This is a genomic window from Curvibacter sp. GW821-FHT09D12 (genome assembly GCF_059416245.1).
In genome coordinates this window covers 278606-335748 of sequence record NZ_JBWKOU010000001.1, presented here as the reverse complement: position 1 = coordinate 335748, position 57143 = coordinate 278606, and the positions used below count along the sequence as shown (strand labels likewise).

The window sequence follows — 57143 nt, the reverse complement described above, 5'->3', positions numbered from 1 at the left end:
CAGCGGTGTGCCGCGGATCAGCGCGACATACGCCGTGCAAAGGCCGTAGACCAGCGGGTTGCCGCGCCGCAGGCGGCCCATGCCGGCCAGCAGGCCGAGCACACAGCCCAGCAGCAGGGCACAGGCGGTGATCTGCACCGTGACGGCGGCGCCGTTGAGCAGATCGCGCCAGCCCGCCCAGACGGGTGAAAAATCGAAGTCCATGGGGTGGAGTGCCTTCAGTCAGGGGGCGCTCAAGCCGTCATTTGCCAGCCGGGAACCACTTGGCCACCAGGCGCGCATGGCTGCCGTCGGCCTTGAGCTTGGCCAGCGCGGCATTGACGGCGCGGGTCAGCTCGGGCGTGTCCTTGCGCAAGGCCATGCCGTACTCCTCGGTGGTGAGCTGGGGCTCCAGCACCTGCAGGCCCGGGCGGGTGCGCATGTACTGGAAAGCGGCGGGCTTGCCGGTCACCAGCGCATCGGCGCGACCGATGTCCACCAGGTTGAACATCTCCTGGTTCTTCTCGACTTCGACCAGTTGCACTTGGGGGAAAGCCTGCTTCACAAAAGCCACCGACTTGGTGCCCACCTGCACCGATACCTTCTTGCCATTCAGGTCGATCGGAGCCTTCATGGCGCTGCCGGCCTTGACCATGGTGACCAGACCACCGGCAAAGTAGGGCTCGGTGAAGTCGACCACCTTCTTGCGCTCGTCAGTGATGTAGATGGCCGACACGGCCATGTCGAAACGCTTGGAAATCAGGCCCGGAATCAGGCCCTTGAAGTCGATGTCCACCCATTCGACTTTCTTGCCCATGGCGGCGCCCACGGCCTCCACCAACTCGACATCAAAGCCGGTGCGCTTGCCGTTGTCGGTGTATTCCATGGGCGGGAAGGTGGCATCGGTGGCCACGTGCAGCACATCGGTCTGGGCGCTGGCAGCGCCGTGCAGGCCAGCCAAGCTGCTGAAGGCCAGGGCGGCGAGGATGAGTTGGCGACGGAAGTTCATGGGGAGGTCCTGTCAGGTTGGAGGGAAACAGCGGGGGGGGGGGAAAGGAATCACAACAAGGCGTCGGGTCACGGGCCCTGCAGCGCGCGGGCAATGCGTGCCGCGGTGACCAGGGTCATGTGCACAAAGGCCGCCTCGCGGCCATCGATACGCAAGGTCGGTGCCATCAGCGTGATGGCACCCTGCAACTGGCGCTGGCCATCGAGCAGGGGCGCGCTGACGCCCCAGACACCGGCATCCACCTCGCCGGCCGTGATGGCATGGCCACGCTCACGGATGGCTGCCAACTCGTGGCGTCGGGTTTCGCGCTCGGTGGCATCGAGCGCCAGCCGCTCCAGGACCGCATCGCGTTGGGCCTCGGGCAGATGGGCCAGCAGGCACTTGGCGCTGGCACCGTCACGCAAGGGCACACTGCGCCCCTTGTCGAAGGAGCAACGCAGCGACTGCACGCTGTCCACCATCTCCAGGCACACCGCCCGTTCGTTGAGCACCGCGACCAGGGCCACGCTCTCGCTGCTGAGGCGGGCCAGGGCCTGCAGGTCGGCCCGTGCGCACTGCACCAGGCGCGAGTTGGCATCGAAGCCGCTGGCCAGCTCGACACTGGCGGGGCCCGGGCCATAGCGGCCATCGACCTCCATGACAAAACCCCAGCGCCGCAAGGTGGCAATCTGGCGGTACAGCGTGCTCTTGGCCAGCCCTGTGGCGGCACTCAGCTCCAGCGCACTCAGTGGTTCGCGGTGCTGCGCCAGCACCGACAGCACCTGCAGGGTGCGGTCGGTGGCGGGGGGGGTGTCAGATCCGGCGGTCATGGGAATGAGGTGAGCGCTGAAGCGTTGCTTGGCTTGCAGTATCTGGCGTCAGGGCAGACCCGCCAAGACCCCATTCCCACCTGCTGGGAATGGGGGGCGGCTTTTGAGATTCCAGCCTTCCCGCCCTCAGTCCCTGAGCATGGGCAGGTTCAGGCCGTTTCGGCGCGCGCAGGCCTGGGCACTTTCGTAGCCGGCGTCGGCATGGCGCATCACCCCGGTGGCCGGGTCGTTCCAGAGCACGCGGGCCAGGCGCTGGTCGGCCGCCTCGCTGCCATCGGCCACGATGACCACGCCCGAATGCTGCGAATACCCCATGCCCACCCCCCCGCCGTGGTGCAGGCTGACCCAGGTGGCGCCGCCGGCTGTGTTGAGCAGGGCATTCAGCAGGGGCCAATCGCTGACGGCGTCGGTGCCGTCCTTCATGCTCTCGGTTTCGCGGTTGGGGCTGGCCACCGAACCGGTGTCCAGGTGGTCGCGGCCGATCACGATGGGCGCCTTGAGCTCGCCCGTGCGCACCATCTCGTTGAAGGCCAGCGCCGCCTTGTGGCGCTCGCCCAGCCCCAGCCAGCAGATGCGCGCCGGCAGGCCCTGGAAGCTGATGCGCTCGCGGGCCATGTCGAGCCAGCGGTGCACATGGGTGTTCTCGGGGAACAGCGCCTTGATCTTGGCGTCGGTCTTGTAGATGTCCTCCGGGTCGCCCGACAGGGCCACCCAGCGGAAGGGGCCCTTGCCCTCGCAGAACAGGGGGCGGATGTAGGCCGGCACAAAGCCGGGGAAATCGAAGGCGTTCTTCACCCCTTCATCGAACGCCACCTGGCGGATGTTGTTGCCGTAGTCGACCACCGGCACACCCAGGGCCTGGAAATCGAGCATGGCCTGCACGTGGCGGGCACACGATTGGGCCGCGGCCTTTTTCAGGGTCGCATGCTGGGCCGGGTCCTGCTGGGCGGCACGCCATTGCGCCACGCTCCAGCCGGCCGGCAGGTAGCCATTGACCAGATCGTGGGCCGAGGTCTGATCGGTCACCAGCCCGGGCTTGAGGCCACCGGCCTGGGCCCGGCGCACCAGCTCAGGCAGCACCTCGGCCGCATTGCCCAGCAGGCCGATGGACACCGCCTCACCCGCAGCCGTGTACTGGGCGATCAGCGCCAGGGCGTGGTCCAGGTCACGCGCCTGTTGGTCAAGGTATCGGGTGCGCAGGCGGAAGTCGATGCTGGCCTGCTGGCATTCGATGTTCAGCGACACCGCACCCGCAAAGGTGGCGGCCAGGGGCTGGGCGCCCCCCATGCCGCCCAGGCCGGCGGTGACGATCCACTGGCCCTTGAGGCTGCCGCCATGGTGTTGGCGACCGGCCTCGGCAAAGGTCTCGTAAGTGCCCTGCACGATGCCCTGGGTGCCGATGTAGATCCAACTGCCCGCGGTCATCTGGCCGTACATGAACAGGCCCTTGCGGTCGAGTTCGCTGAAGTGCTCCCAGTGGGCCCACTTGGGCACCAGGTTGGAGTTGGCCAGCAGCACGCGGGGGGCGTTCTCGTGGGTCTTGAACACGCCCACGGGCTTGCCCGACTGGATCAGCAGGCTTTCATCGTCGTTGAGCTGGCGCAGGCTCTCCAGGATGGCGTCGTAGCAGGCCCAGTCGCGGGCCGCCCGGCCGATGCCGCCATAGACCACCAGGTCTTGCGGGCGCTCGGCCACCTCGGCGTCGAGGTTGTTCTGGATCATGCGATAAGCCGCTTCGGTGAGCCAGCTCTTGCAGCTTTTCTCGGCGCCGCGCGGGGCGCGGATCACGCGGCTCGGGTCGTGGCGGGGATCGGTGGCCGGGGCCGTGGCGGCGGCGATGAGGTGGTCATTGGCGTTCATGGTCAACACTCCTGGTAAGACGGTGGACGAAAAATGGAAGGCGTCAGGTCAAAGCCCGGCAGCCGCTGCGCTGGGCCAGACGGCCTTCAGGCAGGCCGGCCAATCGGTCTGGCGAGCCCACAGGCGCATGGCTTCGATGTCGGGGGCCAAAAAGCGGTCCTGCTCCAGGAAGGCCACGCGCTGGCGGATGCCGGCCATCAGGCCCTCCACGGCTGGCGAACTCTTCAAGGGGCGCTGGAAATCCAGGCCCTGGGCGGCGGCCATGGCCTCGATGCCCACCACCACGGCGGTGTTGGTCACCATGTCGGCCAGGCGGCGGGCACCAAATGTGGCCATGGAGACGTGGTCTTCCTGGTTGGCCGAGGTGGGCAGACTGTCGACGCTGGCTGGATGGGCCAGCGATTTGTTCTCGGAGGCCAGCGCCGCGGCCGTGACCTGGGCAATCATGAAACCCGAATTGACGCCGCTGTCGCGGATCAGAAAAGCCGGCAGGCCCGACAACCCGGTGTCCAACAACAAGGCCATGCGGCGCTCCGAAATGGCACCGATCTCGGACACCGCCAGGGCGATGATGTCGGCGGCAAAGGCCACCGGCTCGGCGTGGAAATTGCCGCCCGAGATCACATCGCCGTTGTCAAACACCAGTGGATTGTCCGAGGCCGCATTGGCCTCGGTCTGCAGCACACGGGCTGCGTGCTGGAGGTTGTCCAGGCAGGCGCCCATCACCTGGGGCACGCAGCGGATCGAATACGGGTCTTGCACACGGCCGCAGTGCTCGTGCGAATGAACAATGTCGCTGCCCTCCAGCAACTCACGCAGCGCAGCGGCCACGGCGATCTGGCCGGGCTGCCCCCGGGCGGCATGGATGCGCGCATCCAGCGGTTTGACCGAGCCCTTGATGGCCTCCAGCGACAAGGCCCCGGCCGCCAGCCCGGCGGCCAGCACCTCTTCGGCGCCGAACAGGCCGGCCAGTGCCAGCGCAGTGGACACCTGGGTGCCGTTGAGCAGGGCCAACCCCTCCTTGGGGCCCAGCACAAAGGGCTGCAAGCCGATGCGCGCCAGGGCCTGGGCGCCGCCCAGGCGCCCCCCCTCGGGCAGCATCACCTCGCCCTCGCCGATCAGCACACAGGCCAAATGGGCCAGAGGGGCCAGATCGCCCGAAGCCCCGACCGAACCCTTGGCCGGGATCACCGGCAGCAGATCGGCATTGGCCAGCGCCAGCAAGGCGTCCACCAGTTCGGGCCGCACCCCCGAGTGGCCGCGCGCCAGGCTGACCGCCTTGGAGGCCAGCACCATGCGCACCACCGGGGCGGGCAGCGAATCGCCCGTGCCCACGCTGTGCGACAGCACCAGGTTGCGCTGCAGCTCGGCCAGGCGCTCATGGGCAATGCGGGTGCTGGCCAGCTTGCCGAAGCCGGTGTTGATGCCATACACCACCTGGTCTTCATCAACGATGCGCTGCACGCAGCACTGGGCCGCCAGCAGGCCGGCGTGCGCCGATGCATGCAGGCGCAGGTTCAGGCCGCCGGAGGCAATGCGGCGCCACTGGGCCAGGCTCACCTGACCGGGCTCCAGCAGCAATTCGGGGGCGGTAGCGATGGGGTTCGATGTCATGTTGACCATCCTGTCTATACAAGTTGTCTGAAACGAAAACAAGGCCGTCCAAAAAGCGTGGCCGGCTCAGCCGAAGACGGGGTTGCCGTCGGCCTTGAAACGACTGCCCAGGCGGTAGCGTGAGGCCGGGTGCAGGCAGCGCACCACCGTCACCGGCACACCACGGGTCCAGGTGCGCCGGGTCAGCAGCAGGCAGGGCTGGGTGGGCACCATGGCCAGGCGGTCGGCCTGCTCGAGGGTGGGCAGCACGGCATCCACCACGTGCTCGACCTGGTCGAAAGGCACGTTGCGCACCAGGTACTCGGAGGGCTGCTGCAGGCTGAAGTCCTGCGCGCCAAAGTCGGGCACCACCCGGGGGTTGACGTAACGGTCTTCCAGTTGCACCGGCACGCCGTCTTCCAGGTGCACGCACACCGAGTGAAAGGCCGAATCGCCCAGGCGGAGGTCAAGCGCGGCGGCCACCTCCAGCGAAGCGGAGATGCGCTCCACCACCAGCACCTCGCAGCGGTAGTCATGACCCCGCTGGCGGATCTCGCTGGCCAGGTTGGCGATCTGCAACAAGGTGGACTGGGGCTTTTCCTCGGCCACGAAGCTGCCCACACCGGCCACCCGCACCACCCTGCCCTGCTCGGTCAGCTCGCGCAGGGCCCGGTTGACGGTCATGCGCGAGATGCCGAACTGCGCCACCAGCTCGTGCTCGGACGGCAGGCGGTGCCCCGGCGGCCAGGAGCCGTCCTGGATCTTGCGCGAGATGTGGTCCTTGATCTGCTGGTAAAGCGCGAGCGCCGGCGGCAGCGAAGAGGTGGCGGCGGTCAGCGGCACAGCGCTGGCCGAGGCCACCGCGGTGGCGGGCAGATGGGATGAGGCCTTGCGGCGACTGGCGGGCGTGGGTGACATGGGGCGCTATCGTAGTGGGCGCGGGACAGTGGGCGTCGAACCTCAGTGCTCGGCCGCAGCCATGGATTCCGCCCGGATCTCTTCAGTCAGGCGGGCCTTGAGGGCCATGAACTCGGGGCTGGTCTTGATCGTGTAGTGGCGCGGGTGTGGGAAATCCACCGCCAGCTCGGTCTTGATGCGCCCGGGGCGGGCACTGAACACCGCCACCCGGTTGGCCATGAAGATGGCCTCGTCGATGTCGTGGGTGACAAACAGCACGGTCTTGCGCGAGGCCTCCCAGATGCCCAGCAGCAGTTCCTGCATCAGCACCCGGGTCTGGTTGTCGAGGGCGCCGAAGGGCTCGTCGAGCAACAGGATCTTGGGGTCGTTGGCCAGGGCGCGGGCAATCGCCGTGCGCTGCTGCATGCCGCCCGAGAGCTGCTTGGGAAAGTGCTGCTCGAAGCCACGCAAGCCCACGCGGGCAATGAAGAAATCGGCACGCTCTTTCTGAGCAGCCTCGCTCATGCCGCGCTCGCGCAGGCCGAAGCGCACGTTCTGCTCGATGGTCAGCCAGGGGAACAGCGTGTAGCTCTGGAACACCATGCCGCGGTCGGCGCCCGGGCCCTGCACGGGCTGGCCGTCCAGCAGCACGCGGCCGGTGCTGGGGTGGTCCAGGCCGGCCACGATGCGCAGCAAGGTGCTCTTGCCGCAACCCGAGGGGCCCAGGATGGTGACGAAGTCGTTGTCGCGCACCTCGAAATCGACCGGCAGCAAGGCCTGGGTGCGCTGGCCGCGGCTGGACTCGAAGACGCGCGAGACGCCCTGGATGGACAACTGGCTCATTTGAAGAAGCTCCACACGAACAGGCGCCGGTTCAGGGCCTTGAAAGCAAAGTCGGACACCAGGCCGATCAGCCCGATGACGATGATGCCGAAGATGATCTGCCCAGTGTTCAGCAAGGCCTGGCTGTCGGTGATCATGTGCCCGATGCCCGACGAGGAGCCGATCAGCTCGGCCACGATGACATAGGTCCAGGCCCAGCCCAGCACCAGGCGCAGGGTTTCGGCGATCTCGGGGGCCGCACCAGGGATCAGCACGCGGCGCACGATGCCGCGGCCATTGGCGCCCAGGGTGTAGGCCGCCTCGACCAGGTCCTTGCGGGCCCCGCCGACAATCACGGCCACCATCAGCACGATCTGGAAGAACGAGCCGATGAAGATCACCAGCACCTTCTGCAACTCGCCGATGCCGGCCCACAGGATCAGCAGCGGGATGAAGGCCGAGGCCGGCAGGTAGCGGCAGAACGAGACAAAGGGCTCGAAGAAGGCCTCAACCCCCTTGTAGGCGCCCATGGCGATGCCCAGGGGCACGGCGATGACAGCCGCCAGCACAAAGCCGCCCAGCACGCGCCACACCGTCATGCCGATGTCCTTGTGAAAGCCGTACTCGGTGAAGAGCAGCCAGGCCTCTTGTGCCATCGTGACGGGGCTGGCCAGAAAGGTGGGCGAGACCAAGCCGCCCAGCGTGAAGCCGGCCCAGACCAACACGAACACCACAAAGAAACCCAGGCCCAGCAGCCAGCGCGCACGCAGGCTGACGGGTTCGAGCGGCGCCCAGGGGCTGCGCCGGCGGGGCGCCGCGGCCACAGGGCTGGCCAGGGCGGAAGGCATGGCTTGCGAACGGCTCATGGCTTACTTGATGAAGCTGGCGTCGAAGGTGACGGCGAGGTTTTCCGGTGCCTTGCGGATGATGCCGGCCTCCAGCAGGATGGTGGTGGCGTCCTTCATGAAGCTGGTCAACTCACCCGCGAAGAACTTCTGATTGGCGGCCTTGTCCTGCCAGCGCAGGTAGGCCGACGACTTGGCAAACTGCTCACCGGTCTGCTTGACGGCCGAGCCCATGATGTCATTGGACTTGGCCGGATCGTTCTTGATCATTTCCAGCGCGGCAAAGTACGAGTCCGTCAGCGCCTGGGCGGCCTTGGGGTTGGCCTTGAGCCAGGCGGGGTCGCAGCCCACGGTGTCCATCACCATCGGGTAATCGAGCGTGGTGGCCAGGATCTTGCCGGCGGTGGGGTTGGAGCGCACGGTCGAGAGGTAAGGCTCGTAGGTCATGGCCGCATCGTTCTGGCCCGCCACAAAGGCCTGCGCCGCCGCCTGGGGCGCCAACGTGGTGACCTTGACGTCTTTGAGGCTCATGCCGTTCTTGCTGAGCATCCAGGCCAGGCCGAAATACGGCGCGGTGCCCGGGGCATCGACGCCGACGGTCTTGCCCTTGAGGTCCGCAAAGCCCTTGACGTCATTGCGCACGGCCAGGCCATCGGCACCATAGGACTTGTCCATCTGGAAGATCTGCACGATGGGCACGCCGTTGGCGTTCCAGGCCACATGGGTCTCGACGGTGGTGGCCGCGCATTGGATGGCCTTGGAGGCCAGGGCCAGGTGCCGGTCTTTCTGAGGGATCATCTTGAGATCAACCTCCAGGCCATGCTGCTTGAAGATCCCGGCCTTGTCCGCCAGGGTCAGGGGTGCAAAGCCTGTCCAGCCCGACATGCCCAGGGCGATCTTGGTTTCCTGCGCCTGCACCGGCGCCGCCAGCCCTGCCACCAGCCCTGCAGCGCCCACCAACGACGCCAGCTTGAACATTGAACGACCCATTTTTGATGCTCCTGTAAGGATTGAAACCCCGTTTGCACAAGGCGCCCCTGGCGCCGCGCCAAGTGCCCGGACCATCCGGGCACCCATCCTGTCTATACAACAAGGCAGATCACATGAACGCAAACGCCCACCGGCCTGCGCCGTGCGCGCTTGCCGCAGTGTCCCTCACCAAGTCAGTGCACCTCATCGGGATTTGCACCAATATGCTGTCTATACAGGTTTTGATAACCGAGGCTGGCAACTCAGTGCAAACAGCATGCCAGGTGCTCACCCAAGGCCCCGCCCCCGGACAACGCCCTGCCCTGGTGCCCGGCCATGCACCTTGACGGGTTGCAGCGGGCGCAAAGCCCCGCCCAGCGCGGCCGGGCCCAAGGTCACCGTTTCGGGTCAGGCCGCCCCAGGCTGGTGCTGCTTGCATCGCAAGGCCAGCGGGTGAAGAATGCCGGGTTTGAAACCGATTTCTCCCCACCGGGCCGCTGTTGCGGCGCGGCTTTTCAGGCAGGGCCACCCCGCGTGGCCGGCGCCCCTTCATGACTTTGCCAGCTTCCCCCGCGACCTTGGAGGGCCAGATCCGTCAGGCCCGGCCCACCCTGTGGCTCAACCCCGAGCTGTCCAAGCCCTCCCCCTGCAGCCCCCCCTCCGATGGCCCGGACGGCCCGATCGGATGGACCCTGGCCGACACCCGGGCCGCCGCCGCGCGCCTGCAACGCTTTGCCGGGCTGTTGGCCGATCTGTTTCCGGAGCTGCGGGCCAGCAAGGGCGCGATCGAATCGGCGCTGTTGCCGGCCCCCCGGCTTCAGGGCGCCCTGGGCCTGGGAGCTGAACAGGGGGCTTTGTGGGTCAAGACCGACCACAACCTGCCGGTGGCGGGGTCGATCAAAGCCCGCGGTGGCTTTCATGAGGTGCTTCAACAGGCCGAAGCCCTGGCGCTGCAGGCCGGTCTGATCGACGCCGGCAGCGATTACCGGGTGTTGGGCCAAAGTGCGGCACGCGCGCTGTTCGCCCAACACCAGGTGGCCGTGGGCAGCACCGGCAACCTGGGCCTGAGCATCGGTGTGATGGCTTCGGCCTTGGGTTTCAAGGCGGTGGTGCACATGTCGGCCGATGCCAAGGCCTGGAAGAAAGAGCGCCTGCGCCAGCGCGGCGTCGAGGTGGTGGAGCACCTGGGCGACTATGAAAAGGCCGTGGCCGCCGGCCGGGCCCAGGCCGCCGGCAACCCGCTGTGCCATTTTGTGGATGATGAACGCTCGGCGTCACTGTTGCTGGGCTACAGCGCTGCCGCCCTGCACCTGCGCGACCAACTGCAGCAGCAGGGGCGGCAGGTCGACGCCGAACACCCCCTGTTTGTCTACCTGCCCTGTGGTGTGGGCGGTGCACCGGCGGGCATCGCCTTCGGGCTGCGCGAGCTGATGGGTGCGCATGTGCATTGTTTCTTTGCCGAGCCGGTGCAATCGCCCTGCTTTCTGCTGCAGATGATGGCCGCACCGGATGCCCACCCCTCGGTGTACGACCACGGCCTGAGCAACCAGACCGAGGCCGACGGACTGGCCGTGCCCCGGGCTTCATTGCTGGCGGCGGGCCTGATGCGCCCGCGCCTGTCGGGGGTGTTCACGGTGGCCGATGCCACCTTGTTCGAGCACCTGGTGCTGGCCCTGGACCACGCCGATCTGCGCATCGAGCCTTCGGCGGCCGCGGGCTTCAGCGGGCCTGGGCGATTGCTGGGCTCACCGGCGGGTCAGGCCTGGCTGGACCAACGCGGGCTGAGGCCCCACCTGCCCCAGGCCACGCACATCGTCTGGACCACCGGTGGGCAGTTGCTGCCTGAAATGGACTACAGCCGATGTGTGCAACGCGGCCGGCTGAGCTTAGGTCAGGGGCAGTTGCAGGCTGAGCGTCTCGTCGGTGTCGCCCAGCCCGCCTGAAGGGGTCAAGGGTACGGATGGGGCGGAGGGCTCGCTGGCCTCATCCACGCACAGGACATCGGCGGCGCAGGCCTGGATCCAGGCAGCCGCGTCTGCCACCGGGGCCTGCAACCAGCGGTGCAGGGCCTGAGGGGGCAGCACCACCACCATGCGCTTTTCCTCATCGGGCTTGTGGAACTGACGCATGAAAGGGTGCTGATCGGCATTCACCGTCAGCAGGCTGAAACTGCGCAGCACCTCGCCAGAGGGGCTGCGCCAGCCTGTCCAGACCCCCGCCAGGGCCAGAGGCTGCCCATCACGGCGCCGGATGCGGGTGGGCACGCCCCGCCCACTGCGCCAGTCGGGCTCGTAGATCGCCTCGGCGGGCACCACGCACCGGCGCCCCAGGCGCCAGGCATCGCGAAAGCTGGGCTTGCTGGCCACCGTCTCGCTGCGCGCGTTGTAGGTATGGCGGCCCACAGCCTCGTCACGCGCCCAATGGGGAACCAGGCCAAAGCGCCCGATCAGGGCCTCGGCCGCAACCCGGTCTGCCGGCAGCCCGGCGGCAGGCACGGGTTGCGGGTGGCGGATGAAAGCGGCCGGGTAACTGGGCCAGACATCATCGCGCCCGCCGTCGGGTGGCGCCAGGCCGAAACCCCGCTGCCAGGCGGCCGGGTCACGCAAGGATTGGTAGTGGGCACACATGGTGGGGATGCTAATGGAGGCGCGGCGCCCACAAAAAAACCAGCCCGCAGGCTGGTCTTTCAGGCAGGCGACTGCAGACGCTCAATGTGCGCCGAATTTTTCCTGTTTCTGATCGAGCAGCACCTCGGGGGCATCGGCCTCTTGCCAGGTCTCGTTGTTGAGGCCCGCCTGCAGGCGCTTCATGTCCAGATCGCCGGTCCAGCGTGCCACCACCAGGGTGGCCACACCGTTGCCCACCAGGTTGGTCAGGGCCCGGGCCTCGGACATGAAGCGGTCGATGCCCAGGATCAGCGCCAGGCCCGCCACCGGCACGTGGCCCACCGCCGACAGGGTGGCCGCCAGCACGATGAAGCCGCTGCCAGTCACGCCGGCAGCGCCCTTGGAGGTCAACAGCAGCACGGCCAGCAAGGTCAGTTGCTGCACCAGGGTCATGGGCGTGTCGGTGGCTTGTGCAATGAAAACGGCGGCCATGGTGAGGTAGATCGAGGTGCCGTCCAGGTTGAACGAGTACCCGGTGGGAATGACCAGCCCGACGACCGACTTGCGGGCACCGAGGTTCTCCATCTTCTCCATCATGCGCGGCAACACCGACTCGGACGAGGAGGTGCCCAGCACGATCAACAGCTCTTCCTTGATGTACTTGACGAACTTCCAGACGCTGAAACCGTGCACACGGGCGATGGTGCCCAGCACCACGAAGACGAAGATCAGGCAGGTCAGGTAGAACGAGCCCATCAGCTTGCCCAGGCTGAACAGCGAACCGACGCCATACTTGCCGATGGTGAAAGCCATGGCACCGAAGGCACCGATGGGGGCCACCTTCATGATGATGCCCACGATGTCGAACAGCACGTGCGAGGTCTTCTCGATGAAGTCGAACACCAGGGTGCCGCGCCCGCCGAACTTGTGCAGGGCAAAACCGAACAGCACCGCGAACAGCAGCACCTGCAGGATCTCGCCCTTGGCAAACGCATCCACCACCGAGTTGGGGATCACGTTGAGCAGAAAATCAACCGTGCCCTGCATCTTGCCCGGGCCGGTGTAGGCTGCAATGCCCTTGGTGTCGAGGGTACTTGGATCGACGTGCATGCCCTCGCCCGGCGCCAGAACGTTCACGATGACCAGGCCCACCACCAGCGCCAGGGAACTGACGATCTCGAAATACATCAGTGCCAGGCCACCGGTCTTGCCGACCTTCTTCATGTCTTCCATGCCGGCAATGCCCACCACCACCGTGCAGAAGATGATGGGGGCGATGATCATCTTGATCAGCTTGATGAAGCCATCGCCCAGAGGCTTCATGTCGGCCCCCAGGCCAGGGTTGAAATGCCCCAGCAAGACCCCGATGGTCACAGCCAACAGCACCTGCACATAGAGGGACTTGTACAGCGGCCGCTTGGCGGGGCGGGCAGCGGGGCTGGATTGAGGCGTTTTTTGGTTTGAATTCATTTGGATGAAGCCCGGAACGGACCGGACCCTGCTCGAAAGTGGGCGCGATTGTATAGCCCATGAAACGTGTCAGCATTGTGGAATTCCACAACAGACCCGACCTTGTCACCCAGGTGCAAAACAAAGACACAAAAGCTCTCAGGGGTAAGCATCTACTCACAAAGCCCCGGCAGCCCGGCGTTGAGCAAGCGCTCAAGCCCTCAACCAACCACCCTGGCCAACCTGGGCCAGGGCGATCACGCGGGGCATCACAGCGCACACGCAAAACCCCTCTCAGGTATTTGGGAAACCCGACTCGAATGCAGGTTCAACGGGGTGAGACATGGAAACACGGGACCCTTGCTTTGCCTTGCTGGATCGGCATGCCACTCTCGATTGAGCCGGCGCAGGCAAAGGAATGCCTAGCTTGCCGACTCCAGCCGGCGCGCCAGGGCTGAATGGCGGCACAGCCAGGTGCACAAGGGTCCGGAGGCGCCGAACAGCAAGGGGTTCAAGGCGATCGAGATCAAGGCCCCCGCCACCACCAGGCTCTGCCCCTCTGCGGGCAGCAGACCCAAGGTGCGCCCCAGGCCCACCAGGATGAACGAGAACTCGCCGATCTGCGCCAGGCTGGCCGCGATGCGCAAGGCCGTGCTCAAGGACTGGCCCAGGGCCACCACCAACAAGGCCGCTGCCACCGTCTTGCCCAGCATGATCACCAGCACCACCCCCAGCACCTGAAGCGGGCGATCCAGCAGCACCTGGGGATCGAACAACATGCCCACCGACACAAAGAACAGCACGGCAAAGGCATCGCGCAAGGGCAGGGATTCTTCCGCCGCCTGGTGGCTGAACTCGGACTCCCGCATCACCATGCCAGCAAAAAAAGCGCCCAACGCAAACGACACGCCAAACAAAGCGGCCGAGGCATAGGCAATGCTGACGGCGCCCGCCACCACGCACAGCGTGAAGAGCTCGCGCGAACCGGTTCGATGCACCTGCTTGAGCAGCCAGGGGAACAGCCGGCGCCCCAGCACCAGCATCACCGCCACAAACGCACCGACGCGCAACAGCGTGAGCCCCAGCGTGCCCAGCAGCGACGCACTGCCCGCGGCCGCGTGGGCGGGGTCAGACGCCCCCAGCACACCTGCCAGAGGGGGAAGCAGCACCAGCACCAGCACCATCGCCAGGTCTTCCACGACCAGCCAGCCAATGGCCACCCGGCCGGTGAAAGAATCCGTCAACCCAAACGATTCCAGCGCCCGCAACAACACCACCGTGCTGGCCACAGACAAGGCCAGCCCCAGCATCAGGGCCGGCCCCAGCGCCCATCCCCAGGCCCAGGCCAGACCCATGCCCATGAGGGTGGCCACCGTCATCTGAACCACCGCCCCCGGCAGCGCGAGGCGGCGCACCGCCATCAGGTCAGCAAAGGAGAAATGCATGCCCACGCCGAACATCAGCAACATGATCCCGATCTCGGCCAACTGCGAGGCAATTTCAGCGTCAGCCACGAAGCCCGGGGTGAAGGGCCCCACGATCATGCCCGTGACCAGGTAGCCCACCAGGGCAGGCAGGCGCAGGCGCACGGCGACGAAGCCGAGGATCAGGGACAGGCCCAGGCCCACGGCAATCGTGCTGATCAGGGAAACGCTGTGGGGCATGGGCAGAAGGTCCTCATTGGGGTGATGGCGGTCAGGATGCCGCTGTGGCAAACGCCCTGGCAGCACTGTAAACAGGCTGTAAAGCCTCCCAGTCGGAATCGATCATCACCCCATGGTTCCCGCTCGTCGGCCTAATTGACCAAAAAAGACGAAAAAAAACCCCGCCAGAGGCGGGGTCGACTGAAAACAAGGCTTGCTTCAGCCCATGTGCAGGCCACCGTTGACCGAGAAGTCGGCGCCGGTGGAATAGCCACCTTCGTCCGACGCCAGCCAGGCGATGATGGAAGCGATTTCGCTGGGCTCGCCAAGGCGCTTGACGGGGATGGTGCCAACGATCTTGTCGAGCACATCCGGGCGGATCGCCTTGACCATGTCGGTGCCGATGTAGCCCGGGCTCACGGTGTTCACCGTCACGCCCTTGTTGGCCAGTTCCTGGGCCAGGGCCATGGTGAAGCCGTGCATGCCGGCCTTGGCAGCCGAGTAGTTGGTCTGGCCGGCCTGGCCCTTCTCGCCGTTGACCGACGAGATGTTGACGATGCGGCCCCAGCCTTTTTCAACCATGTCGCCCACCACCTGCTTGGTGACGTTGAACATGCTGTTGAGGTTGGTTTCGATCACGGCATCCCAGTCCTCGCGGGTCATCTTGAGGAACATGCGATCGCGGGTGATGCCGGCGTTGTTCACCAACACGTCGATCGAGCCATGCTCGGCCTTGGCCTTGCCAAAGGCTTCGACGGTGGAATCCCAATCACCCACATTGCCCACCGAGGCGTAGAAGGTGTAGCCCAGAGCCTTCTGCTCGGCCAGCCACTTGCTGAAGTCGCGGGTCGGGCCGCAGCCAGCGATGACCTTGAAACCTTCTTTGTGCAGGCGCTGGCAGATGGCGGTTCCGATGCCACCCATGCCACCGGTGACGTATGCTACTTTTTGACTCATGAATCGCTCCTGATTATGTTTTTGCTATGTAACTAATAGCTATTGCGCCTGTTGTGGAGCGCTGCCGCAGCAGCCCCTCCTATTTGTCGGACCAGCAGGCCCGACCTGTTTGCCATTTTGAATGGCAAATCAACGCTCAATGGTTAGGGCAACTCCCATGCCACCACCGATGCACAGGGAGGCGATGCCCTTCTTGGCATCACGTCGTTGCATCTCATGCAGAAGTGTCACCAAAATGCGGCAGCCCGACGCACCAATCGGGTGCCCCAGAGCGATCGCACCCCCGTTGACGTTCACCTTGCTGGTGTCCCAGCCCATTTCCTGGTTGACGGCGCAGGCCTGGGCTGCGAAGGCTTCGTTGATTTCGAGCAGGTCCAGTTCCGAAGCCGCCCAACCGGCACGCTGCAAGGCCTTGGTGGAGGCCGGCACCGGGCCCATGCCCATGTAGGCCGGGTCCAGACCCGAGGTCGCAAAGCTGGCGATGCGGCCCAAGGGTTTGAGACCCAGGCTGGCGGCGCGCTTGGCGCTCATCACCATCACGGCGGCCGCGCCGTCATTGAGGCCGGAGGCATTGCCGGCGGTCACGCTGCCAGCCTTGTCGAAAGCTGGGCGCAGGCCCGCCAGTGCGTCGGCATTGGTCTTGCGGTTGATGAATTCGTCGGTATCGAACACCAGCGGATCGCCCTTCTTCTGGGGGATGGTCACCGGAACGATTTCGTCCTTGAAGCGGCCGGCCTCCTGGGCGGCCGCAGCCTTCTGCTGCGAGGCCAGGGCCAGCGCATCCTGCTGCTCGCGGGTGACGCCGTATTTCTTGGCGACGTTCTCGGCGGTGATGCCCATGTGGTACTGGTTGTAGACGTCCCACAGGCCGTCAACGATCATGGTGTCGACCATCTTCCAGTCGCCCATGCGCTGGCCGTCACGCGAGCCGGGCAGCACGTGGGGCGACAGGCTCATGTTCTCCTGACCGCCGGCGATCACGATGTCGCTGTCGCCCGAGGCCACTGCCTGGGCCGCCAGCATCACGGACTTGAGGCCCGAGCCGCACACGGCATTGATCGTGAGGCCTGGCGTGCCTTTGTCGAAACCGGCCTTGATGACGGCCTGGCGCGCCGGGTTCTGACCGACGCCGGCTGCCAGCACCTGGCCCAGAATCACTTCGCCCACCTGATCGGCAGACAGGCCGCTGCGGGCCAGGACGTCGCGGATCACCAAGGCGCCCAGATCCGTGGCCGGGATCTTGGCCAGCGAGCCACCAAACTTGCCGATGGCCGTGCGGGCGGCCGAAACGATGACGATGTCTTCCATGTGTGCTCCAGAGTGTGTTGCTCAAAAAATCAGTGTGTTCGGCACCCAGTATGTCTCGCCCGGGACAGGGAAAAATGAAAACGTACCTGGGTGTTTCCCGAATCAGGCCTTCTGCTTGACGTAACGGCCCGGGGCCGGTTCGATCGCCTTGTACTTGGCGCCCTTGCCATAGCTCTTGGGGGCCGGGATCAGCTTGCCGGCGTGGCCTGCCAGCCATTCGGTCCAGTCGGTCCACCAACTGCCCGCATGCTCCTGCGCACCGGCCAGCCATTCGGCGTGCGTGGCCGGCAGCTTGCCATCGGAGCGGATCCAGTGGCTGCGCTTTTTCTTGGCTGGCGGGTTGATCACGCCGGCGATGTGGCCCGAGGCCCCCATCACGAAGCGCTTCTTGCCCGGCAGGTGGCGGGTCGAGGCATAGGCCCCCGTGATGGGCACGATGTGGTCTTCGCGCGAGCCATACAGGTAAACCGGAATGTCGACCTTGCCCAGGTCAACAGGCACGCCGCAGACCACGGCCTTGCCCGGCTTGACCAGGTTGTTCTCGAAATAGGTGTTGCGCAGGTACCAGGCGTAAAACGGCCCGGGCAGGTTGGTGGAGTCGCTGTTCCAGTACAGCAGATCGAAGGCCGGCGGGGTTTCGCCCTTGAGGTAGTTGCCGACCACGTAGTTCCAGACCAGGTCGTTGGGGCGCAGAAAACTGAAGGTCGAGGCCAGTTCCTGCCCTTTCAGCAGCCCGCCCTGACCCATCTGCATTTCGCGGAACTTGACGAAGGCATCGTCAATGAACAGGTCGAGGATGCCGGTGTCCGAGAAATCGAGGAAGGTGGTCAGGAAGGTGGCCGACTCGACCGGCTTTTCACCGCGCTGCGCCAGCACCGCCAAGGCTGTGCCCAGAATGGTGCCCCCCACGCAGAAGCCCAGCGCGTTGAGCGTCTTGGCGTCGGTGATGTCCTGCACGGTGTGGATGGCCTTGATGGCGGCATCCTCGATGTAGTCATCCCAGGTTTTCTGGCCCATGCTGTCATCGGGGTTGCGCCAGCTGACCACAAAGGTGCGGTGCCCTTCGGCCACCAGGTGGCGGATCAGCGAATTTTCGGGCTGCAGATCAAGGATGTAGAACTTGTTGATGCAAGGTGGGATGAGCAGGAAGGGGCGCTCGTGGATCTTGGCCGTCAGTGGCTTGTATTCGATCAGCTGGAACAGTTCGTTCTCGAACACCACCGCCCCCTCGGTGGTGGCCACATTGCGGCCCACCTCAAACAGGCTTTCGTCGGTCTGGCTCATGTGACCCTGCTGCAGATCGTGCATCAGGTTCTGCAGGCCCTTGGCGATGCTCTCGCCCTGGGTTTCCAGGGCCTTCTTCTGGGCCTCGGCATTGAAGGCCAGGAAGTTGCTTGGCGCCGAGGCAGCGGCCCATTGCTCGACGGCAAAACGGATTCGGGCCCGGGTCTTGTCGTCGGCCTGGACGGCGTCGGCCAGACCGGCCAGGCTGCGGCTGTTGAGCAGGTAGACCGCGGCCGTGAAGCTGGCCACCGGGTTGCCGCCCCAGGCCTCACCCGCAAAACGCCGGTCACGGGCCTCAGGGGTACCCGACAGACTGGCATTCCACAAATCGGTGGCGTCTTTCACATACTGCTGCTGCAAGGCCTGCAGTTTCTCAGCATCAAAGCTGATCTGGGGCATGGGTGCGGCAGCGGCCGTGGGCAACGATGGGATGCCCAGTTGCTGGAACGCCTGCAGGGCCTTGCCCCAGCCCTCGCTCAGCATGTGTTGAAATTGCTGGGCGCTTTGACCCCACTGTGCTTCAGAATTCATGTTGTCTCCTCATGAACTGTCCGTTGAAAATTGATTGGGGTTGATCCGGATTCTTGCAGACTCTGCAACTCGATCACGTCTTTATATCAACATGTACCTCGTTCTTATCGCCTGGATGTATGTCGCGGTCATGATGGCCGTGGCAGAAGCCACCAACACAACAGGAACATTGCTGGGCGCATTGGTCACCTTTGTACTCTATGGCTTGCTGCCGATGTCGATCGTGCTGTATCTGATGGGGGCACCAGCAAGACGAAAGGCAGCCAAGAAACGAGAAGCGGCAGATGCCGCGCAGGCCATGGCGGCATCACCGCTCGCCGATCCGATTGATCCGACGAACGTTGCAGCGAGCACGGAAGCCCGCTCAGACGAGCCAGATGCAGGCGGCCATGCGCCCGGTTCCGCCGAACCGCTGGCTGTCGCGCCGGTGCGAGAAAAAGCTCGCTGACTGGGTGTACGTGCACCATGCCCTTGTGCCATCGTTCCCATACACGGCACTGACACCCACGGCGCGCAGACGCAGCCGGGCCAGGCCCGCCAGATCGGCCAGCCAATGACCTGGCCGCTTTGCCACCGGCTGGAACAGCGACAGGGCCTCGGGCTGGGCACTGCCGAAAACCTGACGCACCTCGTCACCCACCTCGAAGGCCGCAGGGCCGATGCAGGGCCCCAGCCAGACCAGCAGGTCTGAAGCCATCACCGGAAGCGACGGCGGCCGGGCCTGGACAAAAGCCTCGACGGCCGACTCCAGGATGCCCCTCCCCTGCACCCCCGCCAGGCCCCGCCAGCCCGCATGGAAAGCCCCCACGCGCTGCCCTGAGCGGTCGGTGATCAACACGGGCAGGCAGTCGGCCACCATCATGGCCAAGGCCTGATCTGGGCGGGCAGTGATGGATCCGTCCGCAGCCTGGCCTTGCAAGGGCTGGCTGACGGGACAGGCGTCCACGTCCAGCACATCGCAGCCGTGCACCTGGTTCAAAAATACCAACTCGCCACCGCCGCGCTCGCGCACTGCGCTCTGCAGAAGTGCCCGGTTCTGGGCCACATGTTCAGCCCGGTCGCCCACGTGGGCGCCCAGGTTGAGGGCATCCCATGGGGCGTCGCTGGTCCCACCGAGGCGGGTGGTGAACAAGGCCCGCACCGAAGGCGGTACCGGCCAATCAGGCTCGAACCAGGAGACCGAGGCCGCGGTCAACGCTGAGGCGGGCGGCTGCGCCATGCTCAGGCCTCGGCGTCCGGGCACTGCGAAGGTTGCGCCCGCTGGAAGGGCTCCAGGGCCATGCAGGAGTCGAAAACGGCCATGGTGCGATCCAGGCCCTCGAAGTTCACCTTGAAACGCTGGCCATTGAAGATCTGTGGCACCAGGCAGCAATCGGCCAGGCCCGGGGTGTCGCCGTGGCAGAAGCGCCCGGTGCCCGCCTGGGCGAGCTGGCGTTCGAAGGCCTCCAGGCCCTGGCGCACCCAATGGCGGTACCAGGCGTTCTTGGCGTCTTCATCGACTTGCAGCTCATGCGACAGGTACCTGAGCACGCGCAGATTGTTGATGGGATGGATCTCGCAGGCAATGGTCTGTGCCAGGGCACGCACCCGGGCCCGACCCAGCGCATCCGCCGGCAGCAGGGGCGGCTCGGGGTGGGTTTCGTCCAGGTATTCGATGATGGCCATCGACTGGGTCAGGTGGGCGCCGTCGACCTCCAGCATGGGCACCAGCGGGTCACCCACCAGGCTGGCGTAGGCCGGGGCCCGGTGTTCGCCTTTGACCAGGTGCACGGCCTGGTAGTCGTAAGGCAGGCCCTTGAGCTGCAAGGCAATGCGCACGCGAAACGAGGCAGAGGATCGGAAATAGTTGAAGAGCTTCATGAGCGCAAGGATAAAGGCAGACGGTAGACTCCGGGGCATCATTGACCGAGCCACGAAAGAGACGCCTCATGATTCTCGAACTTGCCGACATTCGCATTCAACCCGGCCAGCAGGCCGCCTTCGAGGAGGCCATCGAGCGTGGCCTGCGCACCGTGATCAGCCAGGCCAAGGGCTTTCAAGGCTTCACCGTGAACCACGGCATTGAATCGCCCGAACGCTATGTGCTGCAGATTTTCTGGGCCACCCTGGAGGACCACACCGAGGGCTTCCGTGGGTCGCCCCTGTTTGCCCAATGGCGAGCCATTGTGGGCCCCTTCTTTGCGGCGCCGCCGGTGGTGGAGCATTTCGAGCTGGTGACCCATTCCGACGGCAACTGAAGCCCCTTGCCCCCGTTCACTTCCCCGCTGCAAGACGACTTGAAAGGCTGACATGAGCTATGTGATCCCTGCCGCTCCCCCGGTGAGCGTCCCGGTGCTGGGTACCAGCGACCGTTTTCCGGTGCGCCGCATCTATTGCGTGGGCCGCAACTACGAAGAACACGCCAAGGAGATGGGCTTCACCGGTCGCGAACCACCCTTCTTCTTTCTGAAGCCCGCGGATGCGCTGGTGGTGGTGAACGCTGGCGAAACCGGCACCATGCCCTACCCCAGCCTGACGCAGAACCTGCACCACGAAATCGAGCTGGTGGTGGCCATCGGCACCGGCGGCCGCAACATCACGGCGGCTGATGCGCACAAGCACATCTACGGCTATGCGGTGGGCCTGGACATGACGCGCCGCGACCTGCAAAACGAAATGAAGAAGCAGGGCCGCCCCTGGTGCATCGGCAAAGGCTTTGACCACAGCGCGCCGATCGGTCCCATCACCCCGGCTGCCCAGGTCAGCGATCTGGAACAGGCCGCGATCTGGCTCAAGGTGAACGGCCAGGAGCGTCAGTCCAGCCAGATCTCGAAGCTGATCTGGAACATTGCCGAAACCATCGAGCACCTGTCGGCCGCCTGGGAGTTGAGCCCGGGCGACCTGATTTACACGGGCACCCCAGAGGGCGTGTCAGCCGTCGTCAAGGGGGACCTGCTGGAAGGTGGTGTGACCGGCTTGGGCCAGTTGAACGTGCGGATTGCCTGATCGACCACCGAACGCACACGCCCTTGGAGCCCCGCGAGGGGCTTTTTTCATTTCAGCACAAGCCTTGACATGGCTTAAGAATGCAAGGCGCACGCGCCCTACGATGGAGCCATCCCATTCACAGGAGCACGTCATGAGCACGGTCACCGAATCCGCCGACTTCGAAGCCCTGGACGCCTGCCACCAGCAGATCGCCAGCCACCTCCAGGCCCTGAAGGCCCTGGTCAAGCACGTTGCCGAGACCGGTGTGGATCCATGGGCCCAGCAGCAGGCTGCGGCCATTGAGGCCTTCTTCTCTGGCACCTCGCGAGAGCACCACGCCGAAGAGGAACGCAATGTGTTTCCGCCCCTGCTGGCCACTGCTGACGCCTCGCTGGCCCAGACCATCCGCACCCTGCAGCAGGACCATGGCTGGATCGAGGAAAACTGGATTGAACTGGCCCCGCAACTGCGCGCCATGGCTGACGGCCACGGCTGGACCGATCCGGCCGAGTTTCAGCACTATGCCGAGGTGTTCCTGAGCCTTTGTGAAGGCCACATTGCCCTGGAAGAATCACTGATCTATCCCGAGTCCAAGGCACGCTGGGCGGCCGTGGTGGCGCGGAGACTGACCGAGTTGCCCGCCCTGGTCCGGGCCTGATCCCGACGCGGGCGTACGCGATATCCCCCTGGGCACGTCAGCGCCGCACTTGCCCGTACACTCGTGGCATGACGTATCGCAGCCCCATCAAGCACTGCCGCAACTGCGGTTCGGTCGTGGCCTATCGGATTCCGGACGACGGAGACACCAAACCACGCGCCGTCTGCACGGTCTGCCACACGATCCATTACGAGAACCCGCTCAACGTGGTGGGCACGGTGCCCTACCTGGGCACCAAGGTGCTGCTGTGCAAGCGCAACATCGAGCCCCGCTGGGGCAAGTGGACCCTGCCGGCAGGCTTCATGGAGCTTGAAGAATCCACCGCCCAGGGTGCGGCGCGCGAAACCCAGGAAGAAGCCGGGGCCTTGTTCGAGCTGGAAGGTCTCTTCAGCATCCTGAACGTGATCCGAGTGGGTCAGGTGCATCTTTTTTACCGAGCCCGCCTGCTCAGCGACACCTTCCATCCTGGGCATGAAACCATCGAAGCCCGACTGTTCGAAGAGCACGAGGTTCCGTGGGACGAGATCGCGTTCAGAACCGTCAAGGAAACGCTGGAGTGCTATTTTGCCGATCGACGCCGCGGCCATTACGACATCCATCAGATCGACATCGCCTGAGCCCTGAGGCAGCCCACCGGCTCGGCGTCAGTGGCGATCGCCGTGCCGATCCCCACGACCTTCGCCGCGATCACCCCCCGGCCCGCGCCCCTCGCGGTCCCAGCCGCGGTGCTCGCCTCGGTCCTGGTGGCGCTCCTCGTGACGCTCAAAGCCTCGCCCCGGCCCATGCGGCCCATCACCACGACGCTCCCACCAGCGGTCCCGGTCATCCACCCGGACAAAGTACACCGGCCGACCGCAGGCCTGGTAGCGGCGGCAATAGCGACCCCAATTCCGATACTCCACGGTTGATACATAGAGATACATCGGAGGCGCCCCCAACACGGGCTGGCCGATCACAACCGGTGCGGTATTGATGATAGGCGGCAGGGGATTGTTACCCACCGAGATCTGACCATAGACGCCTGGGGCCATGGGCCCCCCCACCGTCAGGTTCACATACGCCTGGGCATGGGCGGCCCCAGCACTGAAGGTGCCGACGGCCAGCGCCAGCAAACCTGATTTCAGCGCCTTGGAGTAGCGAGACGGATTGATAGAGCCGACCAGTGACATTGACTTGTTAAGCACGATATTGACTCCTAGTGTTGATGTGACCTTAACGCGCCAGGGGGAGCTTCGGTCTTGTCTATTTGTAAACATAGGCATGAAGGTGTTTCACACCCCGCCCGGATGGCAAGCCGCCCCATCCGATCACAGCCCCCTGCCCCGAGGCCGAATGGGCTGACTGCCTTGCCATGAGAACACGCAGGGGCAAGCAGGCTGGAAGACAATCGTTGAAAGCCTCAGAACACGGGTCTTGTTCACCCTCGCATTCAGAAACGGAAGGAAGAATCCATGGCGCCCCCCCATGAGTTGAGAATGGACTTGTCGCTTGTGCTGCCTGACATTGCCCATGCCGGGGACCGATGCATCGAACGCCTGGACGCGGTGCTGCGCCAGACACAAGGCATCAATCTGTTGCGCGTGCTGCAGGAAGAGGCGCCCCCCCAGTTGAGCATCCAGTTCGACCCCCATTTGATCGATCTCCCCCGCCTGCGCCTGTTGGTGCAGGACTCTGGGCAACACATCACCAGCCAGATCGGACACCTGAGTCTGGATTCGCGTGCCGAGGGGGATGAGCCCCCACCCGTGTGGCTTGAGCACCTTGCCGCACTCGAGGGCGTGTTGGGCGTCGAACTGGGCCCGGACGGACTGCTGCACCTGGAGTACCTGCGCGAACGCACCACGGAACAGGCGCTGAGCCACCAGGCCCGGGCCTTGATTCAAGCGCCCGCTTCGACCCCCGAGTCCACCAGGGCGGCGCGCCACCATGACCATGACCATGACCATGACCACGGGCACGGGCATCAGCATGCGCACGATGGACCGCTGGGTGAGCATGCCGAGCTGGCCTTTGCTTTGTGCACCGGTGTGTTGGTGCTCGGGGGATGGCTGCTGGAAACCTGGCACCCCTCACCGGGCTGGATACCGCTGGCCTGCTATGTCATGGCCTATGTGGCAGGCGGCTGGTTCACCGTGAGCGAGGCCTGGGCCAACCTGCGAGCGCGCCGTTTCGAAATCGACACCCTGATGTTGGTGGCGGCCGCCGGGGCAGCGGCCCTGGGACAGTGGGCCGAGGGGGGCCTGCTGCTGTTCCTGTTCAGCCTGGGGCACTCACTGGAGCACTTTGCCATGGGGCGGGCCCGACGCGCCATCGAGGCCCTGGCCCAGTTCGCCCCCGAACGGGCCACGTTGCGTGAGGGCGAACACACCCGAGAGGTCGACGTGGCCACCCTGCGTCCCGGTGACCAGATCCTCATCAAACCCAACGAACGTTTTCCGGCCGATGGCTTTGTGCTGGCTGGCCAGAGCAGCGTGAACCAGGCCCCGATCACTGGTGAAAGCCTGCCCGTGGAAAAGGGACCCGTCAGCACGCCTCAGACCGCGCTGCGCGATTTCGCACGCCTGCCTGCCAGGCACCGCGTGTTTGCCGGCAGCCTCAACGGTCGGGGCGCGCTGGAGGTGGTGGTGGCACGCTTGGCCAACGAGTCGACCATGGCCCGCATGGTTCGCTTGGTCACCGAAGCCGAAACCCAGCGCTCCCCCACGCAGACCTTCACCGAACGCTTCGAGCGCGTGTTTGTGCCCCTCGTGTTGAGCTTTGTCTTGCTGCTGCTCTTCGCGTGGTTGGTGGTGGATGAGCCGTTCTCGGCCAGTTTTTACCGAGCCATGGCGGTACTGGTGGCGGCCAGCCCTTGCGCGCTGGCCATCTCGGTGCCCAGTGCCGTGCTCAGTGGCGTGGCGCGCGCAGGGCATGGCGGGGTATTGATCAAAGGCGGCGCGCCCTTGGAGAGCCTGGGACGCCTGGATGCGATGGCCTTCGATAAAACGGGCACCCTGACTGAAGGCAAGCCTAGCCTGACTGACGTCGAACCCGCCGCCGGGGTCAGCGCCGAAGAGCTGCTGACGGTGGCCTTGGCGGTCGAACGCCACAGCGACCATCCGCTGGCTGCCGCGGTGGTGGAAGGCGCCTTGGAACGCCTGGGGCCTTCGGTCAGCGTGCCCGAGGTCTTGGGCCTGCAAAGCCTCACGGGCCTGGGCGTGACGGCCCGGGTGGGCCATCAGACGGCCTGCATCGGAAAGCCGGCCTTGTTCAGCCGCCTGGGACAGGACAGCCCCGACGCGGCCCTGGAGCAGACCCGTGAGGCCCTGGAGCAGACTGGGCGAAGCACCATGGTGGTCCGCCTGGGCCAGCGTGATCTGGGCGTGCTGGGGCTGATGGACACCCCCCGCCCCGGCGCCGCCGGAGTGATGTTGGCGTTGCGCGCGCTGGGCATCCAACGCCTGATCATGATCTCAGGCGACAACCACCGGGTGGCCGAGGCTGTGGCCCAGGCCATCGGCCTGACCGAAGCCCATGGCGAACTGATGCCCGAGGACAAGGTACAGGCCATCCAGGCCCTGCGGGCCAACGGTGGCCAAGTGGCCATGGTGGGTGATGGCGTGAACGATGCCCCCGCCATGGCCCACGCCACCGTGGGCATTGCCATGGGGGCCGCGGGATCGGATGTGGCGCTGGAGACCGCAGACGTGGCGCTGCTGGGCGACGACCTGGCCCAGTTGCCGTTCGCAGTCGGGCTGTCGCGCCAGACCAGCCGGATCATCCGGCAAAACCTGTGGGTGAGTCTGGGGGTGGTGGCGGTGCTGCTGCCGGCCACCTTGCTGGGTCTGAACATGGGCACTGCCGTGCTGTTCCATGAAGGCTCGACCCTGCTGGTGGTGGTGAACGCGCTGCGCTTGCTGCGCTACCCCCTGAGACGCACCGTGGCCTGAACCCGCCAACGAAATCGGCCGCCGACTGGAAAGTGCGGCGGCCGATGGGCAAGAGCGTGTGAAAGACTCAGATCTTCCACTTCTCCAGCAGCTTTTCAGGGCGCAGACTGTCGTAGCTCTCGAAGGGCTGGTGGATCCAGGGATTGGTCGGCAGGTACTCCACCGAATAGTCAGGCGTGAAGATGGACAGTTGCTTGGTCCAGATCACCGCACTGCGCAGCTCAGTGATGGGGGCGTAGTTGTTCTTCAGCATCTGGATCACGGCGTTCAGGGTGTGCCCCGAATCAGCCAGGTCATCCACCAGCAGAACCCGTCCGGCAATCTCGCCCTTGGGGGTGGTGATGAAGCGTGCGATGTCGAGATGCCCTTGCACCGTGCCCGCTTCGGCTCGGTATGAACTGGTGGACATGATGGCCAGTGGCTTGTCGAAGATGCGGCTCAGGATGTCACCTGGGCGCATGCCCCCGCGTGCCAGGCACAGGATGGTGTCAAACTCCCAACCCGACTGGTGGATCTTGATGGCCAGCTTCTCGATGAGGCTGTGGTATTCGTCGTAGCTCACGTACAGGTGTTTACCGTCTTCGGTCAGCATCTGATTTGCTCCTGGATGGATCGCTAAAAAGCCCGCCGCAAGCCTGCGACGGGCTCATTATTCATGAATTTGTAAAGAAAAGAAGCCTATCTCAGACCAGATCGTCAGGCCAGGTAGGGGTGGCGCATCATGATCGTGTGGTCACGGTCCGGACTGGTCGAGATGACATGGATCGGCACGCCGGTGACGTGCTCGATGCGCTGCAGGTACAGGCGGGCGTTGACGGGCAGCTTGTCATAGTCGGTCACACCCACGGTGCTGTCGGTCCAGCCTTCCATGGTTTCGTAGATCGGCTTGCAGCGGGCAATGTCGTCCGCTCCCATGGGCAGGATGTCGGTCACTTCGCCGTCAAGTTCATAGCCAGTGCACAGCTTGAGTTCGGTCAGGCCATCCAGCACGTCGAGCTTGGTGATGCACAGCCCGGTCAGGCCATTGACCTGCGCGCTGCGCTTGAGCAGGGCCGCGTCGAACCAACCGCAGCGGCGGCTGCGACCGGTGGTGACACCTTTTTCGGCACCGATCGTGCTCATGTGCCAGCCCGGGGTCCCTTCTTTTTCCCAGTCGAGTTCGGTCGGGAAGGGGCCGCCACCCACGCGGGTGCAATAGGCCTTGGTGATCCCCAGGATGTAATGCAGCATGCCCGGGCCCACACCAGCGCCTGCAGCGGCATTGCCGGCCACGCAGTTGCTGGAGGTCACATAGGGGTAGGTGCCATGATCGACGTCGAGCAAGGTGCCCTGGGCGCCTTCGAACAACAGGTTGGCGCCATGCTGGTGGGCGTCGTTGAGCTCGCGCGAGACGTCGGCCATCATGGGCTTGAGCAACTCGGCGTGGCGCATGGCTTCTTGGTAGACGGGCTCGAACTGCACTTCGCCATCGACGATGTAGGGCTTGAGTGCCTCGCCGAACACGAACTTGCGCGAACCCAGGAAGGTCGTCAGCACATGGTTGTGCAGGGCCAGCAGTTCACGCAGCTTGGCCGCGAAACGCTCGGGGTACTTCAGATCTTGCACGCGCAGGGCGCGGCGGGCGATCTTGTCTTCATAAGCCGGACCGATGCCGCGACCGGTGGTGCCGATCTTCTCGGTACCGCCTTCTTCGCGGGCCGCCTCACGGGCCACATCAAGTGCGGCATGGAAAGGCAGGATCAGCGGGCAAGCCTCGCTGATGCGCAGGCGCGAGCGCACCTCGACACCGGCCTTCTCCAGGCCTTCGATCTCCTCGAACAGCTTGGCCGCCGACAGCACCACACCGTTGCCGATGTAGCACTTGACGCCGGCGCGCATGATGCCGCTGGGAATCAGGTGCAGCGCCGTCTTGACGCCATTGATCACGAGGGTGTGCCCTGCATTGTGGCCACCCTGGAAGCGCACCACGCCCTGGGCGCTTTCGGTCAGCCAGTCCACGAGCTTGCCCTTGCCCTCGTCACCCCATTGGGTACCGACCACCACCACATTACGACCGCTTGTCTTGTTCATCACAGTATTTGATTCAAAGGGATTTCACGACCCACTGCCCAGCGCTGGAGACCAGCTGGCGATCGCAATGGAACTCATCAACTTCACTCTCGTGGCCCGGCAGCACGCCCACCACCGTCTCACCCTGCGCACGCAGGGCCGCCACCGCAGCGCGCAAGGCCGGGTCCACGCCCCAGGGCGCGCGAATGGCCGCACGCAGGGCACGCGGGGCCACCACGCTCACCAATTCACGCACGTCCAGGCTGAAGCCGGCCGCCGGGCGATTGCGGCCGAACACCGCGCCCACTTCGTCGTAACGACCACCGCGGACCAGCGCATCGCTGGTGCCGGGCACATAGATCGAAAAACGTGCACCGGTGTAGTAGGCATAGCCGCGCATGTCGGCCAAGTCGAAGGTCAGATTGACCTCACCCAACTGGCTGGCCAGCCAGCGCAACTGGTCCAACGCGGCCAGCAGCTTGGGCTGCCCGGCAAAGACCCGGCTGGCCTCATCCAGCACGCCCATGTCGCCGTACAGGCCCGGCAAGGCCAGCAGCAATTCACGCGTGGGAGAGGGCAGATCGGCCACCAAGGCCTGCAGATCGCTGCTGGCCTTGACGGCCAGTGCTTGTTGAATGGCCTGCAGGCGGGCCGGCGCCAGTTGCAAACCGTCCAGCAGCGTGCGAAGGATGCGCGCATCGGCCAGATCGACGCTGAGGCCGGTGACGCCGGCCGCCTTCAGGCAATCCAGGGCCAGCAGCAGTGCTTCCAGATCGGCCTCAGGGCCGGCATGGCCATAGATTTCGGCACCGAACTGCAGCGGCTCACGGGTGGCGTGCGGGCTGTCCGGCCGGGTGTGCAACACCGGGCCGCAATAGCACAGACGGGTCACGCCCTGGCGGTTGAGCAGATGGGCGTCGATGCGGGCCACCTGCGGGGTGGTGTCAGCACGCAGGCCCATGGTGCGGCCCGACAGTTGATCGACCAGCTTGAAGGTGAGGAGATCGAGCGCCTCACCTGTACCGGTCAACAGGGATTCAAGGTGCTCCAGCAGAGGCGGCATGACCAGCTCATAGCCGTAGCTGCGCGCCGTATCAAGCAGGGCGCGGCGCAGTTCTTCGATGTGCCGGGCCTCGGAAGGCAGGACATCGGCAATGTGATCCGGCAGGACCCAGGCAGACATGGTGATGGGGGGGCTGTTAAAAACGTGATTTTACAGATGTTGGCCAGCCCACTCAGGACAGGGCCCACACCAACGCCAGACCGGCCAGCACGCTGAGCAGGCCGATGAAGCGGATCTGACCATCCTGCAACTGGAGCAGGCGGGTGAAAGTCTGACGCCAGGCGGTCGGTGACAGGAAGGGAAACAAGCCCTCGATCACCAAGACAAAGCCCAGCGCCAGCCAGAGCGCGTCAGAGTCCAACACCCGCGCTCACTTCTTGCCGGCAGGCGCTGTGGGCACAGCACCGCGGAAGATGCGGAAGAACTCGGAGGTGGACGGATCGACCACCACCACATCGCTCTTCTTGTTCAGCGTGGCCTTGTAGGCCTCCAGGCTGCGGTAGAACTGTGCGAACTGCGGGTCCTTGCCAAAGGCCTCGGCGTAGGTGCGAGCCGCTTCAGCGTCGCCCTCGCCCTTGATCTGCTGCGCCTCACGGTAGGCGTTGGCCACCGTGATTTCGCGCTGGCGATCGGCATCGGCACGGATTTTCTCCCCCTCGGCGCCCCCAGTGGAACGCAGTTCATTGGCCACGCGCTTGCGCTCGGCCTCCATGCGTCGATAGACCGACTCGGTGATGGCATCCACGTAGTCGACGCGGGTGACACGCACGTCCACCACGTCCACGCCCCAGGGCTTGTCGCCCTTGACCACCTTGAGCACTTCGCGGCGCACGTCGTTCATCACAGCATCCCGCTTGGAGGACAACAGTTCCTTGACGGTGTGCTTGTTGACCTCTTCCTGGAACGCGTTGCGCACCACGCGGTTGAGCTGGTTGGCACCCGCGGTCTCGTCCAGACCGACGTTGCGGATGTACTCCAGCGGATCGGCGATGCGCCAGCGCACATACCAGTCGATCACCACGCGCTGCTTTTCAGCCGTGAGCATGGGCTCGGTGTCGTTGCTGTCAAGCATGAGCAGGCGCTTGTCGATGTAAGACACGTTCTGGAACGGGGGCGGCAGCTTGAAGTTCAGACCGGGTTCGGTGATGACTTCCTTGATTTGTCCCAGGGCATAGACCACCCCGAACTGACGCTGATCGACCACGAACAGCATGGAGCTCAGCAGCGCCAGGGCCACCAGCAACGATGAAATGAAAAATCCGATTCTGTTCACGAAGCTACTCCCTAGCGCGATTCGCGGTCACGCGAGCGGCCGTTGTCACGAGCGCGCGACTCGCTGGAAAACGCAGCACCTGTTGTGGGTGCGCTGGCGGGGGCCTGAGGGACCACGGCAGCAGCAGGTGCCGCGTCGGCCGAGGCCGCCCCGGCCTGCTGCAGGATCTTGTCGAGCGGCATGTACAGCAGATTGCCGCCTTGCCGCGACTCGACCAATACCTTGGTCACGTTGCCGTAGATCTGCTGCATGGTATCGATGTACATGCGGTCTCGGGTGACCTGGGGCGCCTTCTGGTACTCGTTCAGCACCGACTTGAAGCGCTGGGCATCGCCTTGAGACTGAGCCACGATGCGGCCCTTGTAGGCCTCGGCCTCTTCCTTCAAGCGGGAGGCCGAGCCCACCGCGCGCGGAATCACGTCATTGGCATATGCCTGGGCTTCGTTCTTGGCACGTTCGCGCTCTTGCCCTGCCTTGAGCACGTCGTCAAACGCCGCCTGCACCTGCTCGGGTGGGCGCACGCCCCCTTGCTGCAGGTTGATGCCCACCACTTCCACCCCGACCTTGTAGCGATCGAGGATGCTCTGCATCAAGGCACGCACGCGCGGCGCGATCTGATCGCGCTCGTCGGACAAGGCGGTGTCCATGCGCATCTTGCCAACCACTTCACGCACCGCCGTCTCGGCAGCCTGCACCACGGACTCGCCAGGGTTCTTGGACTCAAACAACCAGGCGCGCGCGTCATTCAGCCGGTATTGGACAGCGAACTTGATTTCGACGATGTTTTCATCTTCAGTCAGCATGGCGGAGTCGCGCAGGCCCGTGCTCTTGATGACCGTGTCACGGCCCACATCCACCGAGCGGATCTGGGTGACAAACACCAACTCGTGGCGCTGGATCGGGTAAGGCAGGCGCCAGTTGAAACCGGCCCCCACGGTCGACTTGTAACGCCCGAACTGCGTGATCACGGCCTGCTGGCCTTCCTGGACGATGAAGAAGCCTGTCCCCAGCCAGATCAGCACGGCCACGGCCGCGATCAGCCCCACGCCAACACCAGCGCTTTTCATGTCGGGCTGGTAGCCACCGCCGCCGCCCTTGCCGCCCGAGCCACCGCCCTGCCCGCCGCCTTGGCCGCCAAACAGCTTGCCCAGTTTGCGGTTCAGGTCACGCCACAACTCATCGAGGTCCGGCGGAACCTGCTGGCCCCCCTGCCCGCGCGGGCTTGGTTGCTCTGGAGCCTCCTTGTCCGGACGGCCACGTTCACCGGAGGAATCATCCCCCCGACCCCAGCGCGGATCGTTGAGATTGAACATCCCCTTGATGCGACCCGGCAGAGCCGGCCAGCGCAAGGCTTTGGTCTTGAAGTTCATTCGCATTGCTCTTTTCTTGTACGGGACTGATTGTGCCCAATCAGGACGAAGGAAGTGCCAATTCCGTGGCGCCGGCTGCGGGATCTGCAGCTGGTGCCAGATGGGCCAGGGCCAAGGCGGCGAGCTGCTGACGCAGCACTGACAGGCCTTCGCCACTGCGCGCACTCACGAACACGCGGGGCACCTGACGGCCGGCCAGCTCGAACGTGTCCAGGGCCTGCAGCGGACGCTGCGCCTCATCGATGGCGTCGAGCTTGTTGAACACCAGCAACTGAGGTACCTCAGCGGCCCCGATCTCGCCCAGCACACGCAGGACCTCGTTGAGTTGCTCGGGGTAATCCGGGTTGGCCGCATCGACCACATGCAACAGCAGATCAGCGTCGGTCGCCTCCTGCAGGGTGGCCTGAAAGGCGTCGATCAGCCCGTGGGGCAGGTCTCGGATGAAACCCACGGTGTCGGACAAGGACACCGAGCGCCCGGCCTCACCCAGGTAGAGCTGGCGGGTGGTGGTGTCCAGGGTGGCAAAAAGCTGGTCGGCCGCGTAGGCCCGGGCCTTGACCAGGGCATTGAACAGCGTCGACTTGCCTGCGTTGGTGTAGCCCACCAACGAGATGTTGAAGGTATCGCGACGCTCGCGCTGGCGACGCTGGGTGCTGCGCTGACGCTTGACCTTTTCCAGACGCTCTTTGGTGCGCTTGATGGCCTCGCCGATCATTCGGCGGTCCAGTTCGATCTGGGTTTCGCCCGGCCCGCCCCGCGCGCCGATGCCCCCACGCTGACGTTCCAAGTGAGACCAGCGGCGCACCAGACGCGTGCTGACGTACTGCAAGCGTGCCAGCTCGACCTGCAGTTTGCCTTCGAAGCTGCGCGCACGCTGGGCAAAAATTTCAAGAATCAGCAAGGTCCGGTCGTTGACCGGCAAGCCGAGGTGGCGCTCCAGGTTGCGCTGCTGGGCGGGGCTCAGCGATTGGTCGAACAGGACCTCGACGGCCCCGTGCTGCTCGGCCATGAACCGGATCTCGTCAGCCTTGCCACTGCCGACGAACAAGGCCGCGTCGGGCGCCTTGCGTTTGCAGGTGATGCGCGCCACGGGCGTCAGGCCCGCGGTCTCGGCGAGCAGACCCAGTTCTTCCAGGTCGGCATCGAAATGCGGACCACCCAGATCCACACCCACGAGGATGACCGGGGTGGGGGCAGGAGAATTCTTGTCAGTCAAATCAACGGAGCCTGTAAAAAAGCCGGCCGCCCCCCTTGCGGGGGACGGCCGGCTTCCGGATCACTGTGCGGCTGCGGGCTCTGCAGCGTCAGCAGTGGAGAAGTTCACAGCACGACCCGGCACGATGGTCGAGATGGCATGCTTGTAAACCATTTGCGTCACGGTGTTGCGCAGCAACACCACGTACTGGTCGAACGACTCGATCTGACCTTGAAGCTTGATGCCGTTGACGAGGTAAATCGACACCGGCACATGCTCGCGGCGCAGTGCGTTCAGGAACGGGTCTTGAAGAAGCTGCCCTTTATTGCTCACGATATTCTCCGTGTTCAAAATGTTGTTGGAAAGCCAGACCTTACCACAGGCCCGGCCCCTGGCAAGGCGCAAGGCCAATTTTCAGCACCCGGACTCCGGGGGCCCTGCGGCCATGGGCTCAATGGCCGTCCTTGTCAGCAAAAGGGTTTTGCGACGTCTTGAGCTCGATGCGCAAAGGCGTACCCACCAGGCTGAATTCCTTGCGGAAACGGCCTTCCAGGAAGCGCTTGTAGGCCTCGGTCACGTGCTCCAGCGAGTTGCCGTGGATCACGATCACCGGCGGGTTCATGCCGCCTTGGTGGGCATAGCGCAGCTTGGGACGGTACATGCCCGTCTTCTTGGGCGTCTGGAACTGCACCGCCTCCAGCAGCAGGCGGGTGAGAACCGGCGTCGGCATCTTGCACGTGGCCGCCTTGTGGGCCTGCGCAATCGCCGACCAGACCGGCCCCAAGCCCTGGCGCTTGCGTGCCGAGATGAAGTGCACAGAGGCAAACTTCAAAAAGGACAGGCGGGTCTCGATCGAGCGCTCGACCAGTTGGCGCTGGTAGTCGTCCACCGCATCCCACTTGTTGATGGCAATCACCACGGCGCGGCCACTCTCCAGGATGTAGCCGGCAATGTGGGCGTCCTGATCGGTCACGCCCTGGGTGGCGTCCAGCAACAGCAAAACCACATTGGCTGACTCGATGGCTTGCAAGGTCTTCACCACCGAGAATTTCTCGATCGCTTCAAAGACTTTGCCCTTGCGACGCAAACCGGCGGTATCCACCAATTCGTAACGCTGCCCATTGCGTTCAAAGGGCACCGAGATCGCATCCCGGGTGGTGCCAGGCATGTCAAAGGCCACCAGACGCTCTTCACCAAGCCAGGTGTTGATCAGCGTTGACTTGCCGACATTGGGACGCCCCGCCACGGCAAGTTTGATCAGGCCGGCATCAGCCTCCTCGGCATCCTCGTCGGGCTCAGGCAGGTTCAAGGGGGCCAGCGCCAGATCGACCAGGCCGCGGATGCCTTGGCCGTGGGCCGCCGAGACCGGATAGACCTCGCCCAGGCCCAGCTCATAAAACTCGGACAGTTGCATGCCCTCTTTCATGCCTTCGGCCTTGTTGGCCGTCAGCACGCAAGGCTTGCCCAGGCGACGCAGGTACTTGGCAATGTCGTGATCCTGGGCCGACAGGCCGGCCCGGGCATCGACCACAAACACCACCACATCGGCTTCGGCCACAGCCTGCTGGGTCTGCTTGGCCATTTCCTTGTAGATGCCACTGGCAGCATCGGGCTCGAAGCCCCCGGTATCGATCACGATGTACTCGTGCGCACCCTGACGGCCATTGCCGTAGTGGCGATCGCGGGTCAGGCCCGCGAAGTCGGCCACGATGGCATCACGCGACTTGGTGAGGCGGTTGAAAAGTGTCGACTTGCCGACATTGGGGCGCCCGACGAGCGCAATAACAGGTTTCATGAAGCATTACCGCCGATTCATTCCGGACGGAATGCAAACACGCCACCCTTGCGGGTGACCACGACCAACACGCCATCAGCCAGCACCGGGGCCACCGCAATCGGTGAGCCGTCGGTGCTGAGGCGGTTGAGGGAACTGCCATCTTCGCGAGACAGCAAATGAACAAAGCCAGCGTCGTCGCCGATCGCCAACGAGCGACCCAACAGCAACGGGGCGGTCAGGTGGCGGTATTGCAGACGATCGCTGGTCCACAGGCGTTCACCATCGGCACGACGCCAGGCCACCAGACGGCCATCGGACTCGGTCCCGAAGACGGTTGCCGCATCACCATGCACGCCGGTGAATCCATTGGCTGGCTTGGTCCAGCTCAAGGTACCACGCTGGGCCTGCACGCAGCCCACGGCAGCCTGGAAGGCGCGCACGCAGACCGAGTCGTCCACGCGGCTCACGCGACCCACCAGGTCGACCAGGCGTTCGACATCGTTGGTGCCGCGCGGCGTGGCCAGAGGCGCCTCCCAGCGGATACCGCCGTTGGCAGGGTTCAAGCCCGCGAGCCGCCCGGACAGGCCGGCCACCAGGGTGTCATTGACCGGAATCAGCACGCCCGGTTGACGCAGCACCAGGGGCTCACCCGGGCGCTGCTGGGTCCAGAGCTTGCGGCCGGATTCAGCATCAAAGGCCGATACGGAGCGATCGGCCGCCAACACGAAGACCCGACCACCGGCAACCAAGGGCGCAGTGAAGACCTGGGCGGGCAATTGGCGACGCCAGATTTCGCGTCCGGCCACAAAGTTGACCAATTCGTTGTTGCTGGTGACCACAGCCACCTGCTTGCCATCGCCGCCCACACCCGCCGTGATGCTGGCCTTGGCGTCGGCGCGCCAAAGCTCGCGCCCGGTGGTGGCATCCCAAGCGGTGACCTGCCCTGCCGACGAGGCCAGGGTCAGGGTGGAACCCGTGACCTGGGCGTCCAGCGGGAACTCAACCGCCCCCAGGCTGGCCGACCAGGCCGGCTTGACCCCCACCAGGGCCACCACGGGCGCCAGTTCGGCAGGCTTGTGCTTGGGCGAGCCCGAGCTGCAAGCAGTCAACACCAGCAGCGAAACAGCCGCCAGGGCCGCCATGAGGCTGCGTTCAACGACCGGTCGTGCCATGTGCTTCACTTCTTGTCCTCGGTAGGGGCTGTCGCGGCTGTCGCCGGTTCGGCAGCAGCTTGCGGGTTGACGCCCAGTGCATTGAGCTTGGCCTCGATCAGGCGCCGGTATTCCGTGCGCTCATCGAGCTTTTGATAGGCCTTGCGGTATTCGGCGATGGCCTCATCGGCCTTGCCTTGCAAGGCCAGCACATCCCCCTTGCGATCGGCTGCCAGGGCTTCGAATTCGGCAGGGAAAGCGGTACCCAGGGTCTTGAGGGCTTCGTCGTATGCCTTGGCATCGACCTGGAGAGCCGCCAGGCGCAGGCGGGCCACGGCCTTCACGCCATCGTCGCCGGATTGCTCCAGCACCCAGTTCAGGGCCGCCTTGGCAGCATCGGCATTGCCCTTGTCAGCCAGGGCCTGGGCAGCCAGCAGGCTGGCCTGGGCGGCATAGGCCGTGCGGCCGTACTTGCCGTGGATGTCTTCCTGCACACGGGCCACCTTCTGCAGGTCCTGAGCCTTGACCGCGCGCTCCATTTCGTCATAGAGCACAGCGGCCTGGGCAGCCTGGCTGCGCTGCCAGTACTGGTAACCGTTCCAGGCGGCAAAGCCGCCAAAGATCACGATCAGCACCCAGCTGATGGCATTGCCGTAGCGGTTCCAGAAATGCTTGAGCTGATCGAGCTGTTCTTGTTCTTCGAGGTCGAGATGAGATGCCATGGCGTTCTGCTGTTAATTCTGGGATTGTAGGGTGATCGCCCATTGGGGCAGATCGCTCAGCGAGCGGGCCTGTTGGGCGCCTGCGCCATCCCGCAGCGACTTCACAGTCACCTCGCCACGGGCCAACTCGTCGCCGCCAAAAATCAGCGCATGGCGGGCGCCGCTGGCGTCGGCCTTCTTGAACTGGGACTTCATGCTGCCCCAGGACTCTGCCGCACCGGCATGCATCTGGACCGAGACGCCCAGGGCACGCAACTGCACCAGGGTTTTGAGGACCAGCGGCAAGGCCGCGGCATCGGGCACGATGGCATAGGCATCGGGCGCCGGGGCCTGTGCCGGGGCCTGCTCGCGCAGCAACTCCAGCACCCGCTCCACCCCCAGGGCCCAGCCCACGGCAGGGGCCGCCTTGCCACCGATCTGCTCGATCAGGTAGTCGTAGCGGCCACCGCCGCAGATCGTGCCCTGCGAGCCCAGGCTCTCGGTGATGAACTCGAACACCGTGAGGTTGTAGTAGTCCATGCCCCGCACCAGGCGCGGGTTGATCGTGTAGGCCACACCACAGGCATCCAGAATACCGCGCACGGTGTTGAAGTGGGCCAGCGAAGCCTCACCCAGGAAGTCGATCAGGCGCGGGGCCGATTCGACCACCTCGCGCATGGCCGGGTTCTTGGTGTCCAGGATGCGCAATGGGTTGCTGTGCAGGCGACGGCGTGCGTCTTCGTCGAGCAGCGCCTCGTGCTGCTCGAAGTGGGCGATCAAGGCCGCGCGGTGCGCCTTGCGCTCGGCCGGCTGGCCCAGGCTGTTGAGCTCCAGGCGCACATCCTTGAGGCCCAGCTCCTGCCACAGGGCATGGGCCAGCAGGATCAGCTCGGCATCGACCTCGGCGCCCGGAAAACCCAGGGCTTCGGCGCCGATCTGGTGAAACTGGCGATAGCGACCACGCTGGGGACGCTCGTGCCGGAACATCGGCCCCATGTAATACAGGCGCTTGCCGCCGTCATACAACATCGAATGTTCAGCCACGGCACGCACCACGCCAGCCGTGTTCTCGGGGCGCAAGGTCAGGGCTTCGCCATTGAGCTTGTCCTCGAAGGAGTACATCTCTTTTTCAACGATGTCGGTCACCTCGCCCAACCCACGCACAAACAGCGGCGTGGGTTCGACGATGGGGGTGCGGATGTTGCGGTAGGCATGGCGGGCCATCAACTGGCGCACCTTGTCTTCAAGCCACTCCCACTGCGCCGACTCGGGCGGCAGGATGTCGTTCATGCCTTTGACGGCGGAAAGCTTTTCAAATCGGGGCGCGGACGCCGCAGCCGCGGGGGCTGCCTGGGGTTTCTCGGACATAAGGATCAGATGGGCTCGGAGTGCGGGGCCGAAGAGGCCGCTCCGAAGCGCTTTTCAATGTAGCTTTCGACGATCTGGTGAAACTCGGTCGCGATGTTGTCACCGCGCAGCGTCAGGGCCTTCTCGCCATCGATGAACACAGGTGCGGCCGGCGCCTCCCCCGTGCCCGGCAGGCTGATGCCGATGTCGGCATGCTTGCTTTCACCCGGGCCGTTCACGATGCAGCCCATGACCGCCACCTTGAGCTTTTCGACGCCCGGGTAATGCGAACGCCAAACCGGCATCTGCGCACGCAGGAAATCATCGATCTGCTTGGCCAACTCCTGGAAAGTGGTGCTGGTGGTGCGGCCACAACCCGGACAGGCCGTGACGCTGGGCACAAACACCCTCAGACCCAAGGCCTGCAGGATCTCGGAGGCGATCACCACCTCTTGGGTGCGTGACTCGCCAGGTTGAGGGGTGAGCGACACGCGGATGGTGTCGCCAATGCCCTCTTGCAGCAAGATGGACAGTGCCGTGGCCGAGGCCACCGTGCCCTTGGTCCCCATGCCGGCCTCGGTCAGTCCGAGGTGCAGCGCGTAGTCGGTGCGTCGGCCCAGTTCACGGTACACCGCGATCAGATCCTGCACGCCGCTGACCTTGCACGACAAAATGATCTGATGGCCAGGCAAGCCCATTTCCTCGGCCCGCTGGGCGGAGGTGATGGCCGATGAAATCAGGGCCTCATACATCACCTGGCGCGCATCCCAGGGCTGGGCACGCCGGCTGTTCTCGTCCATCAGGCTGGCGAGCAACTCCTGGTCGAGGCTGCCCCAGTTGACGCCGATTCGCACCGGCTTGTTCCAGCGGATGGCCGCATCGATCATCTGGCCGAACTGGCGATCATGCTTGTCGCCCTTGCCCACGTTGCCCGGGTTGATCCGGTACTTGGACAAGGCCTCGGCGCAGGCCGGGTGCTCTGTCAGAAGACGATGCCCGTTGTAATGAAAGTCGCCGATCAGGGGCACGGCGATGCCCATGCGGTCGAGTTGCTCACGGATGTGAGGCACCGCTGCAGCGGCTTCAGGCGTGTTGACCGTGATGCGAACCATCTCGGAGCCTGCCAGCGCCAACTCCTTGACCTGGATGGCGGTACCGATCACATCGACCGTGTCGGTGTTGGTCATCGACTGCACACGCACGGGCGCATCGCCACCCACGGTGACGTGGTGACTGCCCCAGGACGTCACCGCCTGGCGCGACCTGCGCGGCTTGGGTTGGGCGGTGGGAATCGGTTGCTGCCCCCACACCGGGCGCTCGCTGTCGCTCATCACTTCACCTCGAAACGGGCCACGTTGTCACGCGCCAAAGATTGCAGATCGAATGCCTTGCCACGCACCTGGACCTGGGTGACATCGGCCTTGCCGACCACCACGGAAAGCGGCGGAACACCGCCGGCAGAGGCGGTCTCGCCGGCGCTCATGGTTTTCTGGAAGGTGACCTGACCATTGGCATCGGTCACCTTGATCCAGGAACTGCCCGTGGCACTGAAGCTCAGCACCGAATTCGCCGACGGAACTGCCACCACCGACGAACCCGGGGCACCGGGCGGTGCGGACACGGCCGGCGCTGCGGCAGGAGCCGACGGCGCCACCGAGGCCGGAACAGGCACAGGCACAGGCACAGGCACAGGCACAGGCACAGGCATGGGTGCCGGGGCAGGCGCCGGGGGCGCCACGGCTACTGCCACAGGTGCGGGTGCGGGTGCAGGCGCCACTGCCGCAGCCGAACCAGTCGCAGCCAACTCAGGTGCGGGCGCCACAGCGGGTGGCGGAGTGGGCTCAGGCTCTGGCACCGCCTGGACGACCGCACCAGGGTGGGTCACCGGGGCCGCAGGCTCGGGCAGGCTGGGACTGAAACGAGGCCAAAGGTATATGGCCAGGGCACCGATGCACAGAAGCGGCACGGCCAGCAACGTCGGGCTGAATCGGTATTCAGACACCAGCCGGCTACGGCGCTCGTTCTGAGCCCGGAAAGGGGTGTTGATGCCCGCATCGTCCGGGTTCAGCCTGGGTGCCTGAGTCTGGGGCAGACGCTCCAGCACCGGCGCTGCATCCACGCGCAGAGTGCGGCACACGCTGGAAGCCAGGGCACGCACGAACACCGCGTCGGGCAGGTCGTCGTAGCGGTCGGATTCGAGCGCCTCGAGCTTGCTGACCGGCACCTTGAGGGCCACCGCCAAAGCCGCCACATGCATGCCGGCGGCTTCACGCGCCTGACGCAACATGGCCCCTGCCGAGAGCGGCGGCACGCTTGCCACCGCCACGTCTTCCACCTCACTCATCAAACGCTCCCCGCTCGTAGGACGACAGCTCCCGTGCCTGAGGGAACCGCTTTTTCAGTTGCTCGACCAGTTGCAACATGGCCACCCGGTCACCCATGCGGTGCTCGACCCGGATGCCGAGCCACAGGGACTCGGCATTGGCAAATTCACTGTTGTTCAGTCGGCGGATGTAGAACTGGGCCCGAACCAGTTCGCCACGCTGATACAGCAAGGCGGCCAGGTTGTAGCCCGTGATGGGGTTACCGGCATCCAGTTCATAGGAACGCGCCAGGCTTCGCTCGGCCTCAGCCTTGCGCCCGGCACGGGCCTGACACAGCCCCTGGGCCATGAAGGTCTTGGCCTTGTCGCCATACAGAGGGCTTTGCAGGGCTTGATTGAAAAAGTCGTCGGCTTCACCGTAGCGCTTGCGTTGACAGGCCAACCAGCCATAGTTGTGCAGGATGTTGGGGTCACGCGGGCTGAGCGCCAGGGCCCGTTTGAAACCCTCTTCGGCCTGGCGCTCATCATTGAGCCGCATGTAAATCAGACCGCGCAGGTTGTAGGCCTCGGCAAAGCCGGGGTCGGCGGACAGCACCTGCCGCACCTCATCAAGCGCCACCGTGGTCTTGCCCTGCTCGAAATAGTTGGAGGCCAACTCCAGGCGGATGCGGGCTCGGCGACGCGCCTCTCCCTCGTCACTGGCGCCACCGGGGGTCTCGGAAATGACCGGGTCGTTGGAGGCCGTGGACTGGGTGGCACAACCGCTCAGGGCCCCCAGGAACACCCCGATGGCCGCGGCGGTCACGGCGGCACTCAGGACACTTCGCCAGAGATGGCGCATTGCCAGGGCAGTCCCCATCAAGCCTCCTTGTTGTTGGCCGTCAATTCGGTCACAGGTTTCAGAACGATGGTGCGCTGCTGGGCAATACGCTCAGCCACCCGGGTGCGATCACGGACATCGCCGGCCAGTTGGCCGCATGCCGCATCGATGTCATCACCACGGGTCTTTCGCACGGTCGTCACGATACCAGCATCAAGCAGGATTTTCGCAAACGCCTGCACACGCTCGGTTGGCGAACGCAACAGGCCGGAGGCCGGGAAGGGGTTGAAGGGAATCAGATTGAACTTGCACCACACGCCTTTGCCGCTGGCGTGCTGTCGCACCAGATCAATCAGCTGGCGTGCGTGCTCGGGGCTGTCATTGACGCCGTCGAGCATGCAGTACTCGAACGTGATGAAGTCACGAGGGGCAAATTCAAGGTATTGATTGCAAGCCGCCATCAACTCGGCGATGGGGTACTTGCGGTTGAGCGGCACCAGGTTGTCACGAAGCGGATCGTTTGGCGCGTGCAAAGAGACGGCCAGGGCCACCGGACAATCTTGCGACAGGCGCTCCATCATCGGCACGACGCCCGAGGTGGACACCGTGACCCGGCGGCGCGACAAGCCATACCCATGATCGTCCAACATGGTGCGCAGCGCAGGCACCAGAGCGCCGTAATTCTGCAGCGGCTCGCCCATGCCCATCATCACCACATTGGAGATGACACGCTCAGAGGTTTGAAACTGGCGGCGCAGGGTGTGCTCGGCATACCAGAGCTGAGCGACGATCTCGCCCGTGCTGAGGTTGCGGCTGAAGCCCTGATGGCCGGTAGAACAAAAACGACAACCCACGGCACAGCCGGCCTGGGATGACACGCACAGCGTGCCTCGATCGTCTTCGGGAATGAAAACAGCCTCGACGGCATTGCCATCGCCCACATCGAACAGCCACTTGACAGTGCCGTCGGCGGAATCATGGCGGCTCAGGACAGATAGCCCCTCGACACGGGCGCGTCCTTTGAGCTTCTCGCGAAGCGACTTGGCCAGATCGGTCATCTGGTCGAAATCGGATTCGCCTCGCTGGTGGATCCAGCGGAAGAGCTGGGTGGCACGAAAGCGCTTCTCACCCAGCTGGTCGCAGAATGCAGCCAACCCCTCGAGGTCGAAATCAAGCAGATTGGCTGTCATTGCATGCGTGGCTCGCGAAAATCAACGAGCGTAGACGTTCAGGCTGGGGAAGAAGAAAGCGATTTCGACGGCAGCGGTTTCAGCGGCGTCAGAACCGTGCACGGCGTTGGCGTCGATGCTGTCAGCGAAGTCAGCACGGATGGTGCCAGCGTCGGCCTTCTTCGGGTCGGTGGCGCCCATCAGTTCGCGGTTCTTCAGGATGGCGTTTTCGCCTTCCAGAACTTGAACGTGGACAGGGCCGGAGATCATGAAGTCAACCAGATCCTTGAAGAAGGGGCGTGCAGCGTGCACAGCGTAGAACTGCTCGGCTTCAGCGCGCGACAGTTGCACCAGACGCGAAGCAGCGATCTTCAGGCCGGCGGCTTCAAAGCGAGCCAGGATTTGGCCGATGACGTTCTTGGCGACGGCGTCAGGCTTGATGATGGAGAGAGTGCGTTCGATTGCCATGATTGATTCCTGAACTGAGTTTTTGTAATTTTTGCCACTTGGCAAAACCTCGGATTCTAACTCGGCTGTGCGGCAATGCCTTGACAGCCATTCCTGTCACGAGGGTCAACGACCGCGGCCACCGCGTGGCCCACCCCGGCCGGCCGTGCCCGGACCACCGGCCAAGCCACCTGCCGGCCCGCCACGGCGGGGGCCGCCCTTGCTCTGCCGGTTCTGACGGGCCCGCGAGAAGCTGTCGGCGCCGATGTAGCCCACCGAGGTTTTCATGGGGTCAGGCTGCGCACCCGGGGCGACACGATCGCCACGCTCCGGGCGTGATCGGCCAGCCGTCACGCCCGTGGTCAGCGGATCGGGCTGGCGGGGGCCGCCACCGCGCTTGAAATCGGTGTTGCCACGCGGACCAGGGCCGGCAGGTCGCCGCTGCGGGCCATTGCCAGCACGCTGACCACGGGGCGCCGGCGCTTCGGCACGGCGGGCCCCGCCCTCTTCGCCACGCACGCCGGCGGCCTGCACAAGCGAGCGGATGTCACTCTCATCGAGCTCGACCCAGGCGCCGCGCTTGAGCCCACGCGGCAGCACCATGGCGCCATAGCGGATGCGGATCAGACGGCTCACGGCATGGCCGACCGCCTCGAACAGACGACGCACCTCGCGGTTGCGGCCTTCGGAGATGGTGACCCGGTACCAGCAATTGGAACCTTCACCACCACCGTCTTCAATCGAGCCGAACTGTGCCGGACCGTCGTCGAGGTTCACCCCCGCGAGCAACCGCTCTTTTTCTTCCTTGCTCAAGGCGCCCAGCACACGCACGGCGTATTCGCGCTCCAGGCCGAAGCGGGGGTGCATGAGCTGGTTGGCCAATTCGCCCGAGCTGGTGAACAGCAACAGACCTTCGGTGTTCAGATCCAGGCGGCCGACGGACTGCCACTTGCCCTGCTGCAGGCGCGGCAGGCGGCGAAACACGGTGGGGCGATTCTGTGGGTCATCATGGGTGACCACCTCGCCCACGGGCTTGTGGTAAGCGATGACGCGCGCCGGCGGCGGATCAATGCGGTAGCGGATGGGCTTGCCATTGACCTTCACCTGATCGCCATACTGAACGCGCTGGCCAATGTGGGCCGGCTCGTTGTTGACGGAGATACGCCCTTCCAGAATCAGTTGCTCCATCTCAAGCCGGGAACCCAGCCCGGCCTGCGCCAACACCTTGTGCAACTTGGGGGTTTCCACCTGCGGCGCCAGCACCCGCTTCAGGGGCGCCAGGTCAGGCGCTTCTTCGTCGGCATCAAACTGACCGGAGACCACATCCTCGAATCGGATGGCCGGGGCCTGCGACGCCGGGGCGGGTCGGGCGGCAGCCTGGCCACGTCGACTGCGCTCGGACTTGGGCTGGGCCGCAGCAGCCGGCTGCGTGGCCTCGGTCTGAGGGAGCTCTGACGGCTCTGACGGGGAATTCACTTGATCATTCATGGGCTTGGCCTGTCCCGGGGACGGTAAGAGAGTCACCTGCGAGTCCCGGGGGCTCGGAGGTGAGGGAAAAAGGGACCACCGATTCGGCGGTCAATGGATTCAGTTCAAACGGCAGTTCCGGCTCGGCGATCGACAGACCCGCCTCATCCAGCCCCGGCGCAGCCTGCAGGGCCTGCAACAAGCGGTCTTGGCGCTCCGGATCATCCAAAGAAGGAAGCTGATCCAGCGAAGCCAGGCCCAAATCATCGAGAAACTGCCGCGTGGTGGCAAACAGGGCCGGACGTCCGACGGTTTCTCTGTGACCGATCACCTCGACCCACCCCCGGTCCTCCAACTGCTTGATGACCAGCGAGTTGACCGTGACACCGCGGATGTCCTCGATGTCGCCTCGCGTCACGGGCTGGCGATAGGCGATGATGGCCAGGGTCTCGAGCGCCGCACGGGTGTAGCGCGGCGGCTTTTCGGGGTGCAGGCGATCCAGGTAGTAACGCATCTCGGGACGGCTCTGGAAGCGCCAGCCCGAGGCGACACACACCAACTCGACACCCTTGTGGGTCCACTCGGCCTGCAGATCGCTCAGCAAGGTCTTGAGGGTGTCCGAGCCCAGTTCATCCTCGAACAGCGCCCGCAAGTCGCGCATCGACAAAGGCTGATGCGAACAGATCAACGCTGTTTCGAGGATACGCCGGGCATCCGTCGTGTTCATGTTCAAAAATTCCGGGGTAGGCGCCCGGGAGGGCGAAGGCCGTCACGGGGGCGGGGGCAACAAGGCTGTCTCGGAGGGGCAGTAAGGAGGGCTGCGAGCCCCTGACCGATGTCCGGGCACCAACGCTGAGCCGAGGGCTAGAGGGGTGCGATGGGCGGATTGTAACGCAGGCCCCAATCGGCCAGGGCAGCCTGCAGGTCGGCCGGAAGCGCGGTCTCGAAGGCCAGAGGTTCGCCGCTCACCGGATGCACGAAAGCGAGCCGCCAGGCATGCAGGGCCTGGCGCTGCATGCCCGCAGCGGGCGCCCCTCCGTAGAGTCCGTCGGCCAACAAGGGGTGGCCCAGGTGCGCCATGTGCACACGGATCTGATGGGTGCGGCCGGTGTGGAGCTTGCAGCGCACCCAGCAGCCTTGCGGCGCATTGCCCATCAGTTCAATGTCGGTGCGCGCCGTCTTGCCCGATTGGTGGGTCAAGTCCACGACCGCCATGCGCAGGCGGTTGCGAGGATCCCTGCCAATGGCCGCCTCGACCGTGACCTGAGCGGCCCCCTGCCAAGGCTTGTGGGCCAGCGCCATGTACTGGCGGCTGACCTCGCGCGCCGCAATCAGCTGCACCAACCGGTCCATGGTCTGTCGAGTCTTGGCCACCACCATCAGGCCGCTGGTATCGCGGTCCAGGCGGTGCACGATGCCGGCGCGCGGCAGCAGCACGGCTCCGCCATGGTGGGCCAGCAGGCCGTTGAGCAAGGTCCCGCTCCAGTGCCCGGGCGCCGGGTGCACCACCAGGCCCGGCGGCTTGTTCAGCACGATCAGGTCCTGGTCCTCGAACACGATGTCCAGCGCCATGGCCTCTGGCTTGAAGGCCTGGCTTTGCGGTGTGGGTCGCAGGCAGACCTCCAGGCGGTCGCCCACCTTGACCTTGAGCGAGGCCTTGCTCACGGCCTGCCCATTGAGGCGCACCGCCCCTTCGTCGATGAGCTGCTGCAGGTAGCTGCGCGAGAACTCGGTGACGAATTCGGTGAGGGCCTTGTCCAGGCGCAGGCCATGGCTGGCCAGCGGGACCTCACCCTGCCGCAGTTCCTCGGTGGGCTCGTCAGCCCCTTCCGCGTGCTCCAGGCCGTCATCTTCCAGCATCTCAGCGACCGCGTCCGTACCGAGGCCATCAAGAGAGGAAGCCGCAGGGGCCGCCGATATAATCAATTTGCTTTGCTTCAAGAGGTTTCCAGTGATGCTACGTGCCAAATTATCCGTGGTCCCCGCGTTCGCGCTGGTTGCCTGTCTGTCAGCCCTGTTGGGTGGGTGCTCGTCGACCAATTACGACAAGACCGCCAACTGGACGCCCGACCGCCTCTACAGCGAAGCCAAGGATGAGTTGAGCTCAGGCGCCTATGACAAGGCCGTCCCCCTGTTCGAAAAGCTCGAAGGCCGTGCTGCCGGCACGCCCTTGGCCCAGCAAGCCGAACTTGAAAAGGCCTATGCCCAGTACCGGGCCAATGAGCAGGCCCAGGCCCTGGCCACCCTGGACCGTTTCATCCGTCTGCACCCTGCCAGCCCTGGCATGGACTACGCCCTCTACATGAAGGGCATTGTCAACTTCAATGACAACCTGGGGCTGTTCGCCTCGTTCACCCATCAGGACCTGTCCGAGCGCGACCAGAAGGCGGCCAAGGACTCTTTCGAGTCCTTCAAGGAATTGAGCACCCGCTTCCCCGACTCACGCTACGCCCCTGACGCACGCCAGCGCATGGTGTACATCGTGAACTCGCTGGCCCAGTACGAAGTGCACGTGGCCCGCTACTACTTCTCACGCGGCGCCTATGTGGCGGCGATCAACCGCGCCCAGGTGGCCGTGACCGAGTACCGCGATGTGCCGGCCACCGAAGAGGCGCTGGTCATCCTGGCCAGATCGTACGATGCCCTGGGCATGGCCCAGTTGCGTGACGATGCCCGCCGTGTGCTGGCCCAGAACTACCCCGAGAACGCCTACCTGGGCGGCCAGTCCAGCGGGCTCAAGAAGGCCACCGGCCCCTGGTGGAAGATCTGGTAACAAGCCCTCAGGCAACACGGCCTAGTCCATCTGACGCAAGGCCGTGAGGGCCTTCATCAAAGCCGCCTGCCCGTGCAAGGCCGGCATGTCGGGCAAGGCCGCCAGCAAGGGCGGCCCATAGCTTCGCTGCAGCAGGCGTTCGTCCGCCACCACCAGCACCCCCCGGTCAGTCTCGGATCGAATCAAGCGGCCTGCGCCCTGCTTCAGCGCCATGGCGGTCTCGGGCAGGACATAGGCCTCGAACGGTGACAGCCCCTGTTGACGCAGGGCCTGGCTGCGCGCCTGGACCAGCGGATCATCAGGCACCGGAAATGGCAGCTTGTCGATGACCAGCATCTGCAAGGCATCGCCAGGCACATCCACCCCCTCCCAGAATGCGCCAGAGGCCACCAGGACGCAGGGGCGCCCTGCCCCACCGCCCTGACGGAAACGCTCCAGCAGGCGCCTGCGCGAGCCCTGCCCCTGCACCAGCACATCAATGCCCGACCCTGCCATCCCTTGTTGCAGTTGCCGGGCCAGTTCAGCCAAGGCGCGCAAAGAGGTGGCCAGCACCAGAGTGCGCCCCCCCAGGCAACGCACAGGCTCCACCAGCCAGTGCGCCAGGGCCGAGGCATGATCCGGGTCCTGCGCCTCGGGCAAGCCCTCAGGCACGTGCAGGTACGCTTGGCTGCGGTAGTCAAATGGGCTGGCCACGCGCAACACGGTCGCATGGCCTTTCAGCCCGGCAGGTTCGGTGAACCAGCTGAGCGACTCATCCAGGCCCAGGGTGGCCGAGGTGAACACCCAGGACCGGGTGTCAGCCTGGGCATCCGGGCCCATCAACGGCGCGAGGGCTGCTGCCATGTTGAGCGGCGCCTCCATGAACTTCGCCTGCCGCCCCAGTTCGAGCCAGCGCACCACCATGCCGGCCGGAGGGCGCATGAACGCGGACCACCCCTGCTGCAGCGCTGCCACCCTGTCGGCCAGTCGGCGCAGCTCGGGCGCGGTTTCTGCCACCACCGTGAGCGCCTCGTGCACCCGCGCCAGCACCGCAGCCAATTGGTGCTGACTTTGCTGCCACAACAGCGCCGGCACGCCCTCCGGGGTGGCACCCAGCCAACGCAGACGCACACCTGCGCGCGGGGTGTCGCGCCCCAGGCACTGGTCCAAGGCCCGGGCCTGCTGCTCAAGCAAAGAGGCCAACTCAGGCCAGGGCTGAAACCCCCGGGCCCAACGCATGCCCTCGTTGACCAGTTCGGTGGCCAGGCCACGCAACTGACGGGTGCTGAATTGGCGCCCCATGAACTGCACCGCGATGTCATTGAGCCGATGCGCCTCATCGAAGACCACGGTCTGCACCGAGGGCAACAGCTCGGCCACGCCCGACTCGCGCAACTGCAGATCAGCGAAGAACAGGTGGTGGTTGATCACCACGACGTCGGCCACCATGGCACGCCGTCGCGCCTCGTTGACATGACAGCCTTGCCAGCCCGCGCAGCGCGTGCCCAGGCAGTTGTCGCGGGTCGACGTGATCAAGGGCAACAGTGGCGAGGTCTCGTCAAGCTCAGGCAATTCGGCCAGATCGCCGGACCGCGTCGAATGGGCCCAGCGCTCCACCTGGGCCAGGAGCCGCAGCTCGGCATCGGCCAGGTAGTGCCCATCGCGACGCGCCGACCCCAGACGGTGTGTGCACAGGTAGCTGGCCCGGCCCTTCAAGGGGGCCACGCGCCGACTCACGCCGAGCAGGGCCAGCAACTGAGGCAGGTCACGCGTGGAAAGCTGGTCCTGCAGGTTGCGCGTGGCCGTGGCGATCAAAATGCGGCGCCCGCTGAGCAGCGTGGGCAGCAGGTAGCCATAGGTCTTGCCGACGCCCGTGCCGGCCTCGGCCACCAGCACCCCACCCTCGGCCACGCACTGCCCCACCGCCAGGGCCAGACGCAGTTGCCCCGGCCTGGGCCTGAAGCCGGGAGCGCGCTGCTGCAGATGGCCTCCCGGGCTCAGCCAGTCGGTCACCTGCGCCACCCAAGGAGGCGACGCAGAGGCGGGCCCTACCGAAAAAGACAGCTCTGGCTGCGATTCGCTTGTCATTTCTTCACACGATAATAGGCGACCACTTTGCGCGAAACTCCTGCAGGTTGAAGTCCCTATCATGTCTCAAGGCTACCGACTTACCGCTTCCACGGGCATACACAAGGGAGATCGCGAATACCAGCAAGACCAGGTGGTCCTGCTGAGCCATGCCCGAGTCAACGGTTGCGTGCTGGCGGTGGTGGCTGATGGCATGGGGGGCCGCAGCGGCGGGCGCAAGGCCTCTGACCAGGTGATGCTCAGTGCGCGCCAATTGTTTGAGCGCTTCGCACCTGAAAGCGATTCGCCTCATGAACTGCTTCAGCAGTTGCTCAAAGAAGCCCACCTGGTGATCAAGCTCACGGCCATCTCGGCCGAGCAAGAGCCCCACAGCACGGTGGCTGCATTTTTGATCCTGCCCAATGGCGAATGCCATTGGATCCATGCAGGTGACTCACGCATCTATCACTTCCATGGCGACCGACTGATCAAGCGCACCCTGGACCACTCCTACGTGCAGGCGCTGGTCGATCGCGGCGAACTGACCGAGGAAGAAGCCAGCCACCACCCGCAGTCCAACATCCTGCTGGGTTGCCTGGGCACCGAATCGGATCCTCCGATGGCCTACCATGTGATCGATCAGGTCAAGCCTGGCGACTCTCTGATGGCCTGCAGCGATGGGGTATGGCACTACTTCACAAATGCCGAGTTGGGCTCGGTTCTGGCCGGCCTTTCGCCCCGCGAGGCCACCGAGTTCCTGATCGACAAGGCACGCGGCCGCGCCCGTGGCGGCGGTGACAATCTTTCACTGGTGGTGGTCCGCATCGAACCCCTGGCGGGCGCGCCCAGCGCAGTTCGGCGCTGAGCTCAGGCCTGGCCGCGATGCCGGGCTGATCCCAACCCACTCAGGGGCGGACAGCAGGGGCGCTGCCGGCCTCGGCAGGCACGGGCAAAGGGGCTCCGCGTGGACCCGGGCTGCTCTTGGCGTCACGCTCCACCTGCTGGCGATGGCTGGCCGCATCCTGCAATTTGTCCTGAAACCGACGGGCCTCCTCAGGCGCTTGTGCCGCCTTGCTGGCCCGCTCTGCCGCCTTTTCGACGGCCTGCTGCTGCTTGCGTTGCTGCTCGGCCTGGCGCTCAGCGCGTTCACGCGTCTGATTGGCGGCATCGACCGCTCTTTGCGCCGCCGTGTTGGCCGCGTCCGTGGCCTTTTGCGCCCCTTGCTGCTGGCGGTTCATCAGGTCGATGTCGCGTTCGGGCGACGACACCTTGTCTTCGATGCGGCGCAATTGCTCGCTGGAACGCAAGCGGCGCTCACGGTCATTGAGTGCGATTTCCTGGCGCTTGAGGTCGGCCATCAACTCGCGGTGTTTGACTCGGCTCTCCAGCAGGCAATCGTTGACGGCAAAGCGCTGGTAGCAGCCACTCTCCACCTGCTGTTGGCGCCGCATCTCGGCGGCGCGCTCCCGCTCGATGCGCGAACGCTCCACCTCGGTGAAAGACGGTGCGGACTGCGGCTGTGCAGGCGGGTCAGAGGGCGCATCGGCGGCCAGCGCCCCCCCACTCAGACACAGCAGGACCGAGATGAAGAGAGCATTCAGGCGTGTTCCGGACATCATGTGAGGCGGGTGTCGACCAAGCGCCGTTCCAGCGCCAGAAACTCGGCCGACTGCATCTCATTGAGACGCGAGACGGTGCGCGGAAACTCGTGTGCCATCGGGCCCTCGGTGTACAGCTCTTCGGGGGGCACAGCCGCCGACAGGATCAGCTTGACCCGGCGGTCGTACAGCACGTCCACCAGCCAGGTGAAACGCCTGGCCTCAGAGGCCCGGCTGACGGGCATGTGCGGTACGCCACTGAGCAGCACGGTATGGAACTGAGTGGCGATCTCCAGGTAATCATTCTGCGAGCGTGGGCCACCGCAGAGGGTCTTGAAGTCAAACCAGACCACCCCGCCCGCCTTGCGCAGCGCATGGATTTCACGCGATTCGATGCGCATCACCGGGTCTTCGTCCTTGGTTTCGGCCAGACGCGCAAAGTTGTCACGCATCTCGGCATCGGCCTCGGCCCCCAGCGGGGTGATGTAGGCCCGCACCTGCTCCAGCGTGCGACGGCGGTAATCGGTACCGTTGTCCACGTTCAGCACGTCCATGCGCTCGTTGAGCAGGGCAATGGCGGGCAGTATGCGGTCACGGTGCAAGCCATCGGGGTACAGGTCGTCGGGCTTGAAATTGGAGGTGGTGACAAAGCCCACCCCGTTGTCGAACAAGGACACCAGCAGCCGATGAAGAATCATGGCGTCGGTGATGTCAGCCACATGAAACTCATCAAAACAGATGAGCTTGTAGCGTTTGGCAATCTTGGCGCCCAGCACGTCCAGCGGGTTGACCGTGCCTTGCAGCACGGTCATCTCGCGGTGCACTTCACGCATGAACTCGTGAAAGTGCAGGCGCACCTTGCGGCGGATGGGCACGGCGTTGAAGAAGCAATCCATCAGAAAGCTCTTGCCCCGCCCTACCCCTCCGTACATGTACACGCCGCGCGGAATCTCAGGCCGATTGATCAGCTTCTTGAACGAGTTGGAGCGCTTGTCCTTGTAGGCTGACCAATCATTGGCACAGCGCTGCAAGGCCTCGACAGCACGAAGCTGCGCGGGGTCACTGCTGAACCCCCGCGCCTTGATCTCGGCCTCGTAGGCCAAGTGAACGGCATCAGATCCCGACATGCGTGGCTGATCAGAAGTTCAGCGTGCGCTTGTCCACCGCCAAGGCTGCTTCCTTGGTGGCTTCGGACAGCGACGGGTGCGCATGGCAGATGCGGGCGATGTCTTCGGCGCTGGCCTTGAACTCCATGGCCACGACGGCCTCGGAGATCAGTTCGCTGGCCATGGGGCCCACGATGTGAACGCCCAGGATTTCATCGGTGGTGGCATCGGCCAGGAACTTCACCATGCCGGTGGTGTCGCCCAGAGCCCGTGCACGGCCATTGGCCAGGAAGGGGAAGGTACCGGCCTTGTAGGCACGGCCACTGGCCTTGAGTTGCTGCTCGGTCTGACCCACCCAGGCGATCTCGGGGCTGGTGTAGATCACCCAGGGGATGGTGCCGAAATTGACGTGACCATGCTGGCCGGCAATGCGCTCGGCCACGGCAACGCCTTCTTCCTCGGCCTTGTGGGCCAGCATGGGGCCACGCACCACGTCACCCACCGCCCAGACGTTGGGCAGGTTGGTCTGGCAGTCGTCGTTCACCACGATGGCGCCACGCTCGTCGAGTTGCAGGCCGACGGCTTCGGTGTTCAGGCCGATGGTGTTGGGCACACGACCGATCGAGATGATCAGCTTGTCCACTTCGAGGTCCACGGCTTCGCCCTTGGCGTTCGTGTAGGCCACGCTCACACCCTTCTTGCCGTTCTTGATCTCACCGACCTTGACGCCGAGTTCGATCTTCAGGCCTTGCTTGTCGAAGGCCTTCTTGGCTTCCTTGGCGATCTGCTCGTCCACGGCGCCCAGGAAGGTCGGCAGACCTTCCAGAATCGTGACTTCAGAGCCCAGACGGCGCCACACGGAACCCATCTCCAGACCGATCACGCCCGAGCCGATCAGGCCCAGCTTCTTGGGCACGGCGCCCAGACGCAGCGCGCCGTCGTTGGACAGCACGTTGACTTCGTCAAAAGGCGTGCCGGGCAGCGCACGGGCATTCGAGCCGGTGGCGATGATGATGTGCTTGCCGGTGATGGACTCTTCGGCGGCACCCGCCACCTTGATCTCGTAGCCGCCTTCGGCGGCCTTCACGAAGGAGCCACGGCCGTGGAAGAAGCTGACCTTGTTCTTCTTGAACAGGTACAGGATGCCGTCGTTGTTCTGCTTCACAACGGTGTCCTTGCGGGCAATCATCTTGGCCACGTCCATCTTGACGTCGGACACCGAGATGCCGTGGTCGGCAAAGTGGTGCGTGGCGTGGTCGAAATGCTCGGACGATTGCAGCAAGGCCTTGGAGGGGATGCAACCGACGTTGGTGCAGGTGCCGCCAGGCGCCGGGCCGCCCTTGTCGTTCTTCCATTCGTCGATACAGGCAACCTGGAAACCCAGTTGGGCTGCACGGATGGCGGCGATGTAGCCACCGGGGCCGCCGCCGATGACGACGACATCAAATTGTTTGCTCATGTGAAATCTCTTGAATCAGTTGGAACAAAACCCACCAGGGTGCGCGCTGTGTCCGCTTTGCACCCGGTGGGTTGGAATCCCCCCCTGAGTCGCCTGCGGCGCCATCCCCCCAAGGGGACGATGCCGGTGGCCGGGCCAAGCCCGCTCCACGGCATCTCTGGCTTGGCCTGCTCCGAGGCCATCAGACGGTGCTCGACACGCCGGTTTCATGGGACGCGCGGCTGGGAGGGTGTTGTTGGCTTAGATGTCGAACAGCAGGCGCGACGGATCTTCCAGCGCTTCCTTCATGGCCACCAAGCCCAGCACGGCTTCGCGGCCGTCGATGATGCGGTGGTCATAGGACATGGCCAGGTAGTTGATCGGGCGAACCACCACTTGACCGTTTTCGACCACGGCGCGGTCCTTGGTGGCGTGCACGCCCAGGATGGCCGACTGCGGCGGGTTGATGATGGGGGTCGACAGCATGGAGCCGAAAGTACCGCCGTTGGAGATCGAGAAGGTACCGCCAGTCATTTCTTCGATGCCCAGCTTGCCGTCCTTGGCCTTCTGGCCAAACTCAGCGATCTTCTTTTCGATGTCGGCAAAGCTCATCTGGTCGGCGTTGCGCAGGATCGGCACCACCAGACCACGGGGCGAGCCCACGGCGATGCCGATGTCGAAGTAGCCGTGGTAGACGATGTCATTGCCATCGACCGAAGCGTTCAGCACCGGGTACTTCTTCAGGGCATGCACAGCGGCCTTGACGAAGAAGCTCATGAAGCCGATCTTCACGCCGTGTTCCTTGGTGAAGGCGTCCTGGAACTTCTTGCGCATGTCCATGACCGGAGCCATGTTGACTTCGTTGAAGGTGGTCAGGATGGCGTTGGTCGACTGCGATTGCAGCAGACGCTCAGCCACGCGGGCACGCAGACGGCTCATGGGCACGCGCTGCTCAGGGCGATCGCCCAGGCTCGGGGCGGCCGGTGCGGCCACTTGCGGCAACGACTTGGTGGGGGCGCCGGTCGGGATGACGGACGGAGCGGCAGCGGGCTTGACGCCAGCAGCCACAGCACCCAGCACATCACCCTTGGTGACGCGACCGTCCTTGCCGGTACCGGTCACGGCACCCACGGCCAGGCCGTTGTCGGCCAGCAGCTTGGCGGCAGCCGGCATGGCCACGTCGGCCTTGGAGGTCGAGGCTGCGGCGGCAGCGGGGGCTGCAGCAGCGGCGGGGGCGGCTGCCGGAGCAGCGGCAGCGGCCGGAGCAGCAGCGCCTGCCTTGCCTTCGGTGTCGATGCGGGCGATCAGCTGATCGGCCACCACGGTGGCGCCGTCGCCTTGCACGATTTCAGCGAGCACGCCGGCCGACGGTGCCGGTACTTCGAGCACCACCTTGTCGGTTTCGATTTCGATCAGGATTTCGTCCACGGCCACGGCTTCGCCGGCCTTCTTCTTCCACGTCAGCATGGTGGCTTCGGCCACGGATTCAGACAACTGGGGGACTTTGACTTCTACGATTGCCATATCAATTCTTTCGGTATCTTGTTCTGGTTCGACGGGGGCTTTCCAGCCCCCTTCTTGCATTTACTTGGTCAGCACGAAACCCTTGAGCTTGCTGAAGGCGCCATCCACGAGGGCCTTCTGCTGTTCCTGGTGCAGGTGGGAGTAGCCCACAGCCGGCGAAGCCGAAGCCGCACGACCGGAGTAACCCAGCTTCTGACCGTCGAGCATGTTCTCGTGGATGTAGTGCTGCACAAAGAACCAGGCGCCCTGGTTCTGCGGCTCGTCCTGGCACCACACGATGTCGGTGGCATTCGGGAACTTCTTCAGTTCGGCCGCAAACACCTTGTGCGGGAAGGGGTAGAGCTGTTCGACGCGGATGATGGCCACGTCGTCGGCGCCCTTCTCTTCGCGCTTCTTGGCCAGGTCGTAGTAGACCTTGCCCGAGCAGGCGATGACGCGCTTGACCTTGTCGGCCTTCTTGAGCACGTCTTCCTTGTGTTCGCCAATGACGGTCTGGAAGCTGCCCTTGGTGAACTCGATCAACGGCGAGGTGGCGTCCTTGTTACGCAGCAGCGACTTGGGCGTCATGATCACCAGTGGCTTGCGCAGGTTGCGCACCATCTGACGACGCAGCAGGTGGAAGATCTGGCTGGCGGTGGTCGGTTGCACCACTTGCATGTTGGTGTCGGCCGACAGCTGCATGAAGCGCTCCAGGCGAGCCGAACTGTGCTCAGGGCCCTGGCCTTCGTAGCCGTGCGGCAGCATCAGCGTGATGCCGTTGACGCGGCCCCACTTCACTTCGCCGGAGGCGATGAACTGGTCGATCACCACCTGGGCGCCGTTGGCGAAGTCGCCGAACTGGGCTTCCCAGATCACCAGGGTGTTGGGGTCGTTCGAGGCATAGCCGTATTCAAAGCCCAGCACCGCTTCTTCGGACAGGATCGAGTCGATCACCACGAACGGAGCCTGGTTCTCGGCCACGTTCTGCAACGGCACATAGGTGCCGGTGTCCCACTTTTCACGGCTTTGGTCGTGAATGACGGCATGGCGGTGGGTGAAGGTACCGCGACCGCAGTCTTCGCCCGACAGACGCACCGGGTAGCCACTGGCCACCAGCGAGGCGAAGGCCATGTGCTCGCCCATGCCCCAATCCACCGGGATGTCGCCGCGGCCCATGGCAGCGCGGTCGTCGTACACCTTCTTCACCAGTTGGTGCGGGGTGACGCTGGCCGGGATGGTGGTGATCTTGGTGGCCAGACGGTGCCATTCAGCAGCCGGGATGGCGGTGTCGCCGGAGTCGGTCCACTTCTTGCCCAGGTAAGGGCTCCAGTCGACGGCAAACTTGCTCTTGAAGTTGGTCAGGACCGGATCGACGGTGTGGCGACCAGCGTCCATGGCGGCACGGTACTCCTTGACCATGTCGTCGCCCAGGGTCGCGCCCAGGCCTTGGGTGGCCAGCTTGTCGGCGTACAGGCGACGCGTGCCAGGGTGGGCCGCGATCTTCTTGTACATCAGGGGCTGGGTCAGGCTGGGGGTGTCCTGCTCGTTGTGACCCAGCTTGCGGAAGCAGGTGATGTCGACCACCACGTCCTGACGGAAGGTCATGCGGAACTCGAGGGCGAGTTGCATGCACAGCACCACGGCTTCCGGATCATCACCGTTCACGTGCAGCACCGGGGCCTCGACCATCTTCACGATGTCGGTGCAATAGGCGCTGGAGCGCATGTCGCGCGGATCGCTGGTGGTGAAACCGATCTGGTTGTTGATGATGATGTGCACCGTGCCGCCCGTGGTATAGCCACGGGTCTGGGCCAGGGCCAGGGTTTCCTGGTTGACACCTTGGCCGCCGAAGGCCGCATCGCCGTGCACCAGCACCGGCAGCACCTGGTTGCCATGCGGGTCGTCGCGACGGTCCATGCGGGCACGCACCGAGCCTTCGACCACGGGGTTGACGATTTCAAGGTGGGACGGGTTGAAGGCCAGCGACAGGTGGACCGGGCCGCCAGGGGTGGTCACGTCCGAACTGAAGCCCTGGTGGTACTTCACGTCGCCGGCCGGCAGTTCTTCCGGGGCGGTGTGGTCGAATTCGGCAAACAGGTCCTTGGGCATCTTGCCCAGGGTGTTGACCAGCACATTCAGGCGGCCGCGGTGGGCCATGCCGATCACGATTTCCTGCACGCCCTTGGCGCCGGCCGACTGGATCAGTTCGTCCATGGCGGCGATGAAGCTCTCGCCACCTTCGAGCGAGAAGCGCTTCTGGCCCACATACTTGGTATGCAGGTAGCGCTCAAGGCCTTCGGCTGCGGTCAGGCGGTCGAGGATGTGCTTTTTCTTGTCACCGCCAAAGTTCGGCTTGCTGCGGATGCTTTCCAGCTTCTTTTGCCACCAGGCCTTCTGGTCCTGATCGGTGGT

The 57143-nt window shown here is 64.8% G+C and carries 52 protein-coding genes and 1 pseudogene (2 of these 53 running past the window's edge); 9 read left to right on the top strand and 44 right to left on the bottom strand.

The window, feature by feature from the left end; all coding sequences use genetic code 11:
• The 9 genes from AC07PT_RS01595 to AC07PT_RS01555 all read right to left on the bottom strand — a co-directional run.
• Positions 1-204, bottom strand: partial view of an amino acid ABC transporter permease gene (locus tag AC07PT_RS01595; protein ID WP_492345188.1) — the 5' end (the start) only. It extends 465 nt beyond the left edge of the window; the window shows 204 of its 669 coding nt (coding positions 1-204); its start codon is at positions 202-204; the stop codon falls past the left edge of the window.
• Between the two features lie 37 nt (positions 205-241).
• Entirely contained in the window at positions 242-988 is a 747-nt protein-coding gene (locus tag AC07PT_RS01590) for a transporter substrate-binding domain-containing protein (protein WP_492345187.1), read from the bottom strand.
• 68 nt (positions 989-1056) lie between these two features.
• A complete protein-coding gene (locus AC07PT_RS01585; RefSeq protein WP_494655560.1) occupies positions 1057-1797 on the bottom strand; it encodes an IclR family transcriptional regulator in 741 nt (246 codons plus the stop codon).
• A gap of 126 nt (positions 1798-1923) precedes the next feature.
• The gene (hutU, locus tag AC07PT_RS01580) at positions 1924-3657 is read right to left on the bottom strand and encodes a urocanate hydratase (RefSeq protein WP_494655559.1); all 1734 of its coding nucleotides are present in this window, start codon (positions 3655-3657) and stop codon (positions 1924-1926) included.
• Between the two features lie 48 nt (positions 3658-3705).
• A complete protein-coding gene (gene hutH, locus AC07PT_RS01575) occupies positions 3706-5271 on the bottom strand; it encodes a histidine ammonia-lyase (protein ID WP_494655558.1) in 1566 nt (521 codons plus the stop codon).
• Between the two features lie 66 nt (positions 5272-5337).
• Positions 5338-6168 carry a histidine utilization transcriptional repressor HutC gene (gene hutC / locus AC07PT_RS01570; RefSeq protein ID WP_494655557.1) on the bottom strand — a complete coding sequence of 277 codons (831 nt, stop codon included), beginning with the start codon at positions 6166-6168 and terminating at the stop codon, positions 5338-5340.
• 42 nt (positions 6169-6210) lie between these two features.
• Entirely contained in the window at positions 6211-6990 is a 780-nt protein-coding gene (locus tag AC07PT_RS01565) for an ABC transporter ATP-binding protein (RefSeq protein WP_019575348.1), read from the bottom strand.
• Positions 6987-7835 carry an ABC transporter permease gene (locus tag AC07PT_RS01560; protein ID WP_494655556.1) on the bottom strand — a complete coding sequence of 283 codons (849 nt, stop codon included), beginning with the start codon at positions 7833-7835 and terminating at the stop codon, positions 6987-6989. The genes AC07PT_RS01565 and AC07PT_RS01560 overlap by 4 nt, the downstream gene beginning before the upstream one ends.
• A 3-nt stretch (positions 7836-7838) precedes the next feature.
• Complete coding sequence (locus AC07PT_RS01555; protein ID WP_492345181.1) at positions 7839-8804, bottom strand: ABC transporter substrate-binding protein; 966 nt, start codon at positions 8802-8804, stop codon at positions 7839-7841.
• Positions 8805-9334: 530 nt separating this feature from the next.
• Between AC07PT_RS01555 and dsdA the strand changes: the two genes are divergently transcribed.
• Positions 9335-10726 carry a D-serine ammonia-lyase gene (gene dsdA, locus AC07PT_RS01550; RefSeq protein ID WP_494655555.1) on the top strand — a complete coding sequence of 464 codons (1392 nt, stop codon included), beginning with the start codon at positions 9335-9337 and terminating at the stop codon, positions 10724-10726.
• Here the strand turns inward: dsdA and AC07PT_RS01545 are convergent.
• The 6 genes and pseudogenes from AC07PT_RS01545 to phaC all read right to left on the bottom strand — a co-directional run bounded on the left by AC07PT_RS01545 (position 10670) and on the right by phaC (position 18561).
• Positions 10670-11410, bottom strand: coding sequence for an SOS response-associated peptidase (locus AC07PT_RS01545; protein ID WP_494655554.1), 741 nt, complete (start codon positions 11408-11410; stop codon positions 10670-10672). The genes dsdA and AC07PT_RS01545 overlap by 57 nt on opposite strands.
• Before the next feature lie 81 nt (positions 11411-11491).
• Positions 11492-12859: a dicarboxylate/amino acid:cation symporter gene (locus tag AC07PT_RS01540; RefSeq protein ID WP_494655553.1), complete on the bottom strand. Its 1368-nt coding sequence runs from the start codon at positions 12857-12859 to the stop codon at positions 11492-11494.
• A gap of 413 nt (positions 12860-13272) precedes the next feature.
• Positions 13273-14502 (bottom strand): annotated as a pseudogene (locus tag AC07PT_RS01535) (cation:proton antiporter domain-containing protein); the annotation flags it as partial.
• A 198-nt stretch (positions 14503-14700) separates the two neighbouring features.
• Complete coding sequence (phbB, locus tag AC07PT_RS01530) at positions 14701-15438, bottom strand: acetoacetyl-CoA reductase (protein WP_492345175.1); 738 nt, start codon at positions 15436-15438, stop codon at positions 14701-14703.
• Positions 15439-15567: 129 nt separating this feature from the next.
• The gene (locus tag AC07PT_RS01525; protein ID WP_494655552.1) at positions 15568-16746 is read right to left on the bottom strand and encodes an acetyl-CoA C-acetyltransferase; all 1179 of its coding nucleotides are present in this window, start codon (positions 16744-16746) and stop codon (positions 15568-15570) included.
• Between the two features lie 102 nt (positions 16747-16848).
• Positions 16849-18561 carry a class I poly(R)-hydroxyalkanoic acid synthase gene (gene phaC / locus AC07PT_RS01520; protein WP_494655551.1) on the bottom strand — a complete coding sequence of 571 codons (1713 nt, stop codon included), beginning with the start codon at positions 18559-18561 and terminating at the stop codon, positions 16849-16851.
• 34 nt (positions 18562-18595) lie between these two features.
• Between phaC and AC07PT_RS01515 the strand changes: the two genes are divergently transcribed.
• Positions 18596-19009, top strand: a complete 414-nt coding sequence (locus AC07PT_RS01515; RefSeq protein WP_494655550.1) for a hypothetical protein — start codon at positions 18596-18598, stop codon at positions 19007-19009.
• On the opposite strand, the gene pgeF is transcribed toward AC07PT_RS01515, so the two are convergent.
• Positions 18926-19780, bottom strand: coding sequence for a peptidoglycan editing factor PgeF (pgeF, locus tag AC07PT_RS01510; RefSeq protein ID WP_494655549.1), 855 nt, complete (start codon positions 19778-19780; stop codon positions 18926-18928). The genes AC07PT_RS01515 and pgeF overlap by 84 nt on opposite strands.
• A gap of 2 nt (positions 19781-19782) precedes the next feature.
• The gene (gene maiA / locus AC07PT_RS01505) at positions 19783-20421 is read right to left on the bottom strand and encodes a maleylacetoacetate isomerase (RefSeq protein ID WP_494655548.1); all 639 of its coding nucleotides are present in this window, start codon (positions 20419-20421) and stop codon (positions 19783-19785) included.
• Between the two features lie 68 nt (positions 20422-20489).
• Here maiA and AC07PT_RS01500 point away from each other — a divergent pair, with 68 nt between their 5' ends.
• From AC07PT_RS01500 to AC07PT_RS01485, 4 genes are all read left to right on the top strand, one after another.
• Entirely contained in the window at positions 20490-20798 is a 309-nt protein-coding gene (locus AC07PT_RS01500) for an antibiotic biosynthesis monooxygenase family protein (protein WP_027475463.1), read from the top strand.
• Positions 20799-20850: 52 nt separating this feature from the next.
• Positions 20851-21546 carry a fumarylacetoacetate hydrolase family protein gene (locus AC07PT_RS01495; protein ID WP_492345169.1) on the top strand — a complete coding sequence of 232 codons (696 nt, stop codon included), beginning with the start codon at positions 20851-20853 and terminating at the stop codon, positions 21544-21546.
• 133 nt (positions 21547-21679) lie between these two features.
• Entirely contained in the window at positions 21680-22186 is a 507-nt protein-coding gene (locus AC07PT_RS01490; protein ID WP_492345168.1) for a hemerythrin domain-containing protein, read from the top strand.
• A gap of 68 nt (positions 22187-22254) precedes the next feature.
• On the top strand, positions 22255-22803 hold the full coding sequence (locus AC07PT_RS01485; RefSeq protein WP_492345167.1) for an NUDIX hydrolase: 549 nt from the start codon (positions 22255-22257) through the stop codon (positions 22801-22803).
• A gap of 27 nt (positions 22804-22830) precedes the next feature.
• Here the strand turns inward: AC07PT_RS01485 and AC07PT_RS01480 are convergent, their stop codons facing one another.
• On the bottom strand, positions 22831-23370 hold the full coding sequence (locus AC07PT_RS01480) for a hypothetical protein (protein ID WP_492345166.1): 540 nt from the start codon (positions 23368-23370) through the stop codon (positions 22831-22833).
• A gap of 291 nt (positions 23371-23661) precedes the next feature.
• Here AC07PT_RS01480 and AC07PT_RS01475 point away from each other — a divergent pair, with 291 nt between their 5' ends.
• Complete coding sequence (locus tag AC07PT_RS01475) at positions 23662-26115, top strand: heavy metal translocating P-type ATPase (protein ID WP_494655547.1); 2454 nt, start codon at positions 23662-23664, stop codon at positions 26113-26115.
• A gap of 67 nt (positions 26116-26182) precedes the next feature.
• On the opposite strand, the gene AC07PT_RS01470 is transcribed toward AC07PT_RS01475, so the two are convergent.
• From AC07PT_RS01470 to AC07PT_RS01375, 20 genes are all read right to left on the bottom strand, one after another.
• On the bottom strand, positions 26183-26707 hold the full coding sequence (locus AC07PT_RS01470) for a phosphoribosyltransferase (RefSeq protein ID WP_492345164.1): 525 nt from the start codon (positions 26705-26707) through the stop codon (positions 26183-26185).
• 104 nt (positions 26708-26811) lie between these two features.
• The gene (locus tag AC07PT_RS01465) at positions 26812-28185 is read right to left on the bottom strand and encodes an adenylosuccinate synthase (RefSeq protein WP_492345163.1); all 1374 of its coding nucleotides are present in this window, start codon (positions 28183-28185) and stop codon (positions 26812-26814) included.
• Between the two features lie 13 nt (positions 28186-28198).
• Positions 28199-29347 carry an ATP phosphoribosyltransferase regulatory subunit gene (locus AC07PT_RS01460; protein ID WP_492345162.1) on the bottom strand — a complete coding sequence of 383 codons (1149 nt, stop codon included), beginning with the start codon at positions 29345-29347 and terminating at the stop codon, positions 28199-28201.
• 52 nt (positions 29348-29399) lie between these two features.
• On the bottom strand, positions 29400-29591 hold the full coding sequence (locus AC07PT_RS01455; protein ID WP_492345161.1) for a DUF2065 domain-containing protein: 192 nt from the start codon (positions 29589-29591) through the stop codon (positions 29400-29402).
• A 6-nt stretch (positions 29592-29597) separates the two neighbouring features.
• Positions 29598-30500 (bottom strand): protease modulator HflC, encoded by a 903-nt coding sequence (gene hflC / locus AC07PT_RS01450; RefSeq protein ID WP_494655546.1) that lies wholly within the window; start codon positions 30498-30500, stop codon positions 29598-29600.
• A gap of 11 nt (positions 30501-30511) precedes the next feature.
• Positions 30512-31870, bottom strand: a complete 1359-nt coding sequence (hflK, locus tag AC07PT_RS01445) for an FtsH protease activity modulator HflK (RefSeq protein WP_494655545.1) — start codon at positions 31868-31870, stop codon at positions 30512-30514.
• 40 nt (positions 31871-31910) lie between these two features.
• Positions 31911-33086: a GTPase HflX gene (hflX, locus tag AC07PT_RS01440; protein WP_494655544.1), complete on the bottom strand. Its 1176-nt coding sequence runs from the start codon at positions 33084-33086 to the stop codon at positions 31911-31913.
• Between the two features lie 60 nt (positions 33087-33146).
• Positions 33147-33398 carry an RNA chaperone Hfq gene (hfq, locus tag AC07PT_RS01435; RefSeq protein WP_019575375.1) on the bottom strand — a complete coding sequence of 84 codons (252 nt, stop codon included), beginning with the start codon at positions 33396-33398 and terminating at the stop codon, positions 33147-33149.
• 118 nt (positions 33399-33516) lie between these two features.
• The gene (der, locus tag AC07PT_RS01430) at positions 33517-34860 is read right to left on the bottom strand and encodes a ribosome biogenesis GTPase Der (protein ID WP_492345157.1); all 1344 of its coding nucleotides are present in this window, start codon (positions 34858-34860) and stop codon (positions 33517-33519) included.
• A gap of 17 nt (positions 34861-34877) precedes the next feature.
• Entirely contained in the window at positions 34878-36014 is a 1137-nt protein-coding gene (gene bamB, locus AC07PT_RS01425) for an outer membrane protein assembly factor BamB (protein ID WP_492345156.1), read from the bottom strand.
• Positions 36015-36019: 5 nt separating this feature from the next.
• Entirely contained in the window at positions 36020-36715 is a 696-nt protein-coding gene (locus AC07PT_RS01420; RefSeq protein ID WP_494655543.1) for a YfgM family protein, read from the bottom strand.
• Positions 36716-36727: 12 nt separating this feature from the next.
• Positions 36728-38062 (bottom strand): histidine--tRNA ligase, encoded by a 1335-nt coding sequence (gene hisS / locus AC07PT_RS01415; protein WP_492345154.1) that lies wholly within the window; start codon positions 38060-38062, stop codon positions 36728-36730.
• Positions 38063-38067: 5 nt separating this feature from the next.
• A complete protein-coding gene (gene ispG, locus AC07PT_RS01410) occupies positions 38068-39372 on the bottom strand; it encodes a flavodoxin-dependent (E)-4-hydroxy-3-methylbut-2-enyl-diphosphate synthase (RefSeq protein WP_494655542.1) in 1305 nt (434 codons plus the stop codon).
• Positions 39372-40385 (bottom strand): helix-turn-helix domain-containing protein, encoded by a 1014-nt coding sequence (locus AC07PT_RS01405; RefSeq protein ID WP_494655541.1) that lies wholly within the window; start codon positions 40383-40385, stop codon positions 39372-39374. Before AC07PT_RS01405 ends, ispG begins: the two co-directional genes overlap by 1 nt.
• Positions 40378-41223: a type IV pilus biogenesis/stability protein PilW gene (gene pilW, locus AC07PT_RS01400; RefSeq protein ID WP_494655540.1), complete on the bottom strand. Its 846-nt coding sequence runs from the start codon at positions 41221-41223 to the stop codon at positions 40378-40380. The genes AC07PT_RS01405 and pilW overlap by 8 nt, the downstream gene beginning before the upstream one ends.
• The gene (gene rlmN, locus AC07PT_RS01395) at positions 41223-42374 is read right to left on the bottom strand and encodes a dual-specificity RNA methyltransferase RlmN (RefSeq protein ID WP_492345151.1); all 1152 of its coding nucleotides are present in this window, start codon (positions 42372-42374) and stop codon (positions 41223-41225) included. The genes pilW and rlmN overlap by 1 nt, the downstream gene beginning before the upstream one ends.
• 21 nt (positions 42375-42395) lie before the next feature.
• Positions 42396-42821 carry a nucleoside-diphosphate kinase gene (gene ndk / locus AC07PT_RS01390; RefSeq protein WP_492345150.1) on the bottom strand — a complete coding sequence of 142 codons (426 nt, stop codon included), beginning with the start codon at positions 42819-42821 and terminating at the stop codon, positions 42396-42398.
• Positions 42822-42926: 105 nt separating this feature from the next.
• Positions 42927-44288 carry a pseudouridine synthase gene (locus tag AC07PT_RS01385; RefSeq protein ID WP_492345149.1) on the bottom strand — a complete coding sequence of 454 codons (1362 nt, stop codon included), beginning with the start codon at positions 44286-44288 and terminating at the stop codon, positions 42927-42929.
• Positions 44281-44994 (bottom strand): SMC-Scp complex subunit ScpB, encoded by a 714-nt coding sequence (gene scpB, locus AC07PT_RS01380; RefSeq protein WP_492345148.1) that lies wholly within the window; start codon positions 44992-44994, stop codon positions 44281-44283. Before scpB ends, AC07PT_RS01385 begins: the two co-directional genes overlap by 8 nt.
• Positions 44995-45131: 137 nt before the next feature.
• A complete protein-coding gene (locus tag AC07PT_RS01375; RefSeq protein ID WP_494655539.1) occupies positions 45132-46208 on the bottom strand; it encodes an RluA family pseudouridine synthase in 1077 nt (358 codons plus the stop codon).
• Between the two features lie 13 nt (positions 46209-46221).
• On the opposite strand from AC07PT_RS01375, the gene AC07PT_RS01370 reads away from it, so the two are divergent.
• Complete coding sequence (locus AC07PT_RS01370; RefSeq protein WP_494655538.1) at positions 46222-47040, top strand: outer membrane protein assembly factor BamD; 819 nt, start codon at positions 46222-46224, stop codon at positions 47038-47040.
• A 21-nt stretch (positions 47041-47061) separates the two neighbouring features.
• Here AC07PT_RS01370 and yoaA read toward each other — a convergent pair whose 3' ends face one another.
• Positions 47062-49107: a DNA repair helicase YoaA gene (gene yoaA / locus AC07PT_RS01365; RefSeq protein WP_494655537.1), complete on the bottom strand. Its 2046-nt coding sequence runs from the start codon at positions 49105-49107 to the stop codon at positions 47062-47064.
• Between the two features lie 61 nt (positions 49108-49168).
• Here yoaA and AC07PT_RS01360 point away from each other — a divergent pair, with 61 nt between their 5' ends.
• On the top strand, positions 49169-49951 hold the full coding sequence (locus tag AC07PT_RS01360) for a PP2C family protein-serine/threonine phosphatase (RefSeq protein ID WP_494655536.1): 783 nt from the start codon (positions 49169-49171) through the stop codon (positions 49949-49951).
• Positions 49952-49991: 40 nt separating this feature from the next.
• Here AC07PT_RS01360 and AC07PT_RS01355 read toward each other — a convergent pair whose 3' ends face one another.
• From AC07PT_RS01355 to AC07PT_RS01335, 5 genes are all read right to left on the bottom strand, one after another.
• Complete coding sequence (locus AC07PT_RS01355; protein WP_492345143.1) at positions 49992-50705, bottom strand: hypothetical protein; 714 nt, start codon at positions 50703-50705, stop codon at positions 49992-49994.
• Positions 50702-51811, bottom strand: coding sequence for a cell division protein ZapE (gene zapE / locus AC07PT_RS01350; protein WP_492345142.1), 1110 nt, complete (start codon positions 51809-51811; stop codon positions 50702-50704). The genes AC07PT_RS01355 and zapE overlap by 4 nt, the downstream gene beginning before the upstream one ends.
• Positions 51812-51821: 10 nt before the next feature.
• On the bottom strand, positions 51822-53249 hold the full coding sequence (gene lpdA / locus AC07PT_RS01345) for a dihydrolipoyl dehydrogenase (RefSeq protein WP_492345141.1): 1428 nt from the start codon (positions 53247-53249) through the stop codon (positions 51822-51824).
• A gap of 240 nt (positions 53250-53489) precedes the next feature.
• Complete coding sequence (gene odhB, locus AC07PT_RS01340; RefSeq protein WP_492345140.1) at positions 53490-54752, bottom strand: 2-oxoglutarate dehydrogenase complex dihydrolipoyllysine-residue succinyltransferase; 1263 nt, start codon at positions 54750-54752, stop codon at positions 53490-53492.
• A 60-nt stretch (positions 54753-54812) separates the two neighbouring features.
• Positions 54813-57143, bottom strand: partial view of a 2-oxoglutarate dehydrogenase E1 component gene (locus AC07PT_RS01335; protein ID WP_492345139.1) — the 3' portion only. 546 nt of this gene lie beyond the right edge of the window; 2331 of the gene's 2877 nt are visible here — the last part of the coding sequence; its start codon lies beyond the right edge, outside the window — the gene reads right to left on this strand; it ends in the stop codon at positions 54813-54815.

Bases quoted from the DNA above. Each gene is read 5' to 3' on its own strand.
- phbB (WP_492345175.1), bottom strand. From the start codon at position 15,438: ATGAGTCAAAAAGTAGCATACGTCACCGGTGGCATGGGTGGCATCGGA.
- AC07PT_RS01465 (WP_492345163.1), bottom strand. From the start codon at position 28,185: ATGAACAAGACAAGCGGTCGTAATGTGGTGGTGGTCGGTACCCAATGG.
- AC07PT_RS01590 (WP_492345187.1), bottom strand. From the start codon at position 988: ATGAACTTCCGTCGCCAACTCATCCTCGCCGCCCTGGCCTTCAGCAGC.
- hutH (WP_494655558.1), bottom strand. From the start codon at position 5,271: ATGACATCGAACCCCATCGCTACCGCCCCCGAATTGCTGCTGGAGCCC.
- lpdA (WP_492345141.1), bottom strand. From the start codon at position 53,249: ATGAGCAAACAATTTGATGTCGTCGTCATCGGCGGCGGCCCCGGTGGC.
- AC07PT_RS01495 (WP_492345169.1), top strand. From the start codon at position 20,851: ATGAGCTATGTGATCCCTGCCGCTCCCCCGGTGAGCGTCCCGGTGCTG.
- AC07PT_RS01355 (WP_492345143.1), bottom strand. From the start codon at position 50,705: ATGATGTCCGGAACACGCCTGAATGCTCTCTTCATCTCGGTCCTGCTG.
- hutC (WP_494655557.1), bottom strand. From the start codon at position 6,168: ATGTCACCCACGCCCGCCAGTCGCCGCAAGGCCTCATCCCATCTGCCC.
- ndk (WP_492345150.1), bottom strand. From the start codon at position 42,821: ATGGCAATCGAACGCACTCTCTCCATCATCAAGCCTGACGCCGTCGCC.
- AC07PT_RS01565 (WP_019575348.1), bottom strand. From the start codon at position 6,990: ATGAGCCAGTTGTCCATCCAGGGCGTCTCGCGCGTCTTCGAGTCCAGC.
- AC07PT_RS01560 (WP_494655556.1), bottom strand. From the start codon at position 7,835: ATGAGCCGTTCGCAAGCCATGCCTTCCGCCCTGGCCAGCCCTGTGGCC.
- AC07PT_RS01420 (WP_494655543.1), bottom strand. From the start codon at position 36,715: ATGGCATCTCATCTCGACCTCGAAGAACAAGAACAGCTCGATCAGCTC.
- AC07PT_RS01545 (WP_494655554.1), bottom strand. From the start codon at position 11,410: ATGTGTGCCCACTACCAATCCTTGCGTGACCCGGCCGCCTGGCAGCGG.
- AC07PT_RS01385 (WP_492345149.1), bottom strand. From the start codon at position 44,288: ATGAATGATCAAGTGAATTCCCCGTCAGAGCCGTCAGAGCTCCCTCAG.
- AC07PT_RS01500 (WP_027475463.1), top strand. From the start codon at position 20,490: ATGATTCTCGAACTTGCCGACATTCGCATTCAACCCGGCCAGCAGGCC.
- maiA (WP_494655548.1), bottom strand. From the start codon at position 20,421: ATGAAGCTCTTCAACTATTTCCGATCCTCTGCCTCGTTTCGCGTGCGC.
- dsdA (WP_494655555.1), top strand. From the start codon at position 9,335: ATGACTTTGCCAGCTTCCCCCGCGACCTTGGAGGGCCAGATCCGTCAG.
- zapE (WP_492345142.1), bottom strand. From the start codon at position 51,811: ATGTCGGGATCTGATGCCGTTCACTTGGCCTACGAGGCCGAGATCAAG.
- hflK (WP_494655545.1), bottom strand. From the start codon at position 31,870: ATGAACTTCAAGACCAAAGCCTTGCGCTGGCCGGCTCTGCCGGGTCGC.
- AC07PT_RS01370 (WP_494655538.1), top strand. From the start codon at position 46,222: ATGCTACGTGCCAAATTATCCGTGGTCCCCGCGTTCGCGCTGGTTGCC.
- AC07PT_RS01540 (WP_494655553.1), bottom strand. From the start codon at position 12,859: ATGAATTCAAACCAAAAAACGCCTCAATCCAGCCCCGCTGCCCGCCCC.
- AC07PT_RS01490 (WP_492345168.1), top strand. From the start codon at position 21,680: ATGAGCACGGTCACCGAATCCGCCGACTTCGAAGCCCTGGACGCCTGC.
- der (WP_492345157.1), bottom strand. From the start codon at position 34,860: ATGAAACCTGTTATTGCGCTCGTCGGGCGCCCCAATGTCGGCAAGTCG.
- phaC (WP_494655551.1), bottom strand. From the start codon at position 18,561: ATGAATTCTGAAGCACAGTGGGGTCAAAGCGCCCAGCAATTTCAACAC.
- AC07PT_RS01475 (WP_494655547.1), top strand. From the start codon at position 23,662: ATGGACTTGTCGCTTGTGCTGCCTGACATTGCCCATGCCGGGGACCGA.
- pgeF (WP_494655549.1), bottom strand. From the start codon at position 19,780: ATGGCGCAGCCGCCCGCCTCAGCGTTGACCGCGGCCTCGGTCTCCTGG.
- AC07PT_RS01585 (WP_494655560.1), bottom strand. From the start codon at position 1,797: ATGACCGCCGGATCTGACACCCCCCCCGCCACCGACCGCACCCTGCAG.
- yoaA (WP_494655537.1), bottom strand. From the start codon at position 49,107: ATGACAAGCGAATCGCAGCCAGAGCTGTCTTTTTCGGTAGGGCCCGCC.
- AC07PT_RS01360 (WP_494655536.1), top strand. From the start codon at position 49,169: ATGTCTCAAGGCTACCGACTTACCGCTTCCACGGGCATACACAAGGGA.
- rlmN (WP_492345151.1), bottom strand. From the start codon at position 42,374: ATGACAGCCAATCTGCTTGATTTCGACCTCGAGGGGTTGGCTGCATTC.
- odhB (WP_492345140.1), bottom strand. From the start codon at position 54,752: ATGGCAATCGTAGAAGTCAAAGTCCCCCAGTTGTCTGAATCCGTGGCC.
- hisS (WP_492345154.1), bottom strand. From the start codon at position 38,062: ATGTCCGAGAAACCCCAGGCAGCCCCCGCGGCTGCGGCGTCCGCGCCC.
- bamB (WP_492345156.1), bottom strand. From the start codon at position 36,014: ATGGCACGACCGGTCGTTGAACGCAGCCTCATGGCGGCCCTGGCGGCT.
- ispG (WP_494655542.1), bottom strand. From the start codon at position 39,372: ATGAGCGACAGCGAGCGCCCGGTGTGGGGGCAGCAACCGATTCCCACC.
- AC07PT_RS01555 (WP_492345181.1), bottom strand. From the start codon at position 8,804: ATGGGTCGTTCAATGTTCAAGCTGGCGTCGTTGGTGGGCGCTGCAGGG.
- hutU (WP_494655559.1), bottom strand. From the start codon at position 3,657: ATGAACGCCAATGACCACCTCATCGCCGCCGCCACGGCCCCGGCCACC.
- pilW (WP_494655540.1), bottom strand. From the start codon at position 41,223: ATGGGGACTGCCCTGGCAATGCGCCATCTCTGGCGAAGTGTCCTGAGT.
- AC07PT_RS01525 (WP_494655552.1), bottom strand. From the start codon at position 16,746: ATGGAAGACATCGTCATCGTTTCGGCCGCCCGCACGGCCATCGGCAAG.
- scpB (WP_492345148.1), bottom strand. From the start codon at position 44,994: ATGAACACGACGGATGCCCGGCGTATCCTCGAAACAGCGTTGATCTGT.
- AC07PT_RS01405 (WP_494655541.1), bottom strand. From the start codon at position 40,385: ATGAGTGAGGTGGAAGACGTGGCGGTGGCAAGCGTGCCGCCGCTCTCG.
- AC07PT_RS01460 (WP_492345162.1), bottom strand. From the start codon at position 29,347: ATGTCTGCCTGGGTCCTGCCGGATCACATTGCCGATGTCCTGCCTTCC.
- AC07PT_RS01470 (WP_492345164.1), bottom strand. From the start codon at position 26,707: ATGCTGACCGAAGACGGTAAACACCTGTACGTGAGCTACGACGAATAC.
- AC07PT_RS01485 (WP_492345167.1), top strand. From the start codon at position 22,255: ATGACGTATCGCAGCCCCATCAAGCACTGCCGCAACTGCGGTTCGGTC.